Origin of the sequence: Bradyrhizobium canariense, from assembly GCF_019402665.1 — a bacterium.
Taxonomy (GTDB): domain Bacteria; phylum Pseudomonadota; class Alphaproteobacteria; order Rhizobiales; family Xanthobacteraceae; genus Bradyrhizobium; species Bradyrhizobium canariense.
This window is the reverse complement of sequence record NZ_VSST01000011.1, coordinates 1-41641: the sequence shown is the minus strand read 5'-3', so window position 1 is coordinate 41641 and position 41641 is coordinate 1. Positions and strand designations below refer to the sequence as shown.

The following is a 41641-nucleotide window of genomic DNA, read 5'->3' as shown; positions in this document are numbered from 1 at the left end:
GTATGCTGCTGTGCGGTTTTCCTGCGTGTGCTTTTCGCGCAGCGGACCGCGGGTGCCAGCCGGCACCCGGCCTTCCCTGCGCCCTCTTGGACAAGAGGGTGGAATGACCAAGCAAAGCTCGGGCGATTTGCGCCGCGAGGACGCGAAACTGCGCGGTTTGCTATCACCCATGCTGACTGGCACGCCTAGCGATCCGCTGAAAGACAGGCCCGGATTGATCCGCCGCATGCGCGTGATGGTTTTCACGGGGGATCGATCTGGATGATCCGATTCTCGCGATCGACGGAGACAGGTCTTGCGCCGTCGGAATATCCGGTCCGCCCGCTGGCGAGGGAGGTTCCACGACCTCGCGCACAATGCCAGGCAGGAAGGTCGCGCACTCGGCAACCCCGAGACCGCCAGGGTGGTGGGTGGCCAGACCCGTGAATTTCTCAAATCATTAACAATGTTGAATCACAGGCCGGAGCCGTTGCTCTACCGTGAACCTTTCCGCTGGGGCTTTCCATGATCGATACCGCGACCAAGGCGTTGTTGCGCACCGTTCTCGACGAAGTGTGTGAAGGTGTTCCACGCTGTGAGATCGGCGCCAGGACCCGCGTAGCCTCGAAGCTTCTGGAGACTGCAAGCAGGGGTGACATCTCTGCGGATTGCCTCAAACAAGCGGCCCGCAATGCTCTCTCAGAAGTCCCGACGATGTGACGACGGTCATGTGGGGGCGGGGGTGAATTTCCACGTGACGGTCCTCAAGATCCTGGTGAGCTACCCGGATGGGTTCGCCGCCATGGAGGATCTCAAGCGGGATATGGCCATTCTTGCGACCAGCGGTCGCGACTGGAGCGAGCGCACCCGGCGGCTCGCCGGGCGAGCGCCGGGGCTGGACATCTTTTCGCAAGGGCTGATCGACCGGACCAATGGCGGGTGGCGCATCACGGCCAAGGGCCGCGCCGTGCTCGAGCTGATGGAAGCTCGTCCGGACCAAGCGCCGATTGCCGCCCAACAATCTCCCTCAGAGCCGGAGCTCGTACCGGCGATCTCGCGGCACATTCCGGCGGAGAGGGGCCGAGGACGACTTGCGGCGCGCCGTCGCCGACGCAATGCCCGCAAGCAGGCTCGGGCGTCCTAGCGAGGAACGAGCGTCGCTCCCGAAGCTTGAGCAAACGCCTCGTAATGGAAGATGCTCATGCAAAGTTCCGACGCCACCTTGTCAACGGCCCGTTTGTCGCGAGCGACGGACGATATCTGGGTCGTGGACGACGCACCGATCAGCGCCGCCGGTCTGAAACTCCCGGTGCGCATGACCGTCATTCGGCTGTCGAACGGCGATCTCGTGCTGCATTCGCCGGTGAGATATTCGCCGGCCCTCCGCGGTGAGTTGGAGCGGCTAGGCGCGATAAAGTACTTGCTCGCGCCGAATATCGGGCACTGGATGTTCCTGTCCGAGTGGCAGAGGGAGCTGCCGCAGGTGACAACGTTCGCGGCGCGCGGCCTTGCGGCGCGCAGGCAAATTCGAGCAGCACGCATCCGTATCGACAGAGAGATCGGAGACACGACGCCTGAGGAATGGAGGCCCGACCTCGAAGCCGTCTCGGTGAACGCTCCGATGTTCTCCGAGATCGAGCTGTTCGACAAGCGCAGCCGGACACTGATCCTGACGGATCTCGTGCAAAATCTCGATCCCAACGATCTCAGCGCGCCAAACGAGGCCGCGGCAAACCTCCTCGGCATTTCCAAGCCAAACGGAATGGCGCCAGTCTATCTGCGACTGCTGCTGCGCCTCGGCGGCCGTTCGGTGCGGTCCGCAGCCGAGCGGCTCATACGGCTGTCGCCGGAGCGGGTGATCTTCGCGCATGGGGACTGGTTCGAAGCGAACGGAACCGAGCGCCTTCGGCGATCCCTGCACTGGCTGCTTCCGGCGGGCGGCTCCGGATCTGAGCCGCGGCAAATGACTGGCACGCGCGTCGTCATAACCGGTGCCTCGAGCGGAATCGGGCGTGCTACGGCGCTGGCCTTCGCCGGCAAGGGCGCAAGCGTGGTCCTGGCGGCACGCCGTGCTGAAGTCCTGACGAGCCTCGCCGCAGAATGCGGGGCGCTCGGAGGTCGCGCATTGGCGATCCCGACCGATGTCACCGATGCAGAGGCGGTGCAGCGCCTGGCCCGAGAGGCCGAAGACGCCTTCGGTGGCATCGACGTCTGGATCAACAACGCCGGCACCGGCGTTTTCGGGGCTTATCAGGACGCGGATATTGCGCTTCATCGCCGAACGATCGAGGTCAATCTCCTCGGCACGATGCATGGCGCCTTCGCGGTGCTTCCGATCTTCCTGCGCCAGAACCGCGGCATCCTGATCAACAACATCTCGCTCGGCGGCTGGGCGCCTACGCCTTTCGCTGCGGCCTATACCGCGAGCAAGTTCGGCCTGCGGGGCTTCACCGCGAGCCTGCGTCAGGAGCTCAGGGCTCATCGCAACATCCATGTCTGCGGTGTCTTCCCGGCCATGGTCGACACGCCGGGCTTCGTCCACGGCGCCAACATGTCCGGCCGAACGCTCGATCCCGGTCCGCTGCTGTATCAGCCGGAGGACGTTGCCGAGACGTTCGTGAGCCTCGTTCGCGCACCCCGTGACGAAGTCGCCGTGGGCTGGCCGGCTCGTGCCGGCCAAATTGCCTACGCGATGGCTCCGCAGATTACCGAGAACATGGTGGGGGCCGCCTTCCGCTACCTGCTGTCGCGCGCGCGCCCCGCAAAGAGCAGTGAGGGCACCATGATCGAAGCTGGTCCGCAGGGCACGGCGGTCGATGGCGGTTGGCTGTCACGCAAGCAGCTTCCACCTGCCGATGTCATCAGTCAGGGGCTCGCGGTACTGGGACTAGCTGCGGGCGTGGCTCTCCTGGCTTCAGCAGTTGCGCGTCGCGCCGGCAGATCCGGACAAGGCGTCGCCAAGCACAAACAAGTCCTGCCGAGGCAGATCAGGGCAGCGCGTAGGCCCGCACGTAATCGCCGAGTTTAGTTCCGAACGAGCCGTGGCCGCCGTCGACCGTGACGACGTATTGCTTGCCGCCGGCCTCATAGGACATCGGCGTCGACTGGCCGCCGGCAGGAAGGCGGTCCTGCCAAAGCTGTCTGCCATCGCGAACGTCGAACGCGCGGATATAGTCATCCATCGTTCCCGTGATGAAGATGACGCCGCCCGCGGTGACGATCGGACCGCCCAGCATGGGAACGCCGAGCTTGAATGGCAGCGGCAGCGGGGCCTGATCGCGGATCGTGCCGATGCGATGTTGCCAGACCACTTTGTGCGACCTCAGATCGATCGCTGCGATGTTGCCCCATGGCGGAGCAAGGCAGGGGATGCCGAGCGGTGAGAGGAAAATGCCGAGATCAACGCCGTAGGGGGCGCCGTACATCGGCTGCACGCCCAGCTCGGTTCCTGGTGGATGCGCCGCATTCGGCGCGGCCGGATTGTCCTTCCCGCGCGCCACGAGCCGCGAGACGAAGGGAATCGATTGAGGGTTCGCGATCGCGATCTGGCGTTGTGGATCGACGGCGATGCCGCCCCATTCGAACATGCCGAAGTCTCCGGGAAACACCAGCGTGCCTTGTTCAGACGGCGGCGTGAACGGCCCCTCATAGCGCAGGCGCTTGAACTTGATCCGGCAGGCGAGCTGGTCGAACATCGTGCTGCCCCACATCTGCGCGTCCGTGAGTTTGCCGGAGGGGCGGAAGCTCAATTCCGAAAAAGGCTGGGTCGGCGATAGCCGATCTCCATTCGCGGCGCCCTGCGGCACCGGCTTCTCCGGTGCGGGCACCAACTGACGCCCGTCGCGGCGGTCGAGCACGAAGATGTCGCCGGTCTTGGCCGGGATGTAGATCGCAGGCGTCACGACGCCGTTAGCGCGCAAATCGACCAGACTGGGCTGCGACGGCATATCCATGTCCCAGAGATCGTCGTGCACGTTCTGGAACGACCAACGCAGTTTTCCGGTCGAGACATCGAGCGCAATCAATGCCGAATCGTAGCGCTCGTTTTCAGGCGAACGGCCGCCGCCCCAGATATCCGGAGAGCTCGAGCCGAGCGGGACATAGACGAGCCCGAGCTTCTCGTCGACCGCCGAAATGCTCCACGAATTGGGTGAACCGGCTGTAAAATGATGCGAGGCCGAAGGCATTTCGTTCGGATCGGAGTTGCCGGCATCGAACGCCCAGATCAACCGTCCGGAATAGATGTCGAAGCCGCGGATCACGCCCGACGGCACGCGATCGGAATAGTTGTCGATCACCGCGCCGCCGACGATCAGCACCTTGTCCGTGACGACGGGCGGCGAGGTGCCCTCGTAAAAGCCGAGCGTCTGGATCTCGCTGCCTTGCTTGAGATCGATCTGTCCCTGGTTGCCAAAACTCTCGCAAGGCGAGCCGCTCTGCGCATCGAGCGCGAACATCCGTCCGTCGTTGGTCGGGACGAAAATGCGCGCCGCACAATCGCGCGGCGCCGGCGTGCCGTCGGCAGTTACCGCGCCGGGCATGGTCGCGTGATAGGATACGCCGCGGCAGGTCATGTGCTGGAACGCCTTGTTGTGCTGGACCTGCGGGTCAAACTTCCAGCGCAATCTTCCGGTCGCGGCTTCGAGCGCAAACACGATCTGGTGCGGCGAGCAGGTGTAGAGGAGATCGCCCACCTTGAGCGGCGTTGCCTGGTTGGTGATCTCGTCGGGGTCATCAGGGCCCTTGTGGTCACCGGTGCGGAATTCCCAAGCGAGCTTGAGCTTCTCGACGTTGTCCTTGGTGATCTGGCTCAGCGACGAGAAGCGCGTACCGAAGGCGCTGCCGCCGTAGGCCGTCCAGTTCTGCCCGGCGGCAGCGGGCTGGTCCGGTTCGGGAGCCGCGATGGCCCCGGTTGTTTCGCCCTCAGGTATCGTGCCGGCAAGATCGCGGCGATCACTCGTCAAGGAAGTGCCGACGACGATGGCTGCGGCTATCAACACAAGGCCAAGCGCCCATCGCGCTGCGCGCAAGCGAGGCGCCAGGCGGGAGGCAATGAAGGGCAGCATCAGCCACAGGCCAAGCGGCACGAGCACATCGCCGCGCGGCGCCAGCGACCAGAAATCGAAACCCACTTCCCAGATCGCCCAGGCAATCGTTCCCGCCAGCAGCGCGGCATAGGTCCAGAGCGCCTCGGCGCGACGGCGCGCGAGCAGCCAACTCGTGAGCAGAAGCATGATGCCCGCGATCAGATAATAGACCGAGCCACCCAGGGCCGCGAGCCAGGCACCGCCAGCCAGGAGGCCCAATCCCATGATGGCGACGACCACAATGGTGATGGCCAGCAATGGCGCCTCACGGAACCAGTTCGTTGAACGATGCGTCGATGTCATGATGGTCACTTCAGCGTATAGAGAAAGGCCGCGATGTCCCGCGCGTCCTTCTGCGGGATGCCCATTCGCGGCATGGCATTGCCCGGCAACGCCCGCTGTGGATCCTCGATCCAGTCGGCCATGTTGTCTGGCGAGTTCTGGATGTAGCCGGCGATGTAGCTTCGCGTGCCGATCCGATGCAAGGGTGGGCCGACATTGCCTTCGGCGCCGGCGATACCAGGAATATCGTGACAGCCGCCGCAGTGGTACTGCTTGACGAGGTCGGCGCCACGGCGCGCGTCGCCCATGAAATTGTCCGGGCCCGCAGCGTTGCAGGCGGCGCCTGTCGTGGCCAGCAGTGTAGTGACCAGCAATTTCGCGATCGGATTTGCCATTGCTGCTCCGCTCGGCCGGTCAGGGCTTCTGGCCGAAATTGAAAGACTTGGTGGCAGACCAGGGATCGGTCGTGGAGACCTGCTCGCTCGGGACTTGCTCGACCTCGGGCGATGGCAGATTCGCAGAAAAGGTGCGGCCCCATTGGTGGCTCGGCTCGTTGCTGATCTTACCGATATAAGTGACGAGATCCCAGATCACGCTGTCGGGCAATACGCCGCCCCAGGCTGGCATTCCGTTCGGCCGCCCCTGGTAAATCGAGAGAAAGATGTTCTCGGGCTGCGAGCCGTAAGTAAAGTTGTTGTTGCTCAGTGCCGGACCCATGCCGCCGCCGCCATTGGGTGCGTGGCAGCCGATGCAGTTGAAGTTGACATAGTAGGTCATCCCGCGCTGCTCCGCATTGGGATCGCCCTGCACAGGATTCTTGATTTGCGGCGGGTCCGGCTGCGCGCCGGGATGGAGGTGACTGACCGGGACCTGCATGAAGACGCCGGGCCTACCATTGCCGACGCTGCCACCGAAATTCGGGCGGGGAGACAGCGTCGGCATCTGCGCCTCCTGCGACTGCGGCAAAGTCTGCTGGGCCAGCCCCGCGCCATTCGGCACGACCACCAGCAGCAACGATAGGGCGCTCGCGCGCAGTACTGGACCAGACATCACTCATGTCCTCCCGATGCCGTGACCGGCAGCTCGACCAGAGGTACGCCGTAGCTTCGCAGCAAGGCGTTGATCTCGGATCGGTGCTCGTCGATGAAGGCATTGAGTCGGTCGCGCAGGGCGTGGTCACCTTTGCGCACGCCCATCGCGATGGCGAACTGGAATTGCTGGGGCGCAAAGCGCTCGTAATCCCTGATCGGCGTAACCGTCAGCGGCACCGGAGAGCGCTGCGCGAAATAGCCGCCCAGCGGCCCCCATGCGGCGGCGACATCGAGGCTGCCGCTTTCGACGGCTTCGATCAGGCGCCCGGGCGGATCGGCCTGGCGATAGTCACCGTAGATGGAATACCCGCGAACATTATCAACGATGCCCTGGTCGCCGAGCGCCTGCGCCGGCGGGGGATTGTTGCCGTCATCGCCGATCAGATGCACGCCGATCGCGAGGTGATGCAAGCGCGGATCGAGCAGGGACGAAAGGTCAAGGTGCTGGTCCTGCCGCGTGACGAACACGTAGCTCGAGCGATAATAGGGCCTGGTCGTCTCGACGAGATCATAGCCGGACGGCACGCCCATGACGACATCGCATCTGCCGGCTTTCAGTGTGTTGCGGAGGAAGCCGCGGCGCTGCGCCCACCAGGTGTAGGAGACCTGCAGGCCTAAATGCTCGGCCACCATGGCCGCGAGCCTGTTCTCGAATCCTGCTTCGGCGCTGTTCGAGAACGGCAGATTGTTGGGATCGGCACAGACGCGAAGCCCGCCCTCCGTGGCCGGCGCAGCCGTGGTCGCGAACGCGAGAAGAAGCCCAAGGGTGAAGCCGAGGCGATTACTTGGAAGGCGCATGGCTGGTGTCCTCACCAAACGCGCCGCCGAGCTTGAATACCAGCAGCTCACTCCCGCCCGCGGTATAGAAGGGCAGGTCCTGGGTGGCGCCGGTGAAGCCCAGTGCGGCGTTGCGCACGCGCTGATCGACCTCCGCATTGGCGACGACGCCCGGCCAGCCGCCGACGCCCGACAGGATCGCGACGTATTGCTGTCCGTCGGAGCCGCGATAGGAGATCGGTTGGCCGATGAAGCCGGAGCCGGCACGGAATTGCCAGAGCACGTGCCCGTCCTTGGCATCCACTGCCTTGAACAGGCGATCCATGGTGCCGTAGAAGGCGACATCGCCTGCTGTGACCAGTGCGCCGCTCCAGACCGGCAGCTTCTCGTGAATCTCCCAGACTTTCTTGCGCGCGATCGGGTCCCAGGCCATGAACTCGCCGCGATAGCCGCCGGGGCCGGCATACATGTCTACGTCTGCACCGACGTAGGGCGTCCCGGCGATGTAGCCGACTTGAGAAGCCTTGAAGCTCATGCAGAGATGCTGATGGGGCACATAGAGGAGTTTTGTGCGCGGCGACCACGCCGTCGGTTGCCAATCCTTGGCGCCCGGCGCGCTCGGGCAGATGTTCTCGACCGTCTTGCCGACAAGCGGCGTCTTCTCCTCGTTCGGGATAATCTTGCCGGTCTTCAGATCGACGCCCTTGTAGCTGTTGACGAAGTCATACGCGTCCGCCGAGATCACCTCGCCGGTGGCGCGGTCCATGACGTACATATAGCCGTTGCGGCCGGGGTGGATGAGAACCTTGCGCGGCTTTCCGTTCAGTTCGAGCTCGACGAGCACGTTCTCGTTGATCTCGTCGTGGTCGAACAGATCGTGCGGGTTGATCTGGTAGGCCCATTTAGCGCGACCGGTATCGGGATCGCGGGCAAAGATTGTCGTGCTCCAGAGATTGTCGCCGCTGCGCTGGTTCGCATTCCAGGGGCTAGGGTTGGCCGTGCCGTAGTAGATCAGGTTCAGCTCGGGATCGTAGGAGATCCAGCCCCAGACTGTGCCGCCACCAATCTGCCAGCGGTCGGCGGGCCAGGTCTTCACGCCGAGATCCTTGCCTTTCAGGCTGTCGTAGTACGGCTTGAAATCGTCTCCGATCAGCACGTCCTTGTCGGGACCTGTCGAATAGGCGCGCCACGTGATCGCGCCGGTGGTCTCGTCGAGTGCGGTGACCCAGCCGCGCACGCCCATCTCGCCGCCGCTGTTGCCGACAAGGATCTTGCCCTTCACCACCACGGGAGCCATCGTGATGGTCTCGCCCTTGTTGATCTCGCCGAGCTTCGTGTGCCAGAGCTCTTTGCCGGTCTTGGCATCGATGGCGACGGTATGGTTATCGAGCGTGTTGAGGATAATCTTGCCATTGTCGAAAGCGAGTCCGCGATTGACGACGTCGCAGCAGGCAACGCCCGCGGCAGCGGGCTCCGGCTTCGGCGCGTAGGACCATTTCAATTCACCGGTCGTGGCATCGAGTGCGAACACACGGTTAGGGTAGGGGCCCGCATAGGGGCCGACCACATACATGGTGCCGTCCACCACGAGCGGCGCCGCCTCCTGACCGCGATCGGCGCCGACCGAGAACGTCCATGCGAGCTGCAGCCGCGATGCATTGGAGGCGTTGATCTGGTCGAGTTCGCTGTAGCGCGTGTTGGCGTAGTCGCGCGCCGCCATCGGCCACTGGGCCGGGTCTTTCATGCGGTTGGCGAGATCGCTCTGTGCTGACGCGGACGACAGCACCGCGCAACTGGCGCAAAGAGCACAAAGGATGCCCGGAAACAGGCCCAGCAAACGCGTGAGACCACGCACTAACATATGTAAACATCTCCACGGCAGTGACGAGGCCGTGCTGCGTTGCAGGCCGGTTACGAACCTACAAACGTTCCGCCTTCGCTTGGTTCCAAAATGGTGAGATCGACGAGCTATCTCACGACGTTGCCGGATACGCCGGCGCCGAGGTCAACTGCGATCTGATCTTCCTTGCCGTTACACTTCGGGTGACCAAATCCAGACGGACTTTTGCCGTCAGGTCCGATGTCAAAGATGATCGCGTCCTTCATGTTGGGGCTGACGCCGGCCGGCACGCGGTCGAGCCCGAGCTGGTGACGCACGCGCCAGGCCACATTGTGATCCGCGCAGGAACTGTCACCGCTCACACCCAGCGCCCCGGCCACGCCGTTGCCGTCATAGAGCGCCAGCCCGCCTCCGAACACGATGGTGCCGCCGACCGGCTTGCCCACCATCGGATCCTGGGCCGTGCCGAAGTTGTCCGGAGATCCGGTGTACAAGGCTTCCGGGGATGGCGGGTTGCCGAGTGCCGCGCCGAACAGGAACCCGCCGGGCTGCGCACCGGCATAGAGATTGGCCGTCGCCATCGCCTTGTCCTTCAGGCTGAATGCATTCGCCGTGTTGGCCTTCTCGGCCGCGATGGCCCGGCTGCCCAGCCACTGGTCGTCGACCTTGCCGCCGCTGTAGGCAATTGCGCAGACGACGCCCTGCCGATTGACGACGGCAGCCCATTCGTTGTTGTCGAGACCTCCGTTGCTCGGGCCGCCGCCCGGCTTGACACTCTTCTTGAGGATATCCGCGAGCTTGTCATGGTCGACCGGGCACGACACCCCCGGCCGGGGTTGATCCTGCGCGTTCAAGACTGCAGGCATCACGAATGTCGCGGTGAGGATAGCCGTTGCCGCTATGAGCGATCGTTTTTCCATGTGGCCTCCGTGGAGTGTCGCAGTCGGCAGGCGAACGTTCGAAGAGAAGTTGCGGTTCCTATGCAGCGTCGCTCAGCCCGGATGTTGAAGGAGCAGGCGCGTCCCCCCACCGTTTGCGATCAGCCACCGGTGAGCGAAGAACAAAGCCGCGCCGGTATAGAGGATGCCCATGGGCACCCACATCAGGATGCCGGCGAGTTGCTGGTCCTCAAGTGCCGAAAGGCCGAATTCACCGGCGAGGGTGCCCTGGCCTGGGATCCAAAGCCGCGGCGACACGGTCAGCAGAGCGCCGAGCACCCCCGAATGCAAAATCGTGATGAACAGGCAAGCGACAGCGATGCCATCGCGAATTCGTGTGCTGCGGCCCTGACCGCGGCCATGCAGCAGCACCCACCAGAACAACAGCGCGGTTGCAAAGAAGCTGATGTGCTGGAGACGATGGATCGCCGTATTCTCGAGCGCCCACGCATACAAGGGCGGTGCGTGCCAGACCCAGAGCGCTGCGCCGTGGAGGATGGTCGCGCTCATCGGATGGCTCACAAGCCGCCACGGCCACGCCAGTATCGGCAGATTGAGCACGCGACCCGCCGCAGGGCGGAGCCGGGCCGGCAGGCTCCACAGCAGCGGACCATTGATCCGGGCGAACGCCATCAGCGGTGCCGCGACCACCATCAGGAGTTCGTGCTCGACCATGTGCGCGGTGAACAGACGCTCGCCGAGCCAGTGCAGCGGCGAGGTCACGGCGAGCGCGGCCACCAGCCATCCGGTCCAGAATGCGGCCACCTGGCGGAAGCTGACGCCGTGGCCGCCGCCCGCATGATGCCAGAGCCGCTGCGTTCCGACATAGAAGGCGATACCGACGGCATAGAGCGGGGCCATGAGCCAGGGATCGTAGCTCCACAGCGAGCCGGGATCGACCTCCGATAGTCCGTGCGCGGCGGCCGGTCCCGCGAGCAGCGCAAGCAGCAGTGCTGCAAGGCTCAGCGCAGGCATGGGCTGATCATGAGCGAGGCGGCGAACTGGTTCGCAATCACCAACGCAAACAGCACGCCGGAGCCGACGCCAAGCCAGGCCATGAACGTTCGTGGCCCGCCACCCCGCGCATCGGCCCATTCAGCCCCCGCGCCGCGCCGAACCGCGCGGGCCGAAATGACAGTGCCTGCGAGGGCGACGATAGCCAGAACCGCACTCATGATCGTGCCGCTGATCCTGGTCTGTTCGCAGGAGAAGTGCGCGAGCACGTAGGCGCCCTGCAAATTGATACCCCACGCGATGGGCCCAAGCGCAACGCCGGCCCAGTAGAGCAGTCTGGATTGTTGATCGGTTGCGGTCATAGGCGTGGCACCCAATCCAGCAAGACATAGAGCGGCAGCCAGGCGAGCACGACGAAGTTCCAATAAAACACGTTGTCGGTCACGTCGCTGAACCGGCGCGGTTTCGCATGACGCGTGAACATCAACACTGCCAGCACGACCGTGTCGCCGACATCGGTGGCAAGGTGGGTCGTGTGCAGCCCCAGAATGAGCCATACGATCGAGCCGTAGGCTGAATTGTCCCAGCGGGTGTTGAGATGTGCGAACTCGAAGCCGCGCAGCACTAGCAGCGCGATGCCGATCAGGGCCATCACGATGAGACCGATCCGCACCTTCGCGAGATCCTGGCGGTGCGCGGCGCGGTTGGTGAACTCGTTGGGAATGATGCTCAACACATAAATCACGGTCTCGACCGTCCCCGGCCAGAGATCCGGCGGGGAGGCTCCGATCGGCCAGCTCGGGTTAACTGCGTAGAGATAAAGGTACGCGCCGATTGCAACGGCAAAGCCCATGCCTTCGAGGGCCATGAAACCCATGGCGCCCCACCACGGGCCACTGCGCGGGCCGTAGCCGTAAGTCGGCAGGTCCGAGACGTCGTGGACGATGGTCTGTCTCACTCCTCGTCCTCCTTGCTGCCGCTCGGCCAGAACCAGCCGATCAAAGTCACGGCCATCGGCGGCGTGCCCCAGAGCACCGCCCAAGGCGTGAAGATCGATCCGATGAAGAAGATCGTCGTTGCGATGGCTGTGAGCAGGGGCCAGATGCTCGGCTCGGGCGAAGCCTCGCGGATCTGGGGCTCGGCTTCCGCAAGCGAGGTCAGCAGGACCTCGCGCCGCTCGGCACTCAGACCCGCGACCACAGACAGGCTCTCGCTATCGGCCCACAGCGGATCGCGGTGCTTGACAACCGGAATGCGGTCGAAGTTCTGCGGCGGAGGCGGCGACGAGGTCGCCCATTCCAGCGTCGAGGCATTCCAGGGATTGTCGCCTGCAAGCGCGCCTTTGCGAAGGCTGTAGATCACATTGGCCAGAAGAACCGCGAAGCTAAACGCGAAAACGAGAGCACCGCCGCTGGACACGAGGTTCAGGTGCGCCCAGTCCATGTCGGCGGTATAGGTGTAGACCCGGCGCGGCATTCCGATCAGCCCAAGGATGTGCATCGGGAAGAAGGCGACGTTGAAGCCGATGAAGGCCAGCCAGAAATTCCAGCGTCCGAGTCTTTCGCTCAGCATGCGGCCTGCGATCTTGGGAAACCAATAGTAGACCGCGCCGACCAGCGGGAAGACTGCGCCGCCGATCAGGACATAATGGAAGTGGGCCACGACGAAATAGGTGTCGTGCACCTGGGTGTCGATCGGCACCGAGGCGACCATCACGCCGGACAACCCGCCGAGCACGAAGATGACGATGAAGCCGATCACGAACAGCAGCGGCGTCCGGTACACCGGACGTCCATCCCAGAGCGTTGCCAGCCAGCAGAAAATCTGCAGCCCGCTCGGCACCGCGATCAGCATGCTGGAGGCCGTGAAGAGGGCCGCGCCGAGTTGGGGCAGGCCCGTGACGAACATGTGGTGGACCCAGAGGCCGAACGACAGGAAGCCGGTCGCGATCAAGGAGAGGATCACGACGGGATAGCCGATCACCGGCCGCCGCGCGAACGTCGCGAGGATCGCCGAGACCATTCCCGTACCCGGGATGAAGATGATGTAGACCTCGGGATGGCCGAAGAACCAGAACAGATGCTGCCAGAGCAGGGGATGCCCACCCGATGAGGAGTCGTAGAAGCGCGTATTGACGAGCCGATCAAGGATCAGTGACGTCGATGCGACCATGATCGACGGCATCGCGAACATCACAAGGAAGGCCGTCACCAGCATGGCCCAGACGAACAGGGGAATGCGGTCGAGCGTCATGCCGGGCGCGCGGAGCTTGAACACGGTGACGACGATCTCCACGGCGACTGCGAGCGCCGCGACCTCGGTAAAGGTGATCATCTGTGCCCAGACATCGGCCCGCTTCGTCGGTGTGAACTGCAGGCTCGAGAGGGGAACGTACGAAAACCAGCCGACATCGGGACCGACGTTGAACAGGAACGAGATCCACAGAAAGCAACCGCCGAACAGAAACATCCAATAGCTGAAGGCATTCAGGCGCGGAAACGCGATGTTACGCGTGCCGACCATCAACGGCACCAGATAGACGGCGAACGCCTCCATGACCGGGACGGCGAACAGGAACATCATCGTCGAGCCGTGCATCGTGAAGACCTGATTGTACTTGTCGGCGGAGAGAAACGTCTTCTCCGGCCCGGCAAGCTGAACACGCATCAGGATCGCGAGAATGCCGCCGAGAAGCAGGAAGGCGAATGCGGTCAGGATATAGCGGCGTCCAACGACCTTGTGGTCGACCGACATGAGCGCACCGACAAGTCCAGACGGCGTGCGCCACACCCGCTCGAGCTGCATCGAAAGCTGCAGGCCGTTCAGGACGTCGTCCCGCAACTCATTTGGTTCAGCGGCCATGCTCACTTGAGCTGCTCCAGATAATGAATGATCGCGATCATTTCGTCCGATTGCAGCGGCATCTTCGGCATCAGATTGCCGGGTTTGATGTGCTGGGGATCGGCGATCCAGGCGCCGAGCGTGGCCGACGTATTCGGCAACGTTCCCGCCGCGATCGTCGTGCGGCTGCCGATATGCGTGAGGTCCGGACCCAGCTGCCCGCCGGCCATCGTACCGCTGATGTTGTGACACAGTGCGCAGCCGCGCGCCCGGAACAGAGCTTCACCCTGCTTGCCGAGTTGATCGGTAGGGCTGTTCGCGCTCTGGTTTTCATGATCGCGCCAGCGCCCGAACTCGTCGGGCGACATCGCGATCACGGCGAACGCCATATGGGCGTGCTGGATCCCGCAGAACTCGGCGCATTGCCCGCGATAGATGCCCGCGTTCTTCGCCGTGAATTGCAGCTCGTTCTTCTGCCCGGGGATCAAGTCCATCTTGCCGGTCAGGCTGGGCACCCAGAAGCTGTGGATCACGTCGGCGGATTCCAGCTCGACTTTCACCGGCTGGCCGGTCGGGATCCGGATCTCGTTGGCGGTCACGAAACTCTGGTGCGGACTGTCGGCTTCATAGCGAACCTCCCACCACCATTGATGGCCGATGATCTTCAACGTGAGGGCATTCTCGTCCTTGGCGAAGACGGTGCGTTGTCCGGCATAGCTGACGAAGGAGAGACCGAGCACGACGACGGTGGTCGCAATCCCAAGCGCCAGGACGACGCGCCCGGAGCGTTGTTCGAAGGGCTGGTGGAGGTCCAGCGGCTGATCGGCTGTGCGCTTCCGGCGTAATAGCCCCAGGCCCAGAACGATGACGACGGCGGTCCAGACGATCGCCGCGACAATGAGGAAGATGAATAGCGTATGCCGAATCTGCTCAGACTGCAGCCCTTGATGGTCAAGCGCCGACTGCTGGCCCGCGCACGCAGCAAGCGGCCAGGTCATGCACAACACCAGAACCCTTGGCACCCAGACCTGCATTGACGCTTTGTCGCACTCCGCTTCACAGGCGGAACCGGGCAGGCCTACAAAGGTTCCTATGCGCTAACCGGAACAGTTGGCCGAAGAAGGACATGTCCGACATCGATCATCGGGCTAGAATGGCCAGCCCTTCACGGCGATCACGATCGCCGCGTCGCCAGCGGCCATCAGCAGCAGGACGGCGAGACCGGCGATGACCGCGCCCGGCTGGGCAAGCACGCGCAGCTGTCCAAGCATTTGTTGGCTCCAAAACGCAGCAATGCCGCGATGCGCCTGAGGGTTCCTGCAGGTCTGCCGGGGGTTGACATGCGAGCGCCGGAACGAAGACTCGAGATCGCGCGCTCCTGCGACGAATTTGAGGGTTCACGTGCCGCGCTATCATTTCGATCTGGTCGACTCCAAGACCGTTGCAGACGAGGGAGGTGCTGAATTACCCGACGACATCATGGCGCTGGATGTTGCCGAGGAGATCGCGAGGAGACTTCTTGCGGAGCGTCCCGAACTCAGGAATCGTCATTTTTCCATCCTGGTCACGAACGAGGAGGGTGAGGAGATCGGGAAAGTGCCCCTGGATGTCCTGCACTGAAGACCATCCAAGACGGTGCACAGATTGCATCGAATCACCTAAAGGTTGCTTTTGGGAATCTCGCTCTGAACGCGCCATGAATCGTCAGGAACGCCGGGCTGCTGCTCGAGAATCTCGCAAATCCAAAGGCCGCGCAGATTCTACCACACCGGTCGCTGCGCTTTTTGAGTCTGGGTTCGTCCACATGCGAGCCGGACAATTTCGCGACGCGGAGGTCTGTTGCCGCCAGGCTATTGCACTGGACGCCAACCACGCAGACCCGCTCCACTTGATGGGTTTACTATCCCAACAGGTCAAGCGCTATGACCACGCACACCAGTGGATTTCTCGCGCAATACGACAGGATCCCAAGCCAGTATACTTCCTCAGCCTTGGAATCGCCTTTCTGTCGCAAGGAGATCACAACGAGGCGCTGAAGGCCTTCGATAAGGCGCTCGAGCTGGGATTAGACGATCCCAGTCTGTGGCTGTCTCACGGCCAGACCCTGGTGAAACTGGAACGACCTGGCGACGCTCTGATCAGCTTTCAGCACGCGCTCAAGCTCAGTCCACAATATTGGGAGGCTGCGAACCAGTGTGGGATCCTTCTCCATCAACTGGGGCGAACCGAGGAGTCGCTTTCATATATCAACATATGCAACCAGTTGCGGCCAAATCACCTTCCAACCCTGCAACAGAGAGCCGCATTGCTGCACGGCTTGAAGCGGTTCGAGGACGCACTAGCGATCTGCCGCGATGCGTATGAACTCGACCCCGACAACGCCAACATCTGCAATAATCTCGGTATTGCACTAAGATTTTTGATGAGGAATCGTTGCAATGGTTCGACCGGGCCTTGGAGCTTCAATCAGACTTCGGAGATGCGCTTCACAATAAGGCCGTCGCGCTGACCAAGATGCATAAATTCGAGGAGGCTTTCGCGATTTATGATCGCCTAAAAGCTTCTGATCCAAACGACGTCATGGCAGATTTGGGAATTGCGCATCTTCATTTGTTAATGGGAGACTTCGAGGCAGGTTGGACTGGCCGCGAGGTGCGTTGGAAGAGTTCTACTCTTGGAGGGGATTATGCAAAAGTCCAGCAGCCCATTTGGCTTGGAAACGAGAGTCTCGAAGGCAAGACGATCTTGATCGCTGCGGATGAAGGCTTAGGGGATACAATTCAGTTCGTCCGCTACGTTCCTATGGTGGCGAGGCTAGGCGCTCAAATTATCCTTGTCGTTCAGGATGCGCTGCATTCTCTCTTGTCGCGTTTTTCGGGCATTGCTCAGTGCATACCCTTGTCGGCGAGTAGTCACCTGCCGGCCTTCGATTTTCATTGCCCAATCATGAGCTTGCCGTTGTCGCTCAAGACGAAGCTGGAGTCTATCCCGTCTGCTATCTCGTATCTTCCCAATCCGCCAAGAGCTCGCGTGCGCGCTTGGAAAGAACGACTCGGCCCTCATCACAAGTTTCGCGTGGGGCTAGTATGGTCAGGAAACCCGGAGCATCTTGACGATTACAATCGGTCGATACCATTGCGAACCCTCTCAAGTGTCCTGGATGTCAGCGCCACCTTCGTCAGCCTCCAGAAGGATCCGGGATCGGACGACAGAAAGGCTATGCAAGAGCGCCCGGGGCTTCTCGACTTCAGTGACGACCTAACCGATTTCGTAGAGACTGCGGCCTTAATCAAGTGTCTTGATCTCGTTGTCGCGGTAGACACCAGTGTTGCACATCTCTCCGCCTCGCTAGGACGGCCGACATGGGTTCTGTTACCTTACACTCCGGATTATCGCTGGTTGCTCGATCGCGACGATAGCCCTTGGTATCCGACCATGCGCCTGTTTCGACAGACGTCATCCCGAGATTGGCGAGAGGTGCTCGACCAAGTGCGAAGCGAGCTCAGACTTCGGACCTTTTTATTCGAAGGATTCCAGGCATCCGCGGCGTTCGAGAACCCTTTTCGTTAGGCGGATAGCAATGCTCTCTCTTGCCCGCCGTGATTTTTATTCCGGTTGAACTGGCCACCCGTTCAGGCGAAGGATGCCTGCGAGCCGCTTCAAGACAGGAGGGCACACGCTCATGTTTCACCTTATCGAATGTGAGTTAGGCGTTTAAAATATTACGACGATCGCTTTTCCGTGGCCCCCATGATGGATTGGAGCGAGAGTCCAAGTCTTTCAGATAATTAGAAGGCGGCGTGTGCACGACGTGTGCACCGGGAGATCCAGAAAAATCCATTAGGCGCAAGCCTGCAGGGCCTGCCCTTTCATGCCAATGAAACAGCCTTGCCGTTCGGAAGCTTTTGACGCGAAGCAGGCCTGCGAACGATGCTACTTGCCTTCGTTCCAGATATCGGTGGCGAGCTTCCAATCATTTCCGACCTTTTCCCAAACCACGACATATTTTCCAGTCACTTCCTGTGGTGTCGGTCCCTTGGTCTTCAGCACGAAGGTGCCGATCTCGCGTGCCGCCATAGGGCCAAGCGGCTTAACGTCAACGGTGGTAAGTTTCGGATCGCCAACTTGCTCCGCCATGCCTTTCCACATTGTCTCGATGGCTGCTCGGCCCTGCACCATCGCGGAGCCGGGCGGGAATGCAGTCGCATCCGTGCTGTAGAGTGACCCAATTCCAGAGAAGTCGCCCTTGTTGAACATTTCAATCCATTTGGCGTTGATCGCTTCAATTTCGGCCTTCTGAGCGGATGCTAGGCCGGTCAACGAAATCACGAATGCGATCACCAGTGCTATGCTGCGCATGATCATCTCCAATTCTGATGTAGATACGAATGCGAGCGGCAATTGTCCTGACGTCCGTGGATGCGCTGAACGCCGCATCCCAGACCGCGTTTGGCGCAACAGCAACTCCGGAGGACTACCGTCAACAACATTGACAGGTAAGAACAAGGCCGCACCGGTGCGATCGAGCGACGAGGTTGATTGCTCGTTATCGAACGTTCACCGATAGAGTGACAGGCCGCAAGCCACCGGTCCAACAAAGAGCGTTCCCATGTTGCTGAACGTCGTACTTCGACTGAGAAGGGAGAAGTGCCGCTCTTGATGTGCCTGATCGCATTCTGCCCTTGAGGCGCGGTCAATACTCCGACAAGGGATCGCCTTGTAGCGATGTGATGGAAGCCCGCACCGCACCTCGTGGAGATTAGTAGCCGAGCATCAAGCGGCCGCCCCGGCGCGTCTTGTGGCGGGCAGTCTTACAGGCGGACACCGGTTGTAGCAAACGCTTGGGCAACGGGTTTCTGCACCTGATCCAAGAGCGCCATTGCTGCAATTGCGATCACAACGGCTGCAGCGCAACCGAGCAGAAAAGCCTTCATGCGCGAACTCCATCATTTACAAGCCGTACTCATCTTACGATGCCGCTTCCTGTGAGTAACTGTGGCGAACGATCTCAAGCTCGCCCGCAGTTGCTGCCGGCTCTAGGGGCTCTTAAAAACCGGGTCGATCGAAAATGCATCGCTCATCAACCCCAGCGATTGAAGGTCGGCGCTTTGCAAGTCCACTTCCAATATGACGAGGAGCAGCATGAGCACGACAACCGTAAAAGCGAGCAGAGGCGAGGCTTCTCGGGTAGCTGGCTCTGGAGCGATCAAGAACACGCGCATGGCGCGTAGCCATGAGATCATCCGCAGCAATGGCCTCGATTGCCCCAGCATGCCTTCTTCCTTGACATGACGAGCAAAAACCAAGGCTAGGACTCGCGCTGCCGCGATTCAAGGGAAGATTGCGGGCGGCGGGCGAACTGACGCAGTGCGCGTCGAGGAACGGATTCCGATCCTTCCTCGTTGAAGCTTGCGCCCCAGAAGGAGGATCTGGCCGTGAAGGCACTGACATCCATACTATGCCTGGCAGCGGTCGTGGTCTTCGATAGTGCGCTCGCCCAATCCCGTCAGACGGGGGCGCCTGCGCCACAGACGGTTCCCGAAGAGAGGGGCCAGCCGCAGCCACAGGGCTGGACCGGCCCGGTTAATACGGGTTCGGGCGGCGCGCCCGCCGAGAGTCCACAGGGCCAGAGCCCGCCCGGGATGCAGGCGGCGCCCGAGGGCTCGTCCAAGAAAGTCGTGGCGCCGGAGAAGTAAGCGCGGTGCCGCGGACGGGCATTCTTGACGGCATAGAGTGACCATGGCTGGCAGTGATTGATGCGATGGGCTTCGTGCGCCCGGGTTGCCGCAACCCTCCTGGAGATTGTTGCTGCGTCAGCGGCGCACGCGCAGCTTGCGGGTCACGGCGGCCCCGTCCGTGCGCTCGCCGTCTCGGCTGATGGCGACAGCCTGTTGTCGGGCAGCTTCGACACTTCCGTCATCCGCTGGTCGCTTAAGACCAACGCGGCGGGCGAGGTGCTAAGGTATCATGCGGACGCCGTTAACGCCGTTGCTTTCCTGCAGGACGGCCGCATGGTCACCGCGGGGTCCGACGCCCGGCTGGCGGTATGGACAGCCGGCCGCCAACAGCCTGATCAAGTGCTCGAGGGGCATACCGCTCCCGTCGTGGCAATCGCCGTGGCGTCGGACGGATCGAGCCTCGCCTCGGCCTCTTGGGACCATAGCGTGCGCCTTTGGTCGTTGGCTGATGGCGCCGCCCGGGTGCTCGAAGGTCACGCGCAGAATGTGAACGGTGTGGCCTTCGCTCCAGGCGGCATGTCGCTCGTTAGCGTCGGCTATGATCGTGCGTTGCGCATCTGGCGCTTGCCCGAGGGCCGGCCTGAGACGGTGGAATTGCCAGCGCCATTGAACGCCGTCGCCATCGCGCCCGATGGCGAGATCGTCGCGGCAGGGGCTGACGGCAAGCTGCGCATGCTGACGAGGGACGGAGAGCTGGAGGGCCAGGTGGCCGCGGGCTTGGCACCGATCGTCGCTTTGGCGCTTTCCGATGATGGGATGCTGATCGCCGCGGCAGGCATCGACGGCACGGTTGCCATTGTGCAGCGCAAGTCGCGGAGTGTGTTGCGGACACTTGTGGGACCGGGTTTCCCCTTCTGGTCCGTCGTGTTCCTGCATGATGCGGCAACGCTCGTGACCGGAGGTGCGGACGGAAAGATCCGGCGCTGGAACGTGCATACCGGTGAGCCGGTCGGCTCGAATCTGTTCGGGACATCAGCGGATCCGCTGGCCGCTTATGCGGGCGATCACGGCGCCGATGTTTGCCACACGCTGTCGGACAAGGAGCCGCAACGTGCAGGGCCAACGCTTGCCGGATTGTTCGGACGGAAAATCGCCTCGCTCTCGGGCTATCGGTTTTCCGAGGCGCTCAAGACGATGGTCGTCTGGAGCCCCGAGACCGTCGCAAAGCTGTTTGAAGTCGGGCCCAACGCCTACACGCCGGGAACGAAGATGCCGGAGCAGCGCATCGGATCGGCCGAAGACCGCCGGGCGTTGACCGACTTCCTGGCCCGGGCGACCTCGCAATAGGCGAGGCCCTAACCTGGACGAGGGACGTCGCGCCTACGTCTTGCTGTCCGGCCGGCGCAAATAATCCTCGGTGGTTCGGGGCGGCGCGCGTTCGGGCACGCCCTCAAACGGATCGAACCGCTGTTCGCTCATCACGATCACACGGCAATCCGCGCACATCCTGACGGCGTCGAGGCGCTTGGTGCCGGCCGGATACATCCAATGCCGGCCCTCGAGCTTGGCCACTATGCGATCGATCGTGCTCTTGACGCCGAACGGCGCGCCGCAGCGGATGCAAAGGGCAGGCTCTTCCTCCTTGATCACAATCGCCGGCGCGCGGCCTGCGCGGAAATCGATCTGGGGCTTCAGCGTGATGACCTTCTCGGGACAGGTGCTCTGGCAGAGGCCGCATTGCACGCAGGCATCCTCGACGAATTTGAGCACTGGACGGTCGGGATCGTCGCGGAGCGCGCCCGTCGGGCAAACGGAAACGCAGGACAGGCACAGCGTGCATCCACCGGTATCAACACTCACCGCGCCAATCGGAGCGCCCTGAGGCAAGGCAATGACGTCGACCGGCTTCGGTGCGAGCCGATGCAGTTCGCTCAACGCGAAGCGAAGCAGGTCGCGCCGCTTGCCGACTGTCTTGAAGGTCGCAGGCGTGTTCACCGCAGCAAGCTGCTCGATGCTCCTCAGTTGCTCCAGCATCGAATCCGGATCGTCAGTTTCGATCGCAGTAACCCGGCGCTCTTCAAATCCGAGGCCCGCAAGGATGGTCTCTGCCATGTCGATCGTTTGGGTCAGTCCAGCCACGTCATGCCGTGGCTTGCCGCGGAGCAAAAACCGGAACGCGGCCGCTCCGTAGGCAAAGGCACCGATGACAGCCTCAAGCCCAACCTGCGTCACCTCGTTGACGGCCAGAGGGATGACGTGGGCAGGCAGGCCATCGCCGTGCCGCGCCAGCGCGTCGATCAACGGCGTGCCGCGTTGGCGGTCGTGCAGCAACAGCACGGGGTTCGATCCACCCGCCTGATGATAGGCGAGCAGCACGGCGCGGATGGTCTGAAGCTGGGTGTCCGCGGGCGGCAACGCGTAGGACGCGGCGCCCGTCGGGCAGGCGGCGGCACACTGGCCGCAGCCGGCGCACATCTCGGCATCGACGGCCACATGGTTGCCGGCTGGCGTGATCGCATTCGTCGGGCATAGATCAAGACAGCGATGGCAGCCAGTCAGATTCGAGCGTGAATGGGCGCAAAGATCGGGCGTGAACTCGACATATCTAGGCTTGTCAAAACGCCCGACGAGATCGCGCGCGCTCAGGACGGCGCGGAGCATGGCGCCTGGCTCCCCGGGATCGGCCCGCAAGTAACCGTCGCGCAGATCATGCGTCTGGAACAGCGGCCTCTCTCCCGATAGGTCAAGGACGATGTCGCAACGCGAGGTGGCGCCGTTGCGTGGAGTTTCAAAGACGTAGTGATCGCGCGAGGAGGGGTGCGGGCGAGCGTAGTCATCGATGGTGAGCTCGAAAGCGCCAAAATGTCCTCTGGCGTTACGGATGGTTCCTTTAACGACCGGGAAGGGCGTTGCCACAGGCGAGATGATCGCGCCCGGCTCCCTCAGCATCACGGTCACATCGAGGTGATCCGAAAGCAGCAGCCCGGCTTCGATCGCCGCCGCGTCCCGGCCATAGATCAGGATGACGCCGTCGCTGGTAAGCGTGACAAGTGGATAATCGGGCGCCTGCACGGCGCTGGCTGCGAGCAGCGCTGCCATTTTGGGGCCCGCATGCGTGCCTTCGGTCGACCAGCCTGCCGTCTCGCGAATGTTCACGAAAGCAATCGGCGCGGAACGATCGCCGGCTTGCTCCGCAAACAAGGATTGCTGATACGTGCAGGCAACGGTCAGAGGGCCCTCTGCCTTTGCGCATGCGCCAAAGTGGTCGAGCTCGGCGCCGCACAGGTGACGAAAACTCCTGATGTCGCCATTGCCGCATCCGCGCTTGATCGCGGCCACGTCAAGCCGCATCGTGTCTTCACACGAGCAAATCAGGATGGTCTTCGCTGGCTGCTCCAGGTTCATCCCTCCGAGAAGGCGACGAATGACGGGCTCGCTCCGATCCTTCGCTTCGTATAGATATTGTCAATCGGGAAAAAGGAGAAATTGGAGGAAGGCCTGCGGTCGATCCCAACCAGCCTCGCTTCTACGGCGGAATGGATCCAATTGCCGCCGCCCTTTGCCTTGGTCCGGTTGCGCGAGAGCGGAGACGCGTTCGCCCATGCATGCTGCATTGCACCCGAAAGCGGTGCCGGCACGCTGGTCTATGTAGGGCGGTTCGACGTCGCCGAGTTCGCGGTGGTGCTGGAGCCGACGGAGCCGCTGACCACCGCACGCCGCGCCTTTTACGCCGGCATGGTCGCCCTGACCGACGCCCTGCGCGCCTGTGCGCCGCCGGCCAAGGAGGTTGCGATCGGTTGGCCCGATGCGGTGAGGATTGACGGTGGACTCGTAGGGGGACGGCTTGGCTGGCCTGCATCCGCGGACGAGGATGAGCCGCCGGATTGGCTCGTATTTGGGGCCATGATTCGAACAGTCATGATCAACGATCATGATCCCGGTGTTCGCCCGCTTGCCTCCGCCCTCGATGAGGAAGGGTTCGGCGAGGCCGGCGCAGTACAGATGACAGAGAGCTTTGCGCGGCACCTGATGCGGGCGATCGACAGTTGGCAGGTCGATGGATTTGACAGCGTCGCGCGCGAATATCTCAGCCGTATCCCTCGCGAGCGGCAAACGCTCCGACGCATCGATGATCGCGGCGATCTGCTCACGCGCCACACGGGTCGTGATACGACCGAGCGGGCAGCTCTCGTCGACGCGCTGGCCTCGCCATCCTGGCTCGATCCGACGCTTGGAGGGCCGAGGCGGTGAAAAAGACTATCAAACTTCTACGCACGATCGCCCTGGATCCCTCCGACACCTTCGTGTTCGACGTGCCGGCAATGCCAGGCGAATGGGCCGTCTCCGGCGCCTTCCGCTTCTGCGGTCAGGATCCGGCGGAGCTGAGCCGAAAGGCACGTGCCGCCTTCCGCAGCGGCTTTCTTGGCGTGCAATCCTGGGGATGGTCGACGCTCGCGCAGATCGTTCCGGCAACCGAGGACGATTGCCAGGTGCTGATCGAGCTCCTTGCCAGACAACTTGTCGATCGGTTCGGCGCACCGGACATGGCAATTGCGAGGGCCGCTGCGGAAGAGGAAGTCACCTTTGCACAGTCGCTCGCTCGCACCCGGTCAGCTCGCTCATTGCGGTCCACCGCTCGGGCGGCGACGGCGACGTCCACGAGAGCTTCCGTAAGCTGCAATTGCGGGAAGGGCAGCGGCACGGCAAGGCATTCTCGTTCATGGAAATCGAGGATGATGTCAAAGCCGACAGCGATCTTAACTATTCTGATGGGGGCCAGGAGCGGCTCCTCCGATGAGTGATTTTTGGATCGCATGCGGCCATCATCTGCTCGATCGCGACGAGAGCGGCGGGCTTCGTGTCACCGACGAATTCTTGAAGGCTTATTTTGCCCGTCCCGAGCTGATGCCGCCGAAGGACGCGTGCCCGGTCGAACAAAGACTGCATCGTGAGATGCTTGCTGATCCGCGCCGGGCGGTCGCAGCCGACGAGGTCGCTGCGATAGCCGATGAGGACGCGCGGGAGAACTGGCGCTTCGTGGTGGGGTTTCGCGATCTCATGTTGCGGCACCCGACGCTCGAAGCTGCGTATCTCGCAGTTCTGAGTTCGTCGTCAAACGTCCTGCCGCCGCTGTTCATCAATCAGCTCGTGCATGTGATCTTGCGCAATGCGCTTGACGCCAACGACGATGTGTTCGTGCTGCGCGCCGCCGAGCTGTTTTTCCGGCCGCAGCGGATCCTTCCACATGAACAGGCCTTGCTGCTTGGCGATGAAGAGGTTGTCGGCGATCGCAGTCCGACGCCTATCTTGTCGCTGATCTCGATGCTGGGCACCAAGACTGACGCCCAGCTCGATGTGCTGAGCGAGGAAAATGCCGAGAGTTATTGGCAACGCAGCGACCAGTTCGATATGGCCCTCGATCTCACCGCGGGTGGGCGAGGCCCTCGCGCGCTGGCACAGGCGATGACGCGCTGGGTCTCCCATCTGCTCGGGATCGATGTTCGCATTGAACCGCTGACGGAACTACGCGAGGTAAAGCTGGCCTGGTATATCGGGTTGGACGCTGACGCCACCAAGATGGGCGATCGGCTTTGGCATGGCGAGGAGCTCGACGGGCTCAGCGCAGGGCGAGTTCTTTCGCTGTTTCGCCTGACCTTTGCGGATCCTCAACTCGCCCTAGAGACCTTGCGGGGCGAGCCAGTCTATCTGATCCTAGCGATGACAGCCGATCGGAAGCTCCGCATGAAACCGCAGAACCTGTTGAGGGGACTCCCGATCAGGCGCCTGGAGGCCATCTCATGAGTGTTGCCCTGCCACTCCAGCGTATTCCCGTCGGTATCGTCGTCGAACGGCGCAAGGTGGATTTGCCGTGGGGCGATTTCATCTGGCGGAGCGCCGCCGTGTTGCCTGACAAACCGGACACGGAGCCCTGGACAATCTTGCGCGAACAGGGCGGCACCACCTGGTTCTATGCCGGCAGCGCAACGGTTGATCTGTACGTGTCGGAAACTGCGCGTTACCGCGACAATATTGCCTCCGGCACGCCGAGCCTCTGGGTGGTCTTGAGCCCATCCGAGGGAGCTTGGCCTTATGCGATCGCCGCCACGACCGCTGATCCCGCGGAAGGAGAGGGGTTTACCGAGGCCGCTGACAATCTGGTTGAAGCCGTACCGATGCCCGAGGTAGTGCGCGAGCTGATTGAAAGCTTCATTGCCGAACACCACGTCGAGCGAGAGTTCGTCAAACGCGAGCGACGGCGCGCCGACCCCGAGGCTTTGGCGCGTCGGCAGCATGAAGGCGGGCAAGAATGACTGAGGAAGAGTTTCTCGCACGTTGGTCCCGTCGCAAGCGCGAGTCGAATTCGAATGTTCCGCCAGCGGAAACAGCCGGGCCGGCCGGTGCAGCCGCGGTGCCATCCGCCGCGGCCGAGCCCGAACCGGACGTGGATCTCGGCAGCTTGCCGTCGATCGACGCGATCGCGGCGGGAACCGACATCACCGCGTTCCTGCGCAAAGGTATTCCGCCCGAATTGATGCAAGCGGCCCTTCGCCGCGCCTGGACGGCCGATCCGGCGATCCGCGATTTCGTGGGGCTCGCCGAGAACGCCTGGGACTTTAACGATCCGAATGCCATGCCGGGCTTTGGACCGCTCGATTGCTCGCAGGCGGAGCTGGCAGCCTGGGTCGACCGGATCGTCGGGGGTCTGCGTGACGCCGCAGAGACTCAGCCTGACACGCCGACGCAATTGCAGAAGTCCTCGGACGTTCCGAATGGGGATATTGTGCACTCCGCTGGGCTTACCGAGACGCCTGATGAAGCCGGTCCCACAGAGATCGCGGCTCCCGTTGCATCGCAACCGGCCATGGAGCCCGATACTGTTCCGCGCCGCGTACATGGCAGTGCCCTGCCTCAATAGTGTTGCTACCAAAGGCTATAGCCTCAACCTATTGAGCGGCGATTGACCGTCTGCGGAACCAGGTCTAGGTTTGCTAGCGCTTTGTTGCGCAAGTAAAATTGCTCGCTCGAGGGTCTCAGGCAACGGAGGTCCATGTGCGTGACGCCGGGCTCTATCGCGCCATTGACGCCGCAGGCGGCGTGGCCCAGCTTGCGCGCAAAATCCACATCAGCCAGCCCTCGATTTCGAACTGGAGCAAGATACCCGCTCAGCGGGTGATTGCGGTCGAAGCTGCAACAGGTGTTCCTCGGGCCGAGCTGCGGCCTGATCTCTATCCCGATCACCATCACGAACACACGGCATCGCAAGACAGCATCGATCCGATCGATGTCGCGCGAGCGCAGGAATATGTCCTTCTCGCCGCCTTGCTCGCAGCTGCGCCGTCCAAGCGCTTGCTCGATCGGCTTACGGGTTTGAGCGGAGACGGCACGCCACTCGGTCAGGCTCACGCCGGCTTGGCGGAAGCCGCTTCGCACACGACCGCAGCTCAGGTCGAACGTGAATATTTCGACCTTTTTGTCGGTCTCGGCCGCGGTGAGTTGCTGCCCTACGCCTCCTACTATTTGACCGGCTTCCTCAACGAGCGGCCGTTGTCACGTTTGCGGACGGATCTCGCGGAGCTCGGCATCGCGCGCGCCGAGGGCAATTCCGAGCCTGAGGATCATGCCGCCATCCTCTGCGCGATCATGGCCGGAATGGCTGATGGCCGCTGGGAAGCGCCGTTCGTTGCGCAGCGTGCGCTGTTCGAGAAACACGTTTCGTCCTGGATGGGACGTCTGTTTGGCGACATGGAGCAGGCGGCGAGCGCAAGGTTCTACCGCACGGTCGGCACGTTCGGCCGCCTGTTTATCGAGATCGAGAGGCAAGGATTTTCGTTCGCGAAGTGGCCATGCGAGGCTGGTCCGGGAGAGGTGCGATGAGCGATGAAAAGAAAGCGATCGTCGGACGGCGCGACTTCCTCCGCAGGGTTGGCATCGGCACGGTAGGCGCTGGGGCCATGTTGGCGACGCCACTCGTCGGTTCCGCGCAGGCCGACAGCGAGAATGACGATGAGAAGCGCAAGTCGCGCTACAAGGAATCCGATCACGTGAAGGCCTATTACCGCGTCAACCGCTATCCCGCCTGAGGGAGGCCGCCCGTGCTTATCAAGCGAACACAAGAGCATTCCGGATCCGTCCGCCGCGGCTCGGTCGCCGACACCATGGCAAGGCAGACCGGCGGTCTCGATCGCCGCGCCTTCCTGCGCCGGTCCGGTCTTGCGGGTGGCGCGCTCGCGGCACTCGGGACCATGCCGATTTCCGGCGTGCGCAAGGCGGAAGCGGCCGTGGCGGGTCCGCTGACCGCCGGGGCCACCGCCAAGAAAAGCATCTGCACGCATTGTTCGGTCGGATGCACCGTGACCGCGGAGGTGTTGAACGGGGTCTGGATCGGCCAGGAGCCGAGCTGGGATTCCCCCATCAATCGAGGATCTCATTGCGCGAAGGGAGCTTCCGTACGCGAGCTGGTGCACAGCGAGCGGCGTTTGCGCTATCCGATGAAGCTCTTAAACGGGCAATGGACGCGCGTCTCCTGGGAGACTGCGATCAACGAGATCGGCGACAAGATCATCGAAGTTCGCGAAAAATCGGGTCCCGATTCCGTTTATTGGCTCGGCTCGGCCAAGATGACCAATGAAGGCGCTTATCTGTTCCGCAAGCTCGGGGCGTTCTGGGGCACCAACAACACCGACCATCAGGCACGCATCTGCCATTCGACCACTGTCACCGGCGTCGCCAATACTTGGGGCTATGGCGCGATGACCAATAGCTACAACGATATCCGCAACGCCAAAACCCAGATGATCATGGGCGGCAATCCGGCCGAGGCGCATCCGGTTTCGTTGCAGCATCTGCTCGAGGGCAAGGAGCTGCAAAAGGCCAACTTCATCGTCATCGACCCGCGCATGACACGCACCGCTGCGCACGCCACGGAATATGTGCGGATGCGTCCGGGCACCGACATTCCGGTGCTCTACGGCATCATGTGGCACATCCTTCAGAACGGTTGGGAGGACAAGGAATTCATCAGGCAGCGCGTCTACGGCTTCGACGATCTCCGCAAGGAAGTGGAGAAATGGAATCCGAATGAGGTGGAGCGCGTCACCGGCATTCCAGGCGAACAGCTCAAGCGGGTCGCCAAGCTGTTCGCCACCGAGAAGCCGTCGACCTTGATCTGGGCCATGGGCCAGACCCAGAAGACCGTCGGCACCGCCAATGTGAGGGCGAGCTGCATCCTGTTGCTCTTGACCGGCAATGTGGGCGGACCGGGCATGGGTGCCAACATCTTCCGCGGCCACGACAACGTGCAGGGGGCGACCGACGTTGGGCTCGATATTGTGACGTTGCCGTTCTACTACGGTCTCGCCGAGGGCGCGTGGAAGCACTGGTCGCGGGTCTGGGACGTTGACTACGAATTCCTGAAGTCGCGCTTCGATTCCAAGCAGATCATGGAGACTCCCGGCATTCCTCTGACCCGCTGGTTCGAGGCAGTAACGCTGCCGAAAGATCAGGTCGCTCAGAAGGACAACGTGCGGGCAGTGTTCGTCCAGGGACACGCCAGCAACAGCATCACACGCATTCCGGAGTCTCTCAAAGGCCTGAAGGCGCTGGACCTGCTTGTCATTGCCGACCCGCATCCCACGACCTGGGCATCGCTGGCGATCGAGGCCGGCCGCAAGGATGGCGTCTACATTCTTCCGGTGGCCACGCAATTCGAGTGCAAGGGATCGCGCGTCGCCTCGAACCGCTCGCTGCAATGGGGCGAGCAGATCGTCAAACCGATCTTCGAATCCAAGGACGATCTCGAGGTCATCTATCTGATGGCCAAGAAGCTCGGCTTCGCCGACCAGATGTTCAAGAAAATCAAGGTCGAGAACGATCTGCCTGAAGCAGAAGATGTGCTGCGCGAAATGAACCGCGGCAGCTGGTCGACCGGCTATTGCGGGCAATCGCCTGAGCGGCTTAAGGCGCACATGAAGAATCAGGCGAAGTTCGACATGCTGACGATGCGAGCCCCCAAGGACGATCCAGAGGTCGGCGGCGATTATTACGGTCTGCCGTGGCCATGCTGGGGCTCGCCGGAGGTCCGGCATCCCGGCACGCCGCTGCTCTACAACACCAATCTCGCGGTGATGGACGGCGGCGGCACGTTCCGGCCGCGCTTCGGCATTGAGCGCGAGGAGAAGCTGCCAGACGGGTCCACGCGCAAGGTCAGCCTGCTGGCCGACAAATCCTACTCTAAGGATTCCGAGATCCAGGACGGCTATCCCGAATTCACGCTGGCGAGCCTGAAGAAGCTTGGCTGGGACACGGATCTCACCGAGGCGGAGATGGCCACGATCATGAAGATCAATCCGACCAATCCGGATTCGGTGTCCTGGTCGCTCGATCTCTCAGGAGGCATCCAGCGGGTCGCGCTCAAACACGGCTGCGTGCCGTACGGCAACGGCAAGGCACGCATGAACGCCTTCGGCCTGCCCGATCCGATTCCGGTCCATCGCGAGCCGATCTACACGCCACGTGTCGATCTTGTCGAGAAATATCCGACGCTGCCCGATGCCAAGCAGTTTCGCATGCCCAACATCGGCTTTTCGGTGCAGAAGGCTGCTGTGGAGAAGGGGATTGCCAAGCAGTTCCCGCTCATCCTCTCGTCGGGTCGTCTGGTCGAGTATGAGGGAGGTGGGGAGGAGACGCGTACCAATCCGTGGCTTGCCGAACTACAGCAGGACATGTTCATCGAAATCAACCCGGCCGATGCTGCTGATCGCGGCGTCAAGGATGGCGGCTGGGTCTGGGTCACCGGCGCAGAGAACAATTCCAGAGCGAGGATGAAAGCGCTCGTCACCGAGCGTGTCGGCAAGGGCGTCGCCTGGATGCCCTTCCATTTCGGCGGCTGGCTGGCAGGGAAGGATCTTCGCAGCGCCTATCCGAAGGGGACCGATCCGATCGTTCTCGGCGAAAGCGCGAACACCATCACGACCTACGGATATGATCCCGCGACGGGCATGCAGGAACCGAAGGTCACTCTTTGCCAAATCGCGGCGGCATAAGGAGCAACGACGATGGCCCGTATGAAATTCCTCTGCGACGCCGACCGTTGCATCGAGTGCAATGCCTGCGTCACCGCCTGCAAGAACGAGCATGAGGTGCCCTGGGGTATCAACCGGCGCCGCGTGGTCACCATAAATGATGGCAAGCCAGGCGAGCGTTCGATCTCGATGGCCTGTATGCACTGCACCGACGCACCCTGCGCAGCCGTGTGCCCCGTGAACTGTTTCTACACCACCGCCGATGGCGTGGTGCTGCACTCCAAGGACCTCTGCATCGGCTGCGGCTATTGCTTCTACGCCTGTCCGTTCGGCGCGCCGCAATATCCCAAGGTCGGGAACTTCGGCTCACGCGGCAAGATGGACAAATGCACCTACTGCGCCGGCGGCCCCGAGGCCGATGGCAGCAAGGAGGAATACGAGAAGTACGGCGCGAACCGGCTGGCGGAGGGCAAGTTGCCGCTGTGTGCCGAAATGTGTTCGACGAAGTCATTGCTCGCCGGCGACGGGGAGATTATCGCCCAGATCTACAAGGAACGCGTGATGAAGCGCGGCTACGGCTCCGGCGCGTGGGGCTGGAAGACCGCGTATCGCGAGACGATCGAGTCCTGACGCGGACGACAGTCAAGGATGCGATACCGGGAGGCGCAGATGGCGTCATTTGGAAGATTCATTCGCCTGGCATTTGGCGCATGCGCGCTGCTTCTGGTGATCATGGCGGCTCCAGCGAGCACCCAGCAGGTCAATCCGACCGCAAGCTCCGTCAAGGAGCAGCAGTTGCTGCAGGAGCTGAACCGAATCCAGGGCCGTGTCAGCATTCCGGATCAGAGATCGGGCGTGCTTGAGCAGCCACAGGGACGCGAATGGCGGGAGTTTCGCAATGTCACGCTGCGCTGGATCGGGGGCGTCGCGATTATCGGCATGCTGGCTTTGCTCGTGATCTTCTATCTCACCCGTGGCATGGTGCGGCTTGAAAGCGGGCGATCGGGGCGCACCATTGTGCGCTTCACGCTGTTTGAGCGCTTCGTGCATTGGATGACAGCGACCTGCTTCATCATCCTCGCCATCTCGGGTCTGAACATCACCTTCGGGCGGCCGTTGTTATTGCCGTTGATCGGTTTTGAAGCGTTCTCCGAATGGTCACAATGGGCGAAGTATGCCCACAACTATCTGAGTTTCCCGTTCACCGTCGGCGTCGTCCTGATCTTCCTGCAGTGGATCGCGGGAAATCTCCCGAACAAGGTGGACGTCGCCTGGATCAAGCGGGGAGGGGGCATTGTCGGCCATGATCATCCACCGGCCTATCGCTTCAACGCCGGCCAGAAGATGATTTACTGGATCGTCGTAATCGGGGGCGGCCTCGTTGCAGCGACGGGATACGAGCTGATGTTCCCGTTCTACGTCAGCGGCATTGAAGGCATGCAGATGGCCCAGATCATCCACTCCGTGGTTGCCGTGCTATTCGTGGCCGCAATGATAGCACATATCTACATCGGCACGATCGGGATGGAGGGGGCTTTCGAGGCCATGGGTTCGGGTGAGGTCGACCTCAACTGGGCACGCGAACATCATAGCCTCTGGCTCGACGAACAGAGTGGGCGAACCGGGCCGAACGATCAAAAGCCGCAACCAGTGACCGCTGCGGCGGAATGAGGGGGAACGGCTGAAGAGGGCCAGTCAGGTGTGCTCTATTGCGTGCGCCCTCTGGCAAACAGAACGGACCGGTCCTCGATCTCCTGCTCGGCCAGCGTGCTCGCCTGGGCTGTCTGCAGCTCTTGAATGTTTGGCATGCCGCTCTGTGCAGAGTGAAGAAGTGCATGCGGTCTGAGCACGCTGGTCGCCGCACCGATGACGAGCAGGGCCGTGACGAGCGAAAGCATAAGGCGTTTCATTCGACATCTCCGTCCGGTGTTGTATCCGCCAAGACGGCGTAGGCTCTAATTGGTCCCGGTGATGTGAGCCGCCTCACATCCTTCGAGCCTTTCTTCCGGTTCCGACGGCTGAACGAAGGTCGGGCAGTCCATCGATGGTTTGCGCCGCCAAACAAGAAGTATGGACCGCGCACGTGTTCCGGAGCTTAGAAGGGCCGAAGGTCCAACAATGGAAGACAGCTGCGAGTTGCCGACCTATATCGCCATCTCATCTTGCCCTGTCATGACACCTGGAAGGTCGCAATCATGTCGGACGGGCAGCAAGATGCGGGGAGGTGATCGGAGCGATCGTGGGCCGGCTGCGCACCGAGTACGACTTGAAAAAGCTGAACCAGCGGCTTCACGCGTACTCAGGTCGTCCAGGACCTCGCCAAACCTCCGTATCACGGTTGCGTCTCCGAAGTGGCCCATCGCCGCATCCCCGCTGCGGCTGAAGGCGACCGCGCTGAGAGCTTTCGCGAAAGCGCCTCGGCCTTTATCACAGAGGTGTAATCAGGCCAGCAAGGCCGCGTCCCTCCGCCATTCCGCTGCCCGCAGGAACCTTGGACCTGCTTGCCCCCCACGGGCAGCGCGGGCCGCGCCGTCCGGGGTGGCCCCATCGCTGACGATGGCGAGAACAACATTACCAGGGCTTCAGCCAGGAACGGAGCCATTCTCGCCCGGTTGACTCCGGAAGATTCATCCGGGAGGTCAACATGGCCATGGAAGATCGCGAAACCTTCAGCTTGATCGGAAGCGACAAGGTCGAAGGCACGAACGTGTACGGGGCCGACGGAGGAAAGGTGGGCTACATCGAGCGGGTCATGATCGACAAGGTCAGCGGCAAAGTGTCGTACGCGGTGCTCAGCTTCCGGGGGGCTGCTCGGCATTGGCGACGATCACTATCCGTTGCCATGGCAGGCGCTGAGATACGACCAACCTCGGGGGCTACGTCACCGGCATCACCCAGGACCAGCTCCGCGGCGCCCCGAAAGACGCCGACGAGAGCAGCTGGAATTGGAGTGACCCCGCGACCACGCGCTCCGTGAATGCTTACTACGGTGTGCCGGTGCGCTGAGGCGCACGACATTCGCGGGCCGACGCACTTACCGTCACGCGAGACGACCGCATCGGTCGCCGAGGCGAGTAATGCCATTCGTGTTCTGGTCGTGGAGGATGAAGCTCGGATCTGCAGCTTGACCGAGGACGCCTTTTCGACGGCGGTTTCGAAGTGCCTACTTGGTCAATTCGGGGGGACGGTTGCGCGGACGACGAACGGGCCGCGCGAGTAGCCAGCGGAAACCGAGGCTCGCAATCCTCGACCTGCGCCTCGAGGAGCCCGTTCGCGACAATGAGCGCCTTGACCGCCTCCCGGGTGTCTCGACCGCAGGCAGCGATGGCCTGGCAGCGGCAGCCTCCAATTCGAACGGTGCCGATCGGGATGGCTCCCGATCCCGATTCACTAACCAAGTCTACCTAAGTATGGTCACTTCATACCTGCGCGCGATGGCGCCGACCAAGAGCTAATGTTACCGATACATCCAGACTGAAAAGCAACGGAACCGGCCCTGCGAGCCGGCAGTTGCGGGACGAGACCGGCGGCGTAGCGCCCGCCGGCCCTTCTCCCGATCTAGCGGCGCTTCGCCGCTCAACTGACGCTTACGGCCGTAGTTAGTGCAGAGAGTCCGCCATGAGAAACATCGCCGACCTCCTGATGCGGTTCAGACGGGGAAGCCAACGCGTGTCCAATACTCAGGTTGCAGCTATGGCTGAAAACCAAGATCGATCCAGCATGGCTGATTTTGTCCGGATCCTGCAGGCCTACGATCAAGCCCAGTAGGGCAGGGGTTTGGTGCGAGCGCGTCAGTCCGTGATCCAAGCAGATGAAGCCTTGGGATGGGTATACGACTGCCGAACCCGTCGAACTTGGCCAGGGACTTGCGGGAGCACAACCACATTCTTGGTGAGCTCTTATCCAGTGTTTCTGACCGCCTCTGCCAGCATGGAGTAGAGCTGCTGTTTGCTGAATTCCTTGGGCGGCTGCCTCTGCACTGTGTTCCGCGACACCTTCCGTGCGACTGGACGGGCGCAGGCCGCCGACGAGGTCGGCCTCAACTTCGGGCGCGGCCTTATCTTGGGCCTTGCTGTGGGCGGCTTGTGGCCGCGCTTCAAGCCCAGACGGGTCAGCATGCCGCAGACCGCGTTACGACTGCACCCGAGACGACGCGCAATCTGCGCCGCGCTCTGTCCTGCGGACCAGAGTCTGTTGAGGAGCGCTATGTCTTTCGCATCCCAGCCCATGAGAGATATTATAGCGCCGACTGCGGAACACGCCAGTCTAGTCTTCGTCCGGCTCGCGCACGACCGGCGGGTCGTCAGCGTCATCTTCCTCTTCGTCGTCCTCGTCGTCTTCATCGGGATCTCTTGGCGGCATCGCGGTGCCCATAAGCACAAGCGGTGTCCAGTAGATCGCGGTGGTGGAAAATGCTTCGAAGGTATGTTGCTTCATGTGGCTCTACTCCTCGAAAACACGCGTAGTCGCATATTCATGGCGGACGGCACGCGCGTCCAGGGCGCGACCGGTGCAAACGAGATGGGAACATCAAGTCGACGACAGGAGCAAAGGAGGCCAACCGCCACGCAAATGGCGGCGTTTTCAGCTACTTTATGCCCGAGAATTCATTCGGCTCTATGTTCACCAAAACGTCGCCGGTGGTGATTTCGGGAACTCCAAGATCGAGGTCATGTAGACTTGCTTGAACAAACGCGAGTATCTTGGCGTTCGCTGCATTGGCGCTTTCGCGATCGTCAAATATCATCACGGCGATACCAACGCCGTCGCCCGCATCCAGCACATAGTAAGATCTGAATCCGTGCGATTGCCTTAGGATCTGGCCGACGCCGCTCTTGGCGCGGCGAGCGGCGTCCGCTACCGAACGAACCTTGGTGTACTTGCGAATGACCATGTACATAAGGCCACCACGCGCCACACGCCCCGACGCATCAAAGCATATCGGTCCCGGTCGGACTAGGGCCAACTTCCGAGACGGGGCCACAGTGTCCGGCTAGGCGAACCGGGCAACGCGCCTACTCCAATGAGTCCTCCTCGCCCTACGCATGGGGCGAGGTGCTGAGGCTCAGGAGCCCTCGAACTTGAACGATACGTTGAGCTTGGCGCGATAGGCTTCGACTTTTCCCTTGTCATCGAGCTGCATATCCAGCTTGACGACCTCTGCAATGCGAAGATCTCGGAGAGATTTTGCAGCTTGCTCGACCGCATTCGCGGCGGCCTTCTCCCACGAGTCGTTGCTCGTACCGACCAGTTCAATGACCTTGTAGACGCTATCAGGCATGTCGTCCTCCTGTCCGGGATGAAGCAGGAAGCAGGTGCTCCCTGCCATTGTGAAATCTAGAAGTCGGAATAAGGCGCTCGTAGCCCTCAGCGGAAGTATGGATGTGCCCTCGTTTCGTCCGCGGCCTAATAGCACGCCCTGTTCCCGCGAGTTCCGATTTCGCGGACTGGCCAGCAGTAGTATGATGGAGGTCACTAAGCCAATTCTGAGGGAGGGAATCATGCCGAACCTGGCCTCCTCGACGAACTCCGACGTGAGAGCCGAAGTTACCGGAGCTTATGCCGCGTGGGATACGGCGTTCAACAAAGCTGACGCCAAAGGGGTCGCGACAGCGTACGTTTCAAACGCGAAAGTGTTACCACCAACGCATCAGGTTATATCGGGTCCGGAAGAAATCGAAAAATTCTTTGCTGGGCTGTTTTCAGGCGGATTCACTGATCACAAACTAACAATCATAGATGCGGGTGGAGACGAGAAGGTCGTCTACAGTACCGCAAAATGGACGGCCAACGGCAAGGGACCGGATGGGAGCCGCCAAAGTGCCGGCGGCATTGCCACCCATGTGTTCGAGCGTCAAGCGGATGGCTCACTGAAGCTGAGGTTACATACCTTCAACTGAACTCGCCGTCGTATCGCTTGGCGCCGCGCGAGGAGACGTCGCGTGGATATAGCCGAATGGCTTCGCAGTCTTGGGCTGGAGCGCTACACTCGCGCTTTCCAGGAAGCCGAAGTCACGCCTGATGTCCTGCACGACCTGACTGAAGCCGATCTGCGAGAACTCGGCTTGCCGCTCGGGCCGCGCAAGACCGTACTGAAAGCGATTCAGGCGCGCATGTCATCGATCGCTTCCGTCGCCACTGATGCTGGTGAGCCAACTGAACGTACAAGGCCGTCACTGCCCTCAGAGGCGGACCGTCGGCAGCTTACGGTCATGTTCGTCGACTTGGTCGGTTCCACCGCGCTCGCCTCAGGGCGCGACCCCGAGGAGCTGAGTGACCTCATGCAGGCCTACCACAACGCCGTGGCGGGCGAGATCGCCCGGTTCGAAGGCCACATAGCCAAGCTCCTGGGCGACGGCGTTCTCGCGTATTTCGGTTGGCCGCGGGCGCATGAAGATGAGGCGGAGCGTGCCGTCCGCGCCGGGCTTCGAGTGACCAAGGCGGTCGCCTCCCTTACCGAGCCGGGCGGTGTAGCGCTTGCCGCGCGCGTCGGCATTGCAACCGGTCTCGTCGTGGTCGGCGAACTGATAGGCGAGGGAGAGGCTCGCGAGCGCGCCGTGATCGGCGAAACCCCGAACCTGGCTGCCCGACTGCAGAGTCTGGCCGAGCCCGGTGATGTGGTGATCGCCGAGTCAACGCGCCGCCTGCTGGCCGAAGCCTTCATTTACCAGGACCTCGGCACAGTGCCGCTCAAAGGTTTCCCGGAGCCGGTGCAGGCCTGGCTTGTCAGTGGTGAGGGCGCAGCCGAGAGTCGATTCGACGCCCAGCACGGCATGGCAACGACCGCGCTCGTCGGACGAGATCAAGAACTTGCATTGCTCCTGGAGCGCTGGGAGCACGCGAAAGAGCGAGAGGGACAGATTGTCCTGCTCGGCGGCGAAGCGGGCATTGGCAAGTCCCGGCTCGTGCGGGCGCTGCGCGACCACCTCGCAGGTGCGCCGCACACGCCACTGAGCCATTTCTGTTCTCCGTTCCATACCAGCACCGCCTTGTATCCTGTCATTGGGCTCCTTGAGCGGGCAGCAGGAATACGACGGGAGGATGCTCCCGAAGAACAGCTCGATAAACTCGAGGCCATGCTCGCTCTTGCCACAAACGACGTGCATGAGAGCGCGCCGGTTCTTGCGGACCTCCTGGCAATCCCGACGGGGGAGAGATACTCGCCACTCGCACTTAGCCCACACCAGAAGAAGGAGCGAACGTTCCAGGCTCTCCTGGAGCAGATACAAGGCCTGGCGGCAAGGCAGCCGCTGCTCGCCGTCTACGAGGATGTTCACTGGGCAGACCCTACCATGCTCGAACTCCTCGACCGGGCCGTTGACGAAGTGCAGCAACTCCCGATTCTGATCATCATCACCTTCCGGCCTGAGTTCGTTCCGCGCTGGGCAGGTCATGGGCACGTGACGGCGCTCTCTTTAAGCCGACTAGGCCGCAGGCAAGGGGCGACTGTCGTTGACCGGATCACTGGCGGCAAAATACTTCCACAAGAGGTGCTTGAGCAGATTCTGGCTAAAACTGATGGCGTGCCGCTGTTTGTCGAGGAACTCACCAAGGCCGTCCTCGAATCCGGGCTGCTCAAAGACCGGGGCAGCTACTATGAGTTGATTGGTCCTTTGCCGCCCCTAGCGATCCCGACGACGCTCCAGGACTCGTTGATGGCGCGCCTCGATCGATTGGCGCCGGTAAAGGAAGTCGCCCAGATCGCGGCATGCATTGGGCGCGAATTCGGACACGAGCTTCTAAGATCGGTAACGGCGCTCGACGAACACGCGCTGCAGCGTGCTCTCAATGATCTAATGACAGCGGAACTCATATTCCGCCGTGGAGCACCTCCGGATACGGGCTACAGCTTCAAACATGCGCTGGTCCAAGACATCGCGCATGAGAGCCTCTTAAAGAGCAAGCGGCAGCAGATCCATGCTCGCATCGCTGCAGCTCTCGAGGAACATTATCCTGCCCGTGCAGAAGCTGAGCCGGAGACGATCGCTTTGCACCTCACGCAGGGGGGACTGGCGGGAAAGGCGGTCGGCTATTGGCTGCGGGCGGGCCGGATTGCCGCGGGGCGTTCCGCCAATCTCGAGGCGATCGCTCATCTCACAAGAGGGCTGGATGCACTCAAGTCGAATCCAGAAGGGCCGGAGCGCGATCGCCAGGAACTCGCCCTGCAAACGGCGATCGGAGGTCCGCTGATTGCCATTCACGGATACACGGCGCCGCAGCTTGGCACGGCCTTCAGCAGGGCCCATGCGCTCTGCTATGAACTCGATGACACGGATGCCTTGTTCGCCACCCTTAGCGGCAAGTTTGTTTTCCACTTCGTGCGAGGCGACTTTGGTGCCATGCAGAGCCTTGTCGCCGAGGCCCAGCGCGCTGCCGAGCGCACCGGGGACACGGCGCTCAAACTAGCTACGCATCGTTTGGCCGCGCTCACCGCCATGCACGCCGGCGACTTTCTTACGGCGCGCTTAGAGCTCGAAGCGATCGTGAGGCGCTATCAGCCGGATACGCATCGGCCGCCACCTGTCCACTATGTACATGATCCGAAGGCCTCGGCGTTACCCTACCTGGCGATCGTGCTTTGGATACTTGGCTATTCCGAACAGGCGCAGAGGGCCAGCCGCGCGGCGTTTGAATACGCTGCGGAGTTAAATCAAACGAACCTTACGGCGCACGTGCAGGTCTATGGCGGAGCGGGGCCTGCGGAGCTGATGGGTGACGTGGCGGGTGTGCATGCGCACGCTGAAGCCATCATCGATCTCGCCGATCAGCACAGTTTGAATTATTGGCGCTTGAGCGGTCTCATCCTGCGGGGTTGGGCAATGGCCCAAGAAGGTGACGTGGAGGGCGGCTTGGCGCTCATGCGCCTCAGTCTGAACGAGAGGGCCAGGCTCGGAGCCAGTTGGTACCAGGTCCGGTACTTGTGGATGCTCGCGGCGATGCACCACCAGTTAGGTGACGACGAAAACGGGCTGGCCACCCTGGCCGAAGCGAAGGCCATTGCTGCGCGCAACGAAGAACATATGTGGGAGGCGGAGCTTGCATGCATGGAGGGCGAACTGCATCGCACTCGTGGTGCTCCAGCTGGGGAGGTCGAGAACTACTTGCAAGCTGCGCTCAAGATTGCTCAAAGCCAAAGCGCGAAATCCTTTGAATTACGTGCGGCCATGAGTCTGGCTCGGCTTTGGCGCGACCAGGGCAGGAAGGCCGACGCGAGAGGCCTCCTTGGTCCCGTCTACGGCTGGTTTACGGAAGGGTTGGAAACATCAGACCTTCGTTCTGCCAAAGCACTCTTGGAGGAAATCGCTGAAGTTTAACGTCACGTGTTCGGCGGTGCACCATTCGCATGGTTCGGGGCTTCCGGTGGACCGAAGCTTCTGCTGAGGCTCGCGCAATCTGGAAAACTAAATTGGTTGTTGATGGGCACCCGGGCCCGCACTCGCGATCGTACTGGCAAGACCCAAGAGGGTGCGGCAGCGCGAGAAGCGGCAAAAAGAGCAGCTGCTGGGCAAGCGCTTTAACGACGCAGAGCGCGTCTTCAGATCGATGCAACAAGATCACTTGGATGCGCTGATGGTATCTGATGAAAGCCGAGCATTTCACCAATGGTGCGATGATTGCCGAACTGGCGGCTGAAGCCCAAATTCCCACAATGTATGCTTATGGGGACTTCGTCCAAGTTGGCGGACTGATGGCTTATTCGATTGACCTACCGGACATCCTTTCGCCGCCTCGCCAATATCATCGATAAGGTTCGTGAAGGTACGAATCCGGGTGATATTCCGTTTTACCGGCGCCGAGGCATGTGTGCTTGCACGCTCGTCAACGCGATCCCCGGCCTGAGTTGCATGGCGCCGGATGGTGCGTTCTACCTCTATGTCAATTGCGGTGGCTTGATCGGCAAGACCACGCCCGACGGCAAACGGCTCGACGCCGACGGCGACGTGGTTTTGTATTTTCTCGACAGCGCCGGCGTCGCGTTGGTTGCGGAACGGCCTATGGACTTTCGCCCTACTTCAGGCTTTCGATCACCACCGATATTGAAACATTGACCGACGGCGTCGCGCGCATCGCGCGGGCCGTGTTCGATTTGCGCTAATACTCCACACAGGATTCGAAGCCATGCAGACCTCCGGTCTCACGAAGAATGCTTCCGCACCGCGGATATCGGCCGACATCATTACTGCGCTTCGCGACATCCCCGTGGCGCTCTTGAGTGACAATATGCAGCGGAACAGCGGCTCCGTCGGGCTCGCGCCCTACCACAAGCCCGCCCCGCTCGCCGGAACGGCGGTCACAGTGCTCACTCGAGGGGGGGAGACAACCTCGCAATCCTGCGCGCCTTCGAATTTTGCCGGCCGGGCGATGTCATGGTGATCGACGCGGGTGGCGACATCACGAATGCGGTGATCGGCGGTATTCTATCCTTCTACGGGGCAACGATAGGTCTTGCTGGGGTGATCGATGGAGCTATCCGCGACGTGGCGGAAATCCGGGAGCGGACGTTTCCGATCTATGCACGCGGCGTCAATCACCGCGGCCGCTACAAGGATGGTCCTGGCGCGATCAATGTGCCGGTCACGGTCGGTGGGATGGTCGTGCGGCCAGGTGATCTGCTCGTTGGCGATCAGGATGGCCTGCTCGCATTCGCGCCCGATGCGGCTCGCTCGTTGATCACGAATGCCGAGACTCAGCGTGCCCGTGAAGAAGCCACGATGCAGGCCATGCGTGACGGTCGGTGGGATCGTTCGTTCATCGACGCATTGGAAGCGCGGTGCGCGAACGGAAGCGCCAAAGCGGAGGAAGCAGGGACCTACCGGGACGGCTTGCTGAGCAAGGAAGCCCCGGATCGAGCATGCCATGGTGAATGATCGCGTTCTCCGAATATCCCCACGTGTAAAGTACCGGGCCGGCGATTGTCGATCTCGACGGCAAGCAGCCGTCCGTTGATGCCGACCGGCATGATCGCGTCGACGAACAGGACATCAAATCCCGCCGCCCGATCCATCAATCCAAGCGCTTCGGGGCCATGATTGGGTCTGGTTGGCCCTCGGTTGCTGTAGTTCGCTCAAACTCGCCCATGATGGACTGGAGCGAGAGAGGATGATCGTACCGGTAGTCATCCGCGCAGAGGATTGAATTGCTGGTCGGCATCG

General features: G+C 61.9%; 44 protein-coding genes and 1 pseudogene. 24 read left to right on the top strand and 21 right to left on the bottom strand.

Features of this window, described 5'->3' with window-relative positions; genetic code table 11:
- The first annotated feature begins 103 nt into the window (after positions 1-103).
- From FXB41_RS04655 to FXB41_RS04640, 4 genes are all read left to right on the top strand, one after another.
- The gene (locus FXB41_RS04655; RefSeq protein WP_219680123.1) at positions 104-265 is read left to right on the top strand and encodes a hypothetical protein; all 162 of its coding nucleotides are present in this window, start codon (positions 104-106) and stop codon (positions 263-265) included.
- 239 nt (positions 266-504) lie between these two features.
- Positions 505-699, top strand: coding sequence for a hypothetical protein (locus tag FXB41_RS04650; RefSeq protein WP_083869813.1), 195 nt, complete (start codon positions 505-507; stop codon positions 697-699).
- 22 nt (positions 700-721) lie between these two features.
- The gene (locus tag FXB41_RS04645; RefSeq protein WP_376707484.1) at positions 722-1123 is read left to right on the top strand and encodes a hypothetical protein; all 402 of its coding nucleotides are present in this window, start codon (positions 722-724) and stop codon (positions 1121-1123) included.
- Positions 1124-1180: 57 nt separating this feature from the next.
- Positions 1181-3007, top strand: coding sequence for an SDR family oxidoreductase (locus FXB41_RS04640; protein ID WP_219680115.1), 1827 nt, complete (start codon positions 1181-1183; stop codon positions 3005-3007).
- Here the strand turns inward: FXB41_RS04640 and FXB41_RS04635 are convergent.
- The 12 genes from FXB41_RS04635 to FXB41_RS41425 form a co-directional block, all read right to left on the bottom strand.
- A complete protein-coding gene (locus tag FXB41_RS04635) occupies positions 2967-5369 on the bottom strand; it encodes a glucose/quinate/shikimate family membrane-bound PQQ-dependent dehydrogenase (protein WP_219680113.1) in 2403 nt (800 codons plus the stop codon). The two genes, FXB41_RS04640 and FXB41_RS04635, sit on opposite strands and share 41 nt — an antisense overlap.
- Positions 5370-5374: 5 nt before the next feature.
- Positions 5375-5743, bottom strand: a complete 369-nt coding sequence (locus FXB41_RS04630; protein ID WP_219680111.1) for a c-type cytochrome — start codon at positions 5741-5743, stop codon at positions 5375-5377.
- Positions 5744-5762: 19 nt separating this feature from the next.
- A complete protein-coding gene (locus FXB41_RS04625; protein ID WP_219680107.1) occupies positions 5763-6398 on the bottom strand; it encodes a c-type cytochrome in 636 nt (211 codons plus the stop codon).
- Positions 6398-7237 carry a substrate-binding domain-containing protein gene (locus FXB41_RS04620; RefSeq protein WP_219680103.1) on the bottom strand — a complete coding sequence of 280 codons (840 nt, stop codon included), beginning with the start codon at positions 7235-7237 and terminating at the stop codon, positions 6398-6400. Before FXB41_RS04620 ends, FXB41_RS04625 begins: the two co-directional genes overlap by 1 nt.
- A complete protein-coding gene (locus FXB41_RS04615) occupies positions 7221-9077 on the bottom strand; it encodes a methanol/ethanol family PQQ-dependent dehydrogenase (protein ID WP_219680100.1) in 1857 nt (618 codons plus the stop codon). The genes FXB41_RS04620 and FXB41_RS04615 overlap by 17 nt, the downstream gene beginning before the upstream one ends.
- A 107-nt stretch (positions 9078-9184) precedes the next feature.
- Positions 9185-9976: a GlcG/HbpS family heme-binding protein gene (locus tag FXB41_RS04610; protein WP_007592930.1), complete on the bottom strand. Its 792-nt coding sequence runs from the start codon at positions 9974-9976 to the stop codon at positions 9185-9187.
- A 72-nt stretch (positions 9977-10048) separates the two neighbouring features.
- On the bottom strand, positions 10049-10969 hold the full coding sequence (locus FXB41_RS04605) for a cytochrome c oxidase assembly protein (RefSeq protein ID WP_219680097.1): 921 nt from the start codon (positions 10967-10969) through the stop codon (positions 10049-10051).
- On the bottom strand, positions 10957-11310 hold the full coding sequence (locus tag FXB41_RS04600) for a hypothetical protein (protein ID WP_007592927.1): 354 nt from the start codon (positions 11308-11310) through the stop codon (positions 10957-10959). The genes FXB41_RS04605 and FXB41_RS04600 overlap by 13 nt, the downstream gene beginning before the upstream one ends.
- Entirely contained in the window at positions 11307-11906 is a 600-nt protein-coding gene (locus FXB41_RS04595) for a cytochrome c oxidase subunit 3 (protein ID WP_007592926.1), read from the bottom strand. Before FXB41_RS04595 ends, FXB41_RS04600 begins: the two co-directional genes overlap by 4 nt.
- On the bottom strand, positions 11903-13810 hold the full coding sequence (gene ctaD / locus FXB41_RS04590) for a cytochrome c oxidase subunit I (protein ID WP_219680129.1): 1908 nt from the start codon (positions 13808-13810) through the stop codon (positions 11903-11905). Before ctaD ends, FXB41_RS04595 begins: the two co-directional genes overlap by 4 nt.
- A gap of 2 nt (positions 13811-13812) precedes the next feature.
- On the bottom strand, positions 13813-14787 hold the full coding sequence (gene coxB, locus FXB41_RS04585) for a cytochrome c oxidase subunit II (RefSeq protein ID WP_246648602.1): 975 nt from the start codon (positions 14785-14787) through the stop codon (positions 13813-13815).
- A 150-nt stretch (positions 14788-14937) separates the two neighbouring features.
- Positions 14938-15060 carry a hypothetical protein gene (locus tag FXB41_RS41425; protein ID WP_007592920.1) on the bottom strand — a complete coding sequence of 41 codons (123 nt, stop codon included), beginning with the start codon at positions 15058-15060 and terminating at the stop codon, positions 14938-14940.
- A 130-nt stretch (positions 15061-15190) separates the two neighbouring features.
- Here FXB41_RS41425 and FXB41_RS04580 point away from each other — a divergent pair, with 130 nt between their 5' ends.
- The 3 genes from FXB41_RS04580 to FXB41_RS40490 all read left to right on the top strand — a co-directional run bounded on the left by FXB41_RS04580 (position 15191) and on the right by FXB41_RS40490 (position 17359).
- Complete coding sequence (locus tag FXB41_RS04580; RefSeq protein WP_007592918.1) at positions 15191-15409, top strand: DUF6894 family protein; 219 nt, start codon at positions 15191-15193, stop codon at positions 15407-15409.
- Positions 15410-15485: 76 nt separating this feature from the next.
- The gene (locus FXB41_RS40495; RefSeq protein WP_246648600.1) at positions 15486-16298 is read left to right on the top strand and encodes a tetratricopeptide repeat protein; all 813 of its coding nucleotides are present in this window, start codon (positions 15486-15488) and stop codon (positions 16296-16298) included.
- Positions 16223-17359: a tetratricopeptide repeat-containing glycosyltransferase family protein gene (locus tag FXB41_RS40490; protein ID WP_246648599.1), complete on the top strand. Its 1137-nt coding sequence runs from the start codon at positions 16223-16225 to the stop codon at positions 17357-17359. The genes FXB41_RS40495 and FXB41_RS40490 overlap by 76 nt, the downstream gene beginning before the upstream one ends.
- Positions 17360-17722: 363 nt before the next feature.
- Here FXB41_RS40490 and FXB41_RS04570 read toward each other — a convergent pair whose 3' ends face one another.
- From FXB41_RS04570 to FXB41_RS04565, 3 genes are all read right to left on the bottom strand, one after another.
- Positions 17723-18148, bottom strand: coding sequence for a YybH family protein (locus FXB41_RS04570; protein WP_219680088.1), 426 nt, complete (start codon positions 18146-18148; stop codon positions 17723-17725).
- 452 nt (positions 18149-18600) lie between these two features.
- On the bottom strand, positions 18601-18723 hold the full coding sequence (locus FXB41_RS41420) for a hypothetical protein (protein WP_007592777.1): 123 nt from the start codon (positions 18721-18723) through the stop codon (positions 18601-18603).
- A gap of 102 nt (positions 18724-18825) precedes the next feature.
- Complete coding sequence (locus FXB41_RS04565; protein WP_246648598.1) at positions 18826-19095, bottom strand: hypothetical protein; 270 nt, start codon at positions 19093-19095, stop codon at positions 18826-18828.
- Between the two features lie 450 nt (positions 19096-19545).
- Here FXB41_RS04565 and FXB41_RS04560 point away from each other — a divergent pair, with 450 nt between their 5' ends.
- Positions 19546-20814 carry a hypothetical protein gene (locus FXB41_RS04560; protein WP_219680085.1) on the top strand — a complete coding sequence of 423 codons (1269 nt, stop codon included), beginning with the start codon at positions 19546-19548 and terminating at the stop codon, positions 20812-20814.
- 33 nt (positions 20815-20847) lie between these two features.
- On the opposite strand, the gene FXB41_RS04555 is transcribed toward FXB41_RS04560, so the two are convergent.
- Complete coding sequence (locus FXB41_RS04555; RefSeq protein WP_219680082.1) at positions 20848-22818, bottom strand: 4Fe-4S binding protein; 1971 nt, start codon at positions 22816-22818, stop codon at positions 20848-20850.
- Positions 22819-23013: 195 nt separating this feature from the next.
- Here FXB41_RS04555 and FXB41_RS04550 point away from each other — a divergent pair, with 195 nt between their 5' ends.
- The 10 genes from FXB41_RS04550 (at position 23014) to FXB41_RS04505 (ending at position 32159) form a co-directional block, all read left to right on the top strand.
- Positions 23014-23718 carry a biotin/lipoate--protein ligase family protein gene (locus FXB41_RS04550; RefSeq protein WP_246648597.1) on the top strand — a complete coding sequence of 235 codons (705 nt, stop codon included), beginning with the start codon at positions 23014-23016 and terminating at the stop codon, positions 23716-23718.
- Between the two features lie 53 nt (positions 23719-23771).
- Positions 23772-24269: a DUF6505 family protein gene (locus FXB41_RS04545; protein WP_311985788.1), complete on the top strand. Its 498-nt coding sequence runs from the start codon at positions 23772-23774 to the stop codon at positions 24267-24269.
- Positions 24262-25269, top strand: a complete 1008-nt coding sequence (locus tag FXB41_RS04540; protein WP_219680077.1) for a DUF6352 family protein — start codon at positions 24262-24264, stop codon at positions 25267-25269. The genes FXB41_RS04545 and FXB41_RS04540 overlap by 8 nt, the downstream gene beginning before the upstream one ends.
- A complete protein-coding gene (locus tag FXB41_RS04535; RefSeq protein ID WP_219680074.1) occupies positions 25266-25778 on the top strand; it encodes a DUF3305 domain-containing protein in 513 nt (170 codons plus the stop codon). The genes FXB41_RS04540 and FXB41_RS04535 overlap by 4 nt, the downstream gene beginning before the upstream one ends.
- Positions 25775-26383 carry a DUF3306 domain-containing protein gene (locus FXB41_RS04530; RefSeq protein WP_219680071.1) on the top strand — a complete coding sequence of 203 codons (609 nt, stop codon included), beginning with the start codon at positions 25775-25777 and terminating at the stop codon, positions 26381-26383. The genes FXB41_RS04535 and FXB41_RS04530 overlap by 4 nt, the downstream gene beginning before the upstream one ends.
- Positions 26384-26517: 134 nt before the next feature.
- Positions 26518-27342: a molecular chaperone TorD family protein gene (locus FXB41_RS04525; RefSeq protein ID WP_219680068.1), complete on the top strand. Its 825-nt coding sequence runs from the start codon at positions 26518-26520 to the stop codon at positions 27340-27342.
- The gene (locus tag FXB41_RS04520) at positions 27339-27548 is read left to right on the top strand and encodes a twin-arginine translocation signal domain-containing protein (RefSeq protein ID WP_219680064.1); all 210 of its coding nucleotides are present in this window, start codon (positions 27339-27341) and stop codon (positions 27546-27548) included. The genes FXB41_RS04525 and FXB41_RS04520 overlap by 4 nt, the downstream gene beginning before the upstream one ends.
- A 12-nt stretch (positions 27549-27560) precedes the next feature.
- Positions 27561-30509, top strand: a complete 2949-nt coding sequence (locus tag FXB41_RS04515) for a formate dehydrogenase subunit alpha (protein ID WP_219680061.1) — start codon at positions 27561-27563, stop codon at positions 30507-30509.
- A 12-nt stretch (positions 30510-30521) separates the two neighbouring features.
- Entirely contained in the window at positions 30522-31118 is a 597-nt protein-coding gene (gene fdh3B, locus FXB41_RS04510; protein WP_007592757.1) for a formate dehydrogenase FDH3 subunit beta, read from the top strand.
- Positions 31119-31157: 39 nt separating this feature from the next.
- Positions 31158-32159, top strand: a complete 1002-nt coding sequence (locus tag FXB41_RS04505) for a formate dehydrogenase subunit gamma (RefSeq protein ID WP_219680058.1) — start codon at positions 31158-31160, stop codon at positions 32157-32159.
- Positions 32160-32194: 35 nt separating this feature from the next.
- Here the strand turns inward: FXB41_RS04505 and FXB41_RS04500 are convergent, their stop codons facing one another.
- Entirely contained in the window at positions 32195-32398 is a 204-nt protein-coding gene (locus FXB41_RS04500; protein ID WP_007592755.1) for a hypothetical protein, read from the bottom strand.
- Positions 32399-33132: 734 nt separating this feature from the next.
- Here FXB41_RS04500 and FXB41_RS04495 point away from each other — a divergent pair.
- Both FXB41_RS04495 and FXB41_RS04490 read left to right on the top strand, forming a co-directional pair.
- Positions 33133-33494: pseudogene (locus FXB41_RS04495) on the top strand (PRC-barrel domain-containing protein).
- A gap of 612 nt (positions 33495-34106) precedes the next feature.
- Positions 34107-34256, top strand: coding sequence for a hypothetical protein (locus FXB41_RS04490; protein ID WP_198288232.1), 150 nt, complete (start codon positions 34107-34109; stop codon positions 34254-34256).
- Between the two features lie 131 nt (positions 34257-34387).
- Here FXB41_RS04490 and FXB41_RS04485 read toward each other — a convergent pair whose 3' ends face one another.
- From FXB41_RS04485 to FXB41_RS04470, 4 genes are all read right to left on the bottom strand, one after another.
- Positions 34388-34717: a GcrA family cell cycle regulator gene (locus FXB41_RS04485; protein ID WP_007592751.1), complete on the bottom strand. Its 330-nt coding sequence runs from the start codon at positions 34715-34717 to the stop codon at positions 34388-34390.
- A gap of 37 nt (positions 34718-34754) precedes the next feature.
- Positions 34755-34925 carry a hypothetical protein gene (locus FXB41_RS04480; RefSeq protein WP_007592749.1) on the bottom strand — a complete coding sequence of 57 codons (171 nt, stop codon included), beginning with the start codon at positions 34923-34925 and terminating at the stop codon, positions 34755-34757.
- A gap of 151 nt (positions 34926-35076) precedes the next feature.
- Positions 35077-35388 carry a hypothetical protein gene (locus FXB41_RS04475; protein WP_219680055.1) on the bottom strand — a complete coding sequence of 104 codons (312 nt, stop codon included), beginning with the start codon at positions 35386-35388 and terminating at the stop codon, positions 35077-35079.
- 165 nt (positions 35389-35553) lie between these two features.
- Positions 35554-35769 carry a dodecin family protein gene (locus FXB41_RS04470; RefSeq protein WP_035994976.1) on the bottom strand — a complete coding sequence of 72 codons (216 nt, stop codon included), beginning with the start codon at positions 35767-35769 and terminating at the stop codon, positions 35554-35556.
- Positions 35770-35989: 220 nt separating this feature from the next.
- On the opposite strand from FXB41_RS04470, the gene FXB41_RS04465 reads away from it, so the two are divergent.
- From FXB41_RS04465 to FXB41_RS04450, 4 genes are all read left to right on the top strand, one after another.
- Complete coding sequence (locus tag FXB41_RS04465; RefSeq protein ID WP_246648595.1) at positions 35990-36388, top strand: YybH family protein; 399 nt, start codon at positions 35990-35992, stop codon at positions 36386-36388.
- Between the two features lie 42 nt (positions 36389-36430).
- A complete protein-coding gene (locus tag FXB41_RS04460; protein WP_219680049.1) occupies positions 36431-39802 on the top strand; it encodes an adenylate/guanylate cyclase domain-containing protein in 3372 nt (1123 codons plus the stop codon).
- A gap of 387 nt (positions 39803-40189) precedes the next feature.
- Entirely contained in the window at positions 40190-40537 is a 348-nt protein-coding gene (locus FXB41_RS04455) for a hypothetical protein (RefSeq protein WP_219680045.1), read from the top strand.
- Positions 40538-40855: 318 nt separating this feature from the next.
- A complete protein-coding gene (locus FXB41_RS04450) occupies positions 40856-41356 on the top strand; it encodes an RraA family protein (protein ID WP_246648594.1) in 501 nt (166 codons plus the stop codon).
- Positions 41357-41641 lie beyond the last annotated feature (285 nt).

Coding starts and splice junctions, on each gene's coding strand:
- FXB41_RS04655 (WP_219680123.1), top strand. CDS start 104: ATGACCAAGCAAAGCTCGGGCGATTTGCGCCGCGAGGACGCGAAACTG.
- FXB41_RS04650 (WP_083869813.1), top strand. CDS start 505: ATGATCGATACCGCGACCAAGGCGTTGTTGCGCACCGTTCTCGACGAA.
- FXB41_RS04640 (WP_219680115.1), top strand. CDS start 1,181: ATGCAAAGTTCCGACGCCACCTTGTCAACGGCCCGTTTGTCGCGAGCG.
- FXB41_RS04635 (WP_219680113.1), bottom strand. CDS start 5,369: ATGACATCGACGCATCGTTCAACGAACTGGTTCCGTGAGGCGCCATTG.
- FXB41_RS04630 (WP_219680111.1), bottom strand. CDS start 5,743: ATGGCAAATCCGATCGCGAAATTGCTGGTCACTACACTGCTGGCCACG.
- FXB41_RS04625 (WP_219680107.1), bottom strand. CDS start 6,398: ATGTCTGGTCCAGTACTGCGCGCGAGCGCCCTATCGTTGCTGCTGGTG.
- FXB41_RS04620 (WP_219680103.1), bottom strand. CDS start 7,237: ATGCGCCTTCCAAGTAATCGCCTCGGCTTCACCCTTGGGCTTCTTCTC.
- FXB41_RS04615 (WP_219680100.1), bottom strand. CDS start 9,077: ATGTTAGTGCGTGGTCTCACGCGTTTGCTGGGCCTGTTTCCGGGCATC.
- FXB41_RS04610 (WP_007592930.1), bottom strand. CDS start 9,976: ATGGAAAAACGATCGCTCATAGCGGCAACGGCTATCCTCACCGCGACA.
- FXB41_RS04605 (WP_219680097.1), bottom strand. CDS start 10,969: ATGCCTGCGCTGAGCCTTGCAGCACTGCTGCTTGCGCTGCTCGCGGGA.
- FXB41_RS04600 (WP_007592927.1), bottom strand. CDS start 11,310: ATGACCGCAACCGATCAACAATCCAGACTGCTCTACTGGGCCGGCGTT.
- ctaD (WP_219680129.1), bottom strand. CDS start 13,810: ATGGCCGCTGAACCAAATGAGTTGCGGGACGACGTCCTGAACGGCCTG.
- coxB (WP_246648602.1), bottom strand. CDS start 14,787: ATGACCTGGCCGCTTGCTGCGTGCGCGGGCCAGCAGTCGGCGCTTGAC.
- FXB41_RS41425 (WP_007592920.1), bottom strand. CDS start 15,060: ATGCTTGGACAGCTGCGCGTGCTTGCCCAGCCGGGCGCGGTCATCGCC.
- FXB41_RS40495 (WP_246648600.1), top strand. CDS start 15,486: ATGAATCGTCAGGAACGCCGGGCTGCTGCTCGAGAATCTCGCAAATCC.
- FXB41_RS04570 (WP_219680088.1), bottom strand. CDS start 18,148: ATGCGCAGCATAGCACTGGTGATCGCATTCGTGATTTCGTTGACCGGC.
- FXB41_RS41420 (WP_007592777.1), bottom strand. CDS start 18,723: ATGAAGGCTTTTCTGCTCGGTTGCGCTGCAGCCGTTGTGATCGCAATT.
- FXB41_RS04560 (WP_219680085.1), top strand. CDS start 19,546: ATGCGATGGGCTTCGTGCGCCCGGGTTGCCGCAACCCTCCTGGAGATT.
- FXB41_RS04555 (WP_219680082.1), bottom strand. CDS start 22,818: ATGCGGCTTGACGTGGCCGCGATCAAGCGCGGATGCGGCAATGGCGAC.
- FXB41_RS04540 (WP_219680077.1), top strand. CDS start 24,262: ATGAGTGATTTTTGGATCGCATGCGGCCATCATCTGCTCGATCGCGAC.
- FXB41_RS04535 (WP_219680074.1), top strand. CDS start 25,266: ATGAGTGTTGCCCTGCCACTCCAGCGTATTCCCGTCGGTATCGTCGTC.
- FXB41_RS04530 (WP_219680071.1), top strand. CDS start 25,775: ATGACTGAGGAAGAGTTTCTCGCACGTTGGTCCCGTCGCAAGCGCGAG.
- FXB41_RS04520 (WP_219680064.1), top strand. CDS start 27,339: ATGAGCGATGAAAAGAAAGCGATCGTCGGACGGCGCGACTTCCTCCGC.
- fdh3B (WP_007592757.1), top strand. CDS start 30,522: ATGGCCCGTATGAAATTCCTCTGCGACGCCGACCGTTGCATCGAGTGC.
- FXB41_RS04505 (WP_219680058.1), top strand. CDS start 31,158: ATGGCGTCATTTGGAAGATTCATTCGCCTGGCATTTGGCGCATGCGCG.
- FXB41_RS04500 (WP_007592755.1), bottom strand. CDS start 32,398: ATGAAACGCCTTATGCTTTCGCTCGTCACGGCCCTGCTCGTCATCGGT.
- FXB41_RS04490 (WP_198288232.1), top strand. CDS start 34,107: ATGAGAAACATCGCCGACCTCCTGATGCGGTTCAGACGGGGAAGCCAA.
- FXB41_RS04485 (WP_007592751.1), bottom strand. CDS start 34,717: ATGGGCTGGGATGCGAAAGACATAGCGCTCCTCAACAGACTCTGGTCC.
- FXB41_RS04480 (WP_007592749.1), bottom strand. CDS start 34,925: ATGAAGCAACATACCTTCGAAGCATTTTCCACCACCGCGATCTACTGG.
- FXB41_RS04475 (WP_219680055.1), bottom strand. CDS start 35,388: ATGTACATGGTCATTCGCAAGTACACCAAGGTTCGTTCGGTAGCGGAC.
- FXB41_RS04470 (WP_035994976.1), bottom strand. CDS start 35,769: ATGCCTGATAGCGTCTACAAGGTCATTGAACTGGTCGGTACGAGCAAC.
- FXB41_RS04465 (WP_246648595.1), top strand. CDS start 35,990: ATGCCGAACCTGGCCTCCTCGACGAACTCCGACGTGAGAGCCGAAGTT.
- FXB41_RS04450 (WP_246648594.1), top strand. CDS start 40,856: ATGGTGATCGACGCGGGTGGCGACATCACGAATGCGGTGATCGGCGGT.